The 46900-nt window shown below is 55.3% G+C and carries 47 protein-coding genes; 30 read left to right on the forward strand and 17 right to left on the reverse strand.

Annotated features, from left to right (window positions below; all coding sequences use genetic code 11):
* Positions 1 to 185: 185 nt before the first annotated feature.
* Positions 186 to 683, forward strand: coding sequence for a DUF6512 family protein (locus KQI26_RS11460; protein ID WP_216504523.1), 498 nt, complete (start codon positions 186 to 188; stop codon positions 681 to 683).
* A gap of 118 nt (positions 684 to 801) precedes the next feature.
* Here the strand turns inward: KQI26_RS11460 and KQI26_RS11465 are convergent, their stop codons facing one another.
* Positions 802 to 1215, reverse strand: coding sequence for a hypothetical protein (locus tag KQI26_RS11465; protein WP_216504524.1), 414 nt, complete (start codon positions 1213 to 1215; stop codon positions 802 to 804).
* A gap of 251 nt (positions 1216 to 1466) precedes the next feature.
* Here KQI26_RS11465 and abc-f point away from each other — a divergent pair, with 251 nt between their 5' ends.
* From abc-f to trpS, 4 genes are all read left to right on the forward strand, one after another.
* On the forward strand, positions 1467 to 3368 hold the full coding sequence (gene abc-f / locus KQI26_RS11470) for a ribosomal protection-like ABC-F family protein (RefSeq protein ID WP_216504525.1): 1902 nt from the start codon (positions 1467 to 1469) through the stop codon (positions 3366 to 3368).
* A 3-nt stretch (positions 3369 to 3371) separates the two neighbouring features.
* A complete protein-coding gene (locus KQI26_RS11475; protein WP_216504526.1) occupies positions 3372 to 4088 on the forward strand; it encodes an ABC transporter ATP-binding protein in 717 nt (238 codons plus the stop codon).
* The gene (locus KQI26_RS11480) at positions 4075 to 5667 is read left to right on the forward strand and encodes a hypothetical protein (protein WP_216504527.1); all 1593 of its coding nucleotides are present in this window, start codon (positions 4075 to 4077) and stop codon (positions 5665 to 5667) included. Before KQI26_RS11475 ends, KQI26_RS11480 begins: the two co-directional genes overlap by 14 nt.
* Positions 5668 to 6055: 388 nt before the next feature.
* Positions 6056 to 7150, forward strand: a complete 1095-nt coding sequence (trpS, locus tag KQI26_RS11485) for a tryptophan--tRNA ligase (RefSeq protein ID WP_216504528.1) — start codon at positions 6056 to 6058, stop codon at positions 7148 to 7150.
* A gap of 326 nt (positions 7151 to 7476) precedes the next feature.
* Here the strand turns inward: trpS and KQI26_RS11490 are convergent, their stop codons facing one another.
* The 3 genes from KQI26_RS11490 to KQI26_RS11500 form a co-directional block, all read right to left on the reverse strand.
* Entirely contained in the window at positions 7477 to 7821 is a 345-nt protein-coding gene (locus tag KQI26_RS11490; protein ID WP_216504529.1) for a hypothetical protein, read from the reverse strand.
* A gap of 73 nt (positions 7822 to 7894) precedes the next feature.
* Positions 7895 to 8194 carry a YtxH domain-containing protein gene (locus KQI26_RS11495; protein ID WP_216504530.1) on the reverse strand — a complete coding sequence of 100 codons (300 nt, stop codon included), beginning with the start codon at positions 8192 to 8194 and terminating at the stop codon, positions 7895 to 7897.
* A gap of 36 nt (positions 8195 to 8230) precedes the next feature.
* On the reverse strand, positions 8231 to 8398 hold the full coding sequence (locus KQI26_RS11500; protein ID WP_216504531.1) for a hypothetical protein: 168 nt from the start codon (positions 8396 to 8398) through the stop codon (positions 8231 to 8233).
* 298 nt (positions 8399 to 8696) lie between these two features.
* Between KQI26_RS11500 and KQI26_RS11505 the strand changes: the two genes are divergently transcribed.
* From KQI26_RS11505 to KQI26_RS11540, 8 genes are all read left to right on the forward strand, one after another.
* Positions 8697 to 8909: a cold-shock protein gene (locus KQI26_RS11505; protein ID WP_118747283.1), complete on the forward strand. Its 213-nt coding sequence runs from the start codon at positions 8697 to 8699 to the stop codon at positions 8907 to 8909.
* A gap of 84 nt (positions 8910 to 8993) precedes the next feature.
* A complete protein-coding gene (locus KQI26_RS11510) occupies positions 8994 to 9509 on the forward strand; it encodes an N-acetyltransferase (protein WP_216504532.1) in 516 nt (171 codons plus the stop codon).
* A gap of 123 nt (positions 9510 to 9632) precedes the next feature.
* Entirely contained in the window at positions 9633 to 10133 is a 501-nt protein-coding gene (locus KQI26_RS11515) for an ECF transporter S component (RefSeq protein ID WP_216504533.1), read from the forward strand.
* Between the two features lie 27 nt (positions 10134 to 10160).
* Positions 10161 to 11231, forward strand: coding sequence for a peptide chain release factor 1 (gene prfA / locus KQI26_RS11520; RefSeq protein WP_216504534.1), 1071 nt, complete (start codon positions 10161 to 10163; stop codon positions 11229 to 11231).
* Between the two features lie 53 nt (positions 11232 to 11284).
* Positions 11285 to 11824: an inorganic diphosphatase gene (locus KQI26_RS11525; RefSeq protein WP_216504535.1), complete on the forward strand. Its 540-nt coding sequence runs from the start codon at positions 11285 to 11287 to the stop codon at positions 11822 to 11824.
* A 35-nt stretch (positions 11825 to 11859) separates the two neighbouring features.
* Entirely contained in the window at positions 11860 to 13500 is a 1641-nt protein-coding gene (locus tag KQI26_RS15785; protein WP_118747278.1) for an L-threonylcarbamoyladenylate synthase, read from the forward strand.
* Positions 13501 to 13623: 123 nt separating this feature from the next.
* Positions 13624 to 14325, forward strand: a complete 702-nt coding sequence (locus KQI26_RS11535; RefSeq protein ID WP_216504559.1) for a ClpP family protease — start codon at positions 13624 to 13626, stop codon at positions 14323 to 14325.
* Positions 14282 to 14467 carry a YlzJ-like family protein gene (locus KQI26_RS11540; RefSeq protein ID WP_216504536.1) on the forward strand — a complete coding sequence of 62 codons (186 nt, stop codon included), beginning with the start codon at positions 14282 to 14284 and terminating at the stop codon, positions 14465 to 14467. Before KQI26_RS11535 ends, KQI26_RS11540 begins: the two co-directional genes overlap by 44 nt.
* Before the next feature lie 63 nt (positions 14468 to 14530).
* Here KQI26_RS11540 and KQI26_RS11545 read toward each other — a convergent pair whose 3' ends face one another.
* Together KQI26_RS11545 and KQI26_RS15790 are read right to left on the reverse strand one after the other, a co-directional pair.
* A complete protein-coding gene (locus KQI26_RS11545) occupies positions 14531 to 15376 on the reverse strand; it encodes an IS3 family transposase (protein ID WP_371744144.1) in 846 nt (281 codons plus the stop codon).
* Positions 15370 to 15717, reverse strand: a complete 348-nt coding sequence (locus KQI26_RS15790) for a transposase (RefSeq protein WP_371744143.1) — start codon at positions 15715 to 15717, stop codon at positions 15370 to 15372. The genes KQI26_RS11545 and KQI26_RS15790 overlap by 7 nt, the downstream gene beginning before the upstream one ends.
* 172 nt (positions 15718 to 15889) lie before the next feature.
* Between KQI26_RS15790 and KQI26_RS11550 the strand changes: the two genes are divergently transcribed.
* The 4 genes from KQI26_RS11550 (at position 15890) to KQI26_RS11565 (ending at position 22646) form a co-directional block, all read left to right on the forward strand.
* Complete coding sequence (locus KQI26_RS11550) at positions 15890 to 18820, forward strand: DNA translocase FtsK (protein ID WP_253292820.1); 2931 nt, start codon at positions 15890 to 15892, stop codon at positions 18818 to 18820.
* A 77-nt stretch (positions 18821 to 18897) separates the two neighbouring features.
* Positions 18898 to 20025: a DUF4317 domain-containing protein gene (locus tag KQI26_RS11555; protein WP_216504537.1), complete on the forward strand. Its 1128-nt coding sequence runs from the start codon at positions 18898 to 18900 to the stop codon at positions 20023 to 20025.
* 106 nt (positions 20026 to 20131) lie between these two features.
* Positions 20132 to 20635 carry a flavin reductase family protein gene (locus tag KQI26_RS11560; protein ID WP_216504538.1) on the forward strand — a complete coding sequence of 168 codons (504 nt, stop codon included), beginning with the start codon at positions 20132 to 20134 and terminating at the stop codon, positions 20633 to 20635.
* Positions 20636 to 20696: 61 nt separating this feature from the next.
* Entirely contained in the window at positions 20697 to 22646 is a 1950-nt protein-coding gene (locus KQI26_RS11565; protein WP_216504539.1) for a YgiQ family radical SAM protein, read from the forward strand.
* A 249-nt stretch (positions 22647 to 22895) separates the two neighbouring features.
* On the opposite strand, the gene KQI26_RS11570 is transcribed toward KQI26_RS11565, so the two are convergent.
* From KQI26_RS11570 to KQI26_RS11590, 5 genes are all read right to left on the reverse strand, one after another.
* Positions 22896 to 23465 (reverse strand): ATP-binding cassette domain-containing protein, encoded by a 570-nt coding sequence (locus tag KQI26_RS11570; protein WP_216504540.1) that lies wholly within the window; start codon positions 23463 to 23465, stop codon positions 22896 to 22898.
* Positions 23459 to 24289, reverse strand: a complete 831-nt coding sequence (locus KQI26_RS11575; protein WP_216504541.1) for an ABC transporter permease — start codon at positions 24287 to 24289, stop codon at positions 23459 to 23461. Before KQI26_RS11575 ends, KQI26_RS11570 begins: the two co-directional genes overlap by 7 nt.
* Complete coding sequence (locus KQI26_RS11580) at positions 24225 to 25286, reverse strand: ABC transporter substrate-binding protein (protein ID WP_216504542.1); 1062 nt, start codon at positions 25284 to 25286, stop codon at positions 24225 to 24227. Before KQI26_RS11580 ends, KQI26_RS11575 begins: the two co-directional genes overlap by 65 nt.
* A gap of 35 nt (positions 25287 to 25321) precedes the next feature.
* Positions 25322 to 25978 (reverse strand): Crp/Fnr family transcriptional regulator, encoded by a 657-nt coding sequence (locus tag KQI26_RS11585; RefSeq protein ID WP_216504543.1) that lies wholly within the window; start codon positions 25976 to 25978, stop codon positions 25322 to 25324.
* 129 nt (positions 25979 to 26107) lie between these two features.
* Positions 26108 to 27292: a patatin-like phospholipase family protein gene (locus tag KQI26_RS11590; protein WP_216504544.1), complete on the reverse strand. Its 1185-nt coding sequence runs from the start codon at positions 27290 to 27292 to the stop codon at positions 26108 to 26110.
* Positions 27293 to 27475: 183 nt separating this feature from the next.
* Between KQI26_RS11590 and KQI26_RS11595 the strand changes: the two genes are divergently transcribed.
* Positions 27476 to 28093, forward strand: a complete 618-nt coding sequence (locus KQI26_RS11595; RefSeq protein ID WP_118746890.1) for a DUF1847 domain-containing protein — start codon at positions 27476 to 27478, stop codon at positions 28091 to 28093.
* 30 nt (positions 28094 to 28123) lie between these two features.
* Entirely contained in the window at positions 28124 to 28993 is an 870-nt protein-coding gene (locus tag KQI26_RS11600; RefSeq protein ID WP_216504545.1) for a metallophosphoesterase, read from the forward strand.
* A gap of 44 nt (positions 28994 to 29037) precedes the next feature.
* On the opposite strand, the gene KQI26_RS11605 is transcribed toward KQI26_RS11600, so the two are convergent.
* A complete protein-coding gene (locus KQI26_RS11605) occupies positions 29038 to 30363 on the reverse strand; it encodes an O-antigen ligase family protein (protein WP_216504546.1) in 1326 nt (441 codons plus the stop codon).
* Between the two features lie 184 nt (positions 30364 to 30547).
* Here KQI26_RS11605 and KQI26_RS11610 point away from each other — a divergent pair, with 184 nt between their 5' ends.
* Positions 30548 to 30895, forward strand: a complete 348-nt coding sequence (locus tag KQI26_RS11610; protein ID WP_118426237.1) for a RidA family protein — start codon at positions 30548 to 30550, stop codon at positions 30893 to 30895.
* Between the two features lie 68 nt (positions 30896 to 30963).
* Here the strand turns inward: KQI26_RS11610 and KQI26_RS11615 are convergent, their stop codons facing one another.
* From KQI26_RS11615 to KQI26_RS11630, 4 genes are all read right to left on the reverse strand, one after another.
* Positions 30964 to 31212, reverse strand: a complete 249-nt coding sequence (locus tag KQI26_RS11615) for an IS3 family transposase (protein WP_256447878.1) — start codon at positions 31210 to 31212, stop codon at positions 30964 to 30966.
* Between the two features lie 18 nt (positions 31213 to 31230).
* The gene (locus KQI26_RS11620; protein ID WP_216504561.1) at positions 31231 to 31809 is read right to left on the reverse strand and encodes an IS3 family transposase; all 579 of its coding nucleotides are present in this window, start codon (positions 31807 to 31809) and stop codon (positions 31231 to 31233) included.
* On the reverse strand, positions 31803 to 32156 hold the full coding sequence (locus KQI26_RS11625; RefSeq protein ID WP_216504548.1) for a helix-turn-helix domain-containing protein: 354 nt from the start codon (positions 32154 to 32156) through the stop codon (positions 31803 to 31805). The genes KQI26_RS11620 and KQI26_RS11625 overlap by 7 nt, the downstream gene beginning before the upstream one ends.
* 89 nt (positions 32157 to 32245) lie before the next feature.
* Positions 32246 to 33313 carry a serine/threonine-protein kinase gene (locus KQI26_RS11630; protein ID WP_216504549.1) on the reverse strand — a complete coding sequence of 356 codons (1068 nt, stop codon included), beginning with the start codon at positions 33311 to 33313 and terminating at the stop codon, positions 32246 to 32248.
* Positions 33314 to 33382: 69 nt separating this feature from the next.
* Between KQI26_RS11630 and KQI26_RS11635 the strand changes: the two genes are divergently transcribed.
* The 7 genes from KQI26_RS11635 to KQI26_RS11665 all read left to right on the forward strand — a co-directional run bounded on the left by KQI26_RS11635 (position 33383) and on the right by KQI26_RS11665 (position 37887).
* On the forward strand, positions 33383 to 33838 hold the full coding sequence (locus KQI26_RS11635; RefSeq protein ID WP_216504550.1) for a hypothetical protein: 456 nt from the start codon (positions 33383 to 33385) through the stop codon (positions 33836 to 33838).
* An 89-nt stretch (positions 33839 to 33927) separates the two neighbouring features.
* The gene (locus tag KQI26_RS11640) at positions 33928 to 34197 is read left to right on the forward strand and encodes a hypothetical protein (RefSeq protein ID WP_118426234.1); all 270 of its coding nucleotides are present in this window, start codon (positions 33928 to 33930) and stop codon (positions 34195 to 34197) included.
* A gap of 20 nt (positions 34198 to 34217) precedes the next feature.
* Entirely contained in the window at positions 34218 to 34607 is a 390-nt protein-coding gene (locus KQI26_RS11645; protein WP_216504551.1) for a hypothetical protein, read from the forward strand.
* A complete protein-coding gene (locus tag KQI26_RS11650) occupies positions 34604 to 35533 on the forward strand; it encodes a hypothetical protein (protein ID WP_216504552.1) in 930 nt (309 codons plus the stop codon). The genes KQI26_RS11645 and KQI26_RS11650 overlap by 4 nt, the downstream gene beginning before the upstream one ends.
* A gap of 270 nt (positions 35534 to 35803) precedes the next feature.
* The gene (locus KQI26_RS11655) at positions 35804 to 36061 is read left to right on the forward strand and encodes a hypothetical protein (protein ID WP_216504553.1); all 258 of its coding nucleotides are present in this window, start codon (positions 35804 to 35806) and stop codon (positions 36059 to 36061) included.
* 13 nt (positions 36062 to 36074) lie between these two features.
* A complete protein-coding gene (locus KQI26_RS11660; protein WP_371744145.1) occupies positions 36075 to 36797 on the forward strand; it encodes a transposase in 723 nt (240 codons plus the stop codon).
* A gap of 406 nt (positions 36798 to 37203) precedes the next feature.
* Positions 37204 to 37887, forward strand: coding sequence for an alpha/beta fold hydrolase (locus tag KQI26_RS11665; RefSeq protein ID WP_216504554.1), 684 nt, complete (start codon positions 37204 to 37206; stop codon positions 37885 to 37887).
* 327 nt (positions 37888 to 38214) lie between these two features.
* Here KQI26_RS11665 and nifJ read toward each other — a convergent pair whose 3' ends face one another.
* Positions 38215 to 41757 (reverse strand): pyruvate:ferredoxin (flavodoxin) oxidoreductase, encoded by a 3543-nt coding sequence (gene nifJ / locus KQI26_RS11670; protein ID WP_216504555.1) that lies wholly within the window; start codon positions 41755 to 41757, stop codon positions 38215 to 38217.
* A gap of 313 nt (positions 41758 to 42070) precedes the next feature.
* On the opposite strand from nifJ, the gene KQI26_RS11675 reads away from it, so the two are divergent.
* The 3 genes from KQI26_RS11675 to gndA all read left to right on the forward strand — a co-directional run bounded on the left by KQI26_RS11675 (position 42071) and on the right by gndA (position 46758).
* Complete coding sequence (locus tag KQI26_RS11675; protein WP_216504556.1) at positions 42071 to 43591, forward strand: YifB family Mg chelatase-like AAA ATPase; 1521 nt, start codon at positions 42071 to 42073, stop codon at positions 43589 to 43591.
* A 270-nt stretch (positions 43592 to 43861) separates the two neighbouring features.
* Positions 43862 to 45340 carry a gluconokinase gene (locus KQI26_RS11680; RefSeq protein WP_216504557.1) on the forward strand — a complete coding sequence of 493 codons (1479 nt, stop codon included), beginning with the start codon at positions 43862 to 43864 and terminating at the stop codon, positions 45338 to 45340.
* Between the two features lie 2 nt (positions 45341 to 45342).
* Positions 45343 to 46758, forward strand: a complete 1416-nt coding sequence (gene gndA, locus KQI26_RS11685; RefSeq protein WP_216504558.1) for an NADP-dependent phosphogluconate dehydrogenase — start codon at positions 45343 to 45345, stop codon at positions 46756 to 46758.
* Positions 46759 to 46900 lie beyond the last annotated feature (142 nt).

Consider the following 46900-nt stretch of genomic DNA (forward strand, 5'->3'; position numbering starts at 1 on the left):
CTACAACCATTCTCTTGAACTCCGGCGTATATCGTTTGTTTGATACTCCTTTTGGCATAGCAAAACACCCCACTTGTTAGATAGTATATCATACTGTCTAACAAATGGGGTGCAGTTCATTTTCCGGCCGGGGTTTTTTGTATGAGAGAGGGGAAGGGGGCATACACTTCTTTTGAGGTGATGGGATGAAAATGCTGTGGGCATTGCTCTTTGTGTGGGTGGTGGGAAGCGCCTCCCATTTCTTTTACGGATGGTCGGGAGAAAATCCCCTGGTGGGACTGCTGTTTGCCAGCAGTGAAAGCGTATGGGAGCACAGCAAGCTGGGATTCTGGCCGCTGTGTCTGGCGATTCTGTGGTTGGGAAAGGGAGCGGGGGCAAATTGGGCCACATTGGCCTGGGCCATGGCCTGCGGCACATTGTTTTATCTGGTGCATCAGATCGGGGCATTTTATGCCTATACCAGCGCCCTGGGCATTACAAGCTGCCTGCCGGTGGATATCCTGATCTATCTGCTGGCTTCGGCCGGAGGTTTGTGGATGGGATATCGGCTCCTGAGCCAGCCCCGGCCTTTGTGGCAGGGGGCCTTGGGAGTGGGGATTCTGTGCTTTCTGGCCCTTTCCCTTGTGGTGTTTACCAGGGAAAGCCCCGCTCTGCCTCTGTTCTGGGACCTGGCAAAAAAATAAAGGCCCCCATGGGCCTTTATTTCAGACTGTCGAAAAACCTATATAACGAAAAGGGTCGTCCGCCCTACCCCTATCAATCCGCAAAAAGCCACGACCTGTGCGTGGCTTTTTGCACTTCTCAAGGGCGGGGCGCCCCGCTGGTCCGGTGGCCGGACGGCCATACTTTCTTTGCCTTTCTGCATCGGACCTGCCCAGCGCGGGAGCGCAGTATGGGAGCGGAGGCACTCCGCCAGCCCCTTGCAAAAACTCGAAAAAGTGGCCTAAGCCACTTTTTCGACACGCTCAAATAAAGGCCCTCATGGGCCTTTATTTTGGGTTCCAGCAGTCCCAACAGGGCCAGGAGCAAGCCGATAGCGGCCAGAGCGATGGATAAATAAAAAAATGGCATCAGCCCCACATAAGAAAGCCGCCAAAGAGCCAGGGAGCGGGCAGAATCATTGGTCAATTCGGTAGACAGCGTCCCGGCCAGAAGCAAAGCGACGCTGAGAAAACCGGAAGCAAACAACACCGAACCGAAGATCACTTTTTTCATCCAAGGCACCTCCTGAAAGAATGGGGAGTCAATTGTTGTGTTTTTGTTCCTCTTTTTCCTTTTCCAGCTGTTCCAGGCCCCGGCAGAGCAAAGAAAAACAGTTTCCACAGCATTCTCAGGCGGAGGTCTTTCGCAGTCTGATTCGCCTGGGCCTGGGGGAGTATTCCCAGAAGAAGGAGGGAGAAGGCGGCAAGGAATTGACTTAATACTGTAAAACAGTGTATAATGTCTCTGATTATGGAGGAAATGCGATGGCAGAGATCACAGTCAATCAACTGAACAAATATTACAGCGATTTTCACCTTCTGGAGAACATTTCCTTTGAGCTGTACTCCGGCCAGCGGGTGGGCATCGTAGGCCCCAATGGCTGCGGCAAAACCACCCTGTTCAACATTCTCATGGGTAAAGAGGGCTACGACACCGGCGAAGTGAACATCCGGGATGGGGCCCGGATCGCCCTTTTGGATCAGCTGCCGGAATATTCGCCCGAGGTCACCGTGCGTCAGGTGCTCATGCAGGCCTTTGAGGATATCCTGAATATGGGGGAAAAGCTGCGGCAGCTGGAAGGGCGCATGGCCGAAGGCACAGCCACTCCTCAGGAGCTGGATCAGTATGCCCGGCTGCAAACCGCCTTTGAGACCGCCGGAGGCTATGAGCTGGAGGTCAAATACAACCGGATGACAAACGGCCTGGACATTCCTCCCGAGATGCAGGAACGGTCCTTCATGAGCTTGTCCGGCGGGGAAAAGACAAGAGTCAACCTGGCCCGGGTCATTTTGATGGAAACCGACATCCTGCTTCTGGACGAGCCCACCAACCACCTGGATCTCCATTCCATTGAGTGGCTGGAGGAATACCTCAATTCCTTCAAGGGGGCCGTGCTCATCATCTCCCACGACCGGTATTTCCTCGACCGGGTGGCCCAGAAGATTTTTGAGATCCAGGAGGGAAAACTGACGGTTTATCCCGGCAATTATAGCTATTATGTGGATAAAAAGCAGGAGCTGATGGAGCAGCTGGAAGCCGCCAAACGCCGCCAGGACAAGGAGATTGCCCGCCTCAGCTTTACCGTGGAGCGGATGAAGGGCTGGGGCATGGGCAATGCCAAGCTGATGAAGCGGGCCTTTGCCATGGAGCGCCGTCTCCAGCGGATCGAGCGGGTCAAGACCATTCGCCAGGAACACAAGATGAAAAACCGCTTCAAAGAAGCGGGCCGTTCGGGGGACGAGGTCTATCAGCTCTCCGGCCTGCAGGCGGGTTATGATCATCCCTTCCACCAGCCCTTGGACAAGATCATCCTCCGGGGCGAACGAGTGGCGGTGATCGGGGACAATGGCTGCGGTAAAACCACTCTGGTCAGCACTCTTCTGGGCAAGCTGCCTCCCTTTGCCGGCCGAATCTACGAAGGGGCCGGGCTGCGGGTGGGGTACCTGCCCCAGGTGGTAGAGTTTGCCCATCCGGAGCGGAACATCCTGGATACCATGCTCTATGAGACCAACCTGGATGTGCAGGACAGCCGGGACCGGCTGGCGGCCTATGGCTTTCAGGGGGAGACGGTGTTCAAGGAAGTGTCGGTGCTCTCCGGCGGGGAAAAGGCCCGGCTGAAGCTGTGCATCTTTATGAACAGTGAGATCAATACCCTGTTTCTGGACGAACCGACCAACCACCTGGATATCCTCACTAAAGAATGGATCGAGGATGCTATCGACGATTTCAGCGAAACCATGATTTTCGTTTCCCATGACCGGTATTTCATCAACCGGTTTGCCACTCGGATCTGGGCCTTTGAAAATGGAGAGATCCAGGATTATATCGGCACCTATGAGGAATACCAGCAGGCCAAGAAGCGGCAGCAGGCCCAGATGCAGAGCATGATCCCGGAAAAAACAGAAAAGCCGGAGAAGGCGGAGAAAAAGGAAAAGAGCCGCAGCGGAGGAAAAGAGACCCGGGAAAGCCGGAAAATGCGCCGGGAAGTGGAAAAGCGCATCGGGGCCTTGGAAAAACGGCTGGAAGAGCTGGAAAGGGAAATGGAAGAGTGCGGCAGCGACCATGTGCGCCTGGCCGCTTTGTATGAGGAAAAGGAAGAGGCGGAAAACGAGCTTCTGGAGCTTTATGAAAAGCAGGAGGAGCTTGCGCTTTTGGCGGAGGAATAAACCATGTTGCAGATTGAGCATTTTACCAAAGAATATGGCAACAAAATCGCGGTGAACGATTTGTCACTGGAGATTCGCTCCGGGGAGATCTTCGGGTTCATCGGCCACAACGGAGCCGGAAAAACCACCACCATCAAGGCGGTGGCCGGCATTTTGCCCTTTCAGAAGGGAGAGATCCGGGTGGACGGCATTTCGGTGCGGGAAAACCCTCTGGAATGCAAAAAACGGATGGCTTATATTCCAGACAATCCGGATCTGTATGAGTTTTTGTCAGGGATTCAGTATCTGAATTTTATCGCTGACATTTTCCAAGTTCCCAAACGGGAGCGGGAAGAGCGGATCGGTAAATACGGAGATCTGTTCGGTCTCACCGGGGATCTGGGCAGTACAGTGAGCACCTATTCCCACGGCATGAAGCAGAAGCTGGCCCTGATCGGTGCGCTGATTCATGAGCCCAAGCTGCTTTTGATGGATGAGCCCTTTGTGGGGCTGGACCCCAAGGCCGCCCACGATCTGAAGATGATCATGGCGGATATCTGCCAAAAGGGCGGCGCTATCTTCTTTTCCACCCATGTTCTGGAAGTGGCGGAAAAGCTGTGCCACAAGGTGGCCATCATCAAAGAAGGCAAGCTGGCCGCCTGCGGTACCATGGAAGAAGTGAAAGGGGACGAATCCCTGGAACAGGTATTTTTGGAGCTGGTGGACGATGAGAAATCTTAAAATATTGCTGGCCATCAAGCTGAGAGGGGCGCTGCATGCCCCCGGGCGTCGGGGAAAGAAAGCCTCTTTGGGTCGGAAGATCCTCATGGGTTTCTTGTTCCTTTATGTGGTGGGAGTGATGATGGCCCTGTTCGGCGCCATGACCGCCGGTCTGGTGTCCAGCCTGGAGCCTTTGGGCTTGTCCTGGATGGCACTGGCCGTGGGGGCTTTTTCTTCCGCTGCTCTTTGCTTTATTCTCACGGTGTTCAGCATGCAGTCCCAGATCTTCCAGGCCAAAGACGGGGATCTGCTGCTGTCTTTGCCGGTGACGCCGTTGCAGATTGCCGCCAGCCGTCTGCTCAGTCTGCTGGTGTTGGAATATGCCTATAACGCCTTGGTGATGATCCCCACGGTGGGCGTCTATTGTTATCTTGTGCGGCCGGGACTGTCCTTCTATCCCATGCTTCTGGTGCTTCTTCTGGCCCTGCCGCTGCTTCCTCTGTCCCTGGCCGGGGCCGTGGGGTATCTGCTGGCTCAGGTGGGACGGCTTTTGGGCCGGGGCAAGAACATCATCATGCTGGTGCTCACCGCCGCCGCCTTTCTGGTCTATCTTTATTTCTGTATGAATCTCAACAGCTATATCGCCCTGCTGATTCAGCGGGGGGAGGAGCTGTCCCATGTGTTCCGCAAGGCCATGCCGCCCTTTTATCATTTTGCCATTGCCTTGGAGCAAGGATCTCTTTCTTCCTTTCTTCAGGCGGTGCTGTGGGGAGTTTTGCCGGCCGGCGTATTTCTGTGGCTGGTGCAAAAGGGATTTTTGGATCTGCGGAGCACATCGGGCGTCAAGGCGGTTTATCGGAAGAAGCCTTTGCGGGTCAGCCGTCCCTGGATGGCGGTGTGCCGCAAAGAGGGCGCCCGGCTTTTGTCCATGCCCACCTATCTGTTTAACTGCGGCATCGGCGCTTTGCTGATGGTGGCCATGGCGGCGATGGTGGCCTGGAAGGGCACCGACGCTTTGCAGGCGATGGGGGCGGTTCCCCAGATCCGGGAACTGATCGCCCCGGCGCTGATGGCGGCGATGTGCTTCTGTGCCGCCACTACCTGCACCACATCCCCCAGCATTTCTCTGGAAGGGGACCGGCTGTGGGTGCTGCGCAGCAGCCCTCTGTCTCCCCGGGATGTGTTCTTAGGGAAGCTGGCAGTCAACATGATCCTGCTTCTGCCCGCTGTGGCGATCAGTGTGATCATTCTGGCCTTTTCCGCAGGGCTTTCGCCCTTGGATCTGGTGCTGCTTTTCCTGCTGCCCAGTTTGCTGGGGCTGCTGATTGCCTTGTTTGGCCTGTATGCCAATCTGCTGTGGCCCCGGTTGGATTACACCAGCGAAAACGCCGTGGTGAAGCAGAGCGCCAGCGTGATGGCGGCCAGCTTTGGCGGTATGGGGGCCGTACTGGCGTTGGGTCTTTGCTATTGGTTCCTGGCCCGGAAGGTGATGAGCTACCACATTTATTGTTTTTGTGCTTTGGCGCTGTTGGCATTTGGATGCATCCTGCTTTGGCGGCTCCTTCTGACAAAAGGCGCGAAAGAGTACGAACAGCTTTGAAAAATAGATCTCTTTTTGAGTTGACAAAGCGGGAAAACAGGACTATGCTAAAAAAGAAAACAAAATAACGAAACCGTTGAAGCGGAGATAACGGCAATGATGCCTTTACAGAGAGCCTGGGGAGCTGAGAGCCGGGTGAGAAACAAGTTGTCAAATGGACCGCTGAGGGCGCAGTCAAATGGGACCGATCTGTTCCAGAGTATTCTGCGACGGGAAGGCATCCGTCAGTTGCCGGGGATATGTTGGTATCCTGCAAAGTGCATAGGGTCTCCTATGAATCAAGGTGGCACCGCGGATAAGATTTTTATTCGCCCTTGACAGAACATCACTCTGTCAAGGGCGTTTTTTCGTTCCTTTGGCAGAAAACACAGAAAAAGGAGCGATGGAAATGAGCAAAATCATTTTGACGGGGGACAGACCCACTGGCCGGCTGCATTTGGGCCACTATGTAGGCTCTCTGCACCGGCGGGTGATCCTTCAGAATTCCGGGGACTATGACAAGATCTTTATCATGATCGCCGACGCCCAGGCGCTGACAGACAATTTTGACGATCCGGAAAAAATCCGGCAGAACATCATTGAAGTGGCGCTGGACTATTTGTCCGCCGGACTGGACCCTCGGGTTTCCACTTTGTTCGTGCAGTCCCAGATCCCAGAACTGACCGAACTGACATTTTACTATTTGAATCTGGTCAGTGTTTCGCGGCTTTATCGCAACCCTACGGTAAAGGCCGAGATTCAGCTGCGGAATTTTGAAGCCAATATACCGGCAGGTTTTCTCTGTTATCCAGTGAGTCAGGCGGCGGACATTACCGCTTTCCACGCCACCGATGTGCCGGTGGGACAGGATCAGCTGCCCATGCTGGAGCAGACGCGGGAAATCGTGCGCCGGTTTAATGCCATCTATCAGCCCGTCCTCACAGAGCCCGAGGCTCTTTTGGAGGAAAACAGCGTTTATCAGCGGCTGCCGGGCACCGATGGCAAGGCCAAGATGAGCAAATCCCTGGGCAACTGTATCTACCTGGCCGATCCGCCCCAGGTGGTGGAGGAAAAGATCATGAATATGTACACCGATCCCTTGCATGTGAAAGTATCGGACCCGGGACATATTGAGGGCAATACTGTCTTTACCTATCTGGATGCTTTTTGCCGTCCAGAGCATTTTCCGGAATTTCTGCCGGAGTATGAGAGCCTGGAGCAGCTGAAAGATCATTATCAGAAAGGCGGGCTGGGCGATGTGAAGATCAAACGGTTCCTCAACCGGATCTTGCAGCAGGAGCTGGAGCCCATCCGCCGACGGCGGAAGGAATACGAAAAGGATATCGGGGCGGTGTATCAGATTTTGAAAGAGGGTAGCCAGAAGGCACGGAACACCGCCGGGGCCACGGTGGATCAGGTGAAGCGGGCCATGCGGATCGACTATTTTCAGGATGAGGGACTGATCAAAGCCCATATGGATAAATATGAAAACGGAAACCGCTGATAAAAAAGAAAGAGCCGCTTCTGTGTGAAGTGACGACTCTTTCTTCAGTCTGTCGAGAAACCTATATAACGAAAAAGATCCCTTCATCGATCCACAAAAAGCCGCGACCTGTGCGTGGCTTTTTGCACCTATCAAGGGGCCAGTGTGCGCCGAAGGCGTGCATGCAGCCCCTTGCAAAAACTCGAAAAAGTGGCCTAAGCCACTTTTTCGACACGCGCAGCAAGAGCCGCCCCGAAGGGCGGCTCTTGCTTTTGAAAAGAGAGGTATAAAGAGGGAATGGACAGGGTCTTTCACAGGGAAAGACCCTGTCGGGAGAAAGCGATAGGTTAGGGCTGCACAGTGGTGTCGTCCGTGGCAGAGGAAGAATCACTGTGCAGCGAGGAATCACCGGTGTCGTTGGTGCCGGTGGTATCCGAGCTGGAGTCATCCGTCAGATCGGATGAGCTGTCATCGCTCAGAGAGCCTGTGCTGTCATCTGCATCGTTGAGATCATCGGATACCGTGCCGGAGGAATCATCATCGGTATCGGTGATGCTGGAGGAATCGGTGCCTTCGGTATTGTCGGAGACATTGCCGGACACATCGCTGGTATCACTGGTTTGGCTGGAGGTGTCCTGGGTGTCGTCCTTGCTGGAACAGGCCGCTGCCGACAAAAGCAGTGCGGAAGCCATCAGCAAGGCTAAAAAAGGATGAAAGAATTGTTACATAAAAAGAAGGCGGTACAAACCGCCTTCTTTCGCCCGGTTAGTTTTTCTGGGCGCTGTCGGTGTTGCTTTCGGTGGCCTGTTTGCCTTCCTTGATGGAATTATCTACCACATCTTTCCCGTCGTCCAGAATGTCCTTGCCTTCGTCCACCATATCGTTGCCGGCGTCTTTCAGGTCATCGCCTGCATCCTTCAGATCGTTCTTGGTGTTGTTCTTGTCGTCCTGGACCGAATCCTGAGTGGTGTCGTTGCCGGTGTTGGTGTCGTTTTTGCTGGAACAGGCCGAGGCCATCATCAGCATGGCGCAGGCCATCAGCAGCGCAAGCAGCTTCTTTTTCATAAAAGCATTGATCCTTTCTTTCGCGGCCTGGCCGCGTTATTTCTGGTTTTCCATCACCCAGTGCATCTCTTCTCGAACGCTTTGCTCATCGGGGAGAGGCGCGTGGGTGAGGGGACGCACCCGATCTTTTCGCATTCCTGCAGATGTGCAGACCGTTTTCACCGGGACCTTTTTGGCCCCATTGGTACGCTGTTTTTTATTCATGTGGAAAACCTCCTTTGCAGGCAGTTGTATTTTCTCCGAAAATGCGTATACTATTCCTGCACTCATGGGAGATCGATGGTTGGAATGATTGTATTTTGCCCGGGAAAAACCCCGCTATGCAGAGAGAAAGTTTTATTTGACAAGGCCGCTTTCTGTTGGTATAATTATCTCGTAATATTCTGGAATGAACGATCGTCTCACATTTTTTTGTAAGTCATTGTCCTGCTCCTGATGATTTGCAAAAGGGTGTGAGATTTTTTTTACACCGGAATTATTCAAACAGAAATGGGAGGTACCTATCATGACCGGTACAGTAAAATGGTTCAACGACGAAAAGGGCTACGGCTTCCTGTCCTGCGACGAGGGCGGCGAGGATGTGTTTGTGCATTTCTCCGCTATCCAGGTCGAAGGCTTCCGCACTCTGAAGGAAGGCCAGAAGGTGAGCTTTGATGTGGAGCCCGATCCCAAGAACAGCGAGAAGCTGCGGGCTGCCAATGTGGTAGTGCTCTAAGAGCCATGAAAAAGGGCCGTTGCGGAAGAAATTCTGCGGCGGCCTTTTTGTCATACCGCTGGAAAACCGTCGGGAGGGAAAAGGATGACTGAAACTAAAATTTTGTTGGTAGATGCATTGTCCCTTCCCCTGGCCGCCCAGGTGCATGCCCAGGCCTGGCGGCAGTCCCATCGGGACTTCTGTTCCCCGGAATTTGTGGAGATGCACACGGCAGAACGCCAGAAGGAATATCTGAGGCAGAAGCAGAGAGAGGGATGCCGCCTGTATTTGTTGTGGGCGCCCCCTCCGGCAGGGGTGGTGGCGGTGTCCCCCAAAGGGGTGATCCAAGACCTGTATGTGCTGCCGCAAATGCAGAACAGGGGCTTGGGAACCGCATTGCTCCGCTTTGCCGCAGAGCAGTGCGGACAGCAGGCCTTTTTGTGGATACTGGAAAACAATCAGGGGGCCAGACGGCTTTATCTGCGCAACGGTTTTCGGGAGACAGGCCGTGTGGAGAATGGGGGCAGGCTGGCCCAAATCGAACTGTCTCTCTCCCGCCCCTTCCCTTGGCAGAAAAAAGGAGATGCAGAAGGTGGAGGCGCTCCCGGGGAAAAAGGGTAAAATCTTTGGAAAAGCAGGGCAGAGAGAGGGAGGCTCCCCCTTGCAAGCAGGCGGGCTTTCGTCTATAATTTAAGGTAGCTTCCGGTCATGGAGAAAGCCGGAGCCTGGAAGGAGATAGGGAAAATGGGAAAAACCAATGTGCGTATGCTGGTCATCGCTTCGGTGTTTACCGCTATGATATTGCTCACGGTGATGTTCCCCTTCCTGCGCATCCTCAACGAGTATGCCCATATCGGCGATGGGGTGATTTACCTGGCCTGCGTCATCCTCCCCGCGCCCTATGCCATTCTGGCGGCTTCTGCCGGGGCTGCGCTGGCCGATATTTTCCTGGGCGCCATGCTGCCCTGGGCCCCCATGTCCCTTGTGATCAAAGGACTGATGGCCTATGTGATGTGCCGTCTGGCCGGAGGAAAAGAAGCCAGTCCCTGGCGGATCGTGCTGGGACTGCTGCTGGCTTCGTTCATCAATGTGGCCGGGTATTTTCTGGGAAGCTGGCTGGTGTACGGCCTGGGGGCCGCGGCAGCGGGAATTCCTCTCAATCTGATCCAATCCGCCGTGGCGGCCGCCCTCTACCTGGCCTTGCAGAAGCTGGTGCGCCGCACAGCCGGAAAATATGTGAAATAATCATGGAGATAAAGGGAAAAGAAAAGTATGCTTGAAAAGCTGGAACTTGTGGAAAAACGATTTGGCGAGCTGGAAGAAGCGCTGGCCCAGGGAGATCTGTATGCCGATCCGGAAAAGGCGGCTCGTCTGTTGAAAGAGCAGAAGGAGTTGACACCGGTGGTGGAGGCCTATCGGGCCTATCGCCGTACCCAGAAAGACATGGAGGATGCCCAGGAGCTGATGCACAGCGAAGAGGGAGAGATGCGGGAGCTGGCCCAGGCGGAGTTTGAAGAGAGCAAAGACCGTCTGGAAGAGCTGGAACAGCAGATCCGCCTGCTCCTTTTGCCCAAAGATGAAAACGACGATAAGAATGTCATCGTGGAGATCCGCGGCGGCGTGGGCGGAGAGGAAGCGGCGCTGTTTGCCCATTCGCTCTTCCGGATGTATTCCATGTACGCCGAACGGAAGCGTTATACGGTGGAAGTGCTCAGCAGCAATGAGACCGAGCTGGGGGGCATCAAGGAAATCAGCTTTGAGGTGCGGGGCGCAGGCGCCTTTTCCCGCTTCAAGTTTGAAAGCGGCACCCATCGGGTGCAGCGGGTGCCGGAGACCGAGTCCTCCGGGCGCATCCATACCTCGGCGGCCACCGTGGCCGTTCTGCCCGAAGCCGAAGAGGTGGAAGTGCAGATCGATCCCGGTGATCTGCAGATCGATACCTACCGTTCCGGCGGCGCCGGCGGTCAGCATGTGAACAAGACCGAGTCGGCCATCCGCATTACCCACATCCCCACCGGGCTGGTGGTGGAATGCCAGGACGAGCGCAGCCAGCACAAAAACCGGGACAGAGCCATGAAGATTCTGCGCACCAAGCTGTATGAGATGCAGCAGCAGGCTCTGGACAAGGAGCGGGCCAGCGAGCGGCGCAGCCAGGTTGGTTCCGGTGACCGGAGCGAGCGGGTGCGCACATACAACTATCCCCAGGGCCGGGTCACCGATCACCGCATCGGCCTGACCCTCCACCGGCTGGACGCCGTGCTGGACGGGGATCTGGACGAGATCATCGACGCTCTCATCGCCGCCGATCAGGCGGAAAAGCTGCGGGCGGGGACAGAAGAATAAAGAACCAGTGATGAAAGAGACAGAGCCGGCATAGAATAAAGGAAGTGCATCGAATGAATATTTGGCATGACATCGACCCCAGCAGCATCAAACCCGAAAAGTTCATGGCAGTGATCGAGATCCCGGCAGGCGGCAAGAAAAAGTACGAGCTGGATAAGCGCACCGGCCTGTTGCGTCTGGATCGGATCCTTTATACCTCCACCCACTACCCGGCCAACTACGGCTTTATCCCCCGCACCTATGCCGATGATGGCGACCCGTTGGATGTGCTGGTGCTGTGCAGCGAGACATTGGACCCGCTGGTGGAAGTAGAGTGCTACCCCATCGGGGTGGTGCGCATGGTGGACGGGGAGGAATATGACGACAAGATCATCGCCATCCCCCTGGAGGACCCCACCTGGAATTACTATCAGGATGTGAACCAGCTTCCTCCCCATATCCTCAATGAAATCGCCAATTTCTTTGAGGTGTATAAGAGTCTGGAACATAAAAACACCACTTTGAGCAACACTCTGGGCCGGGAAGCGGCTTTGCAGATCATTCGGGAGACTTTGTATACCTACGAGTGTCATTTTTGCGGAAGAATGGAATAAAATCCACTATCGGGGCCAGCGGAAGGAGTCAAAACATGATGGAAACACTGCTTTTGAAGGCAAATGAACAGGAAGATGTGCAGCGGGCGGGGGAGATCCTCCGTCGGGGAGGCATTGTGGCCATCCCCACCGAAACAGTTTATGGCCTGGCCGCCGACGCTACCAGCGGGCAGGCGGTGAGCAAAATTTTTGAAGCCAAAGGCCGGCCCCAGGACAATCCTCTCATCGTGCATATCGCCTCTTTGGAGGATCTGCCGCCTCTGGTGGAGCAGGTGCCGCCCATGGCGGAAAAGCTGGCCCAGGCTTTCTGGCCCGGCCCCTTGACCATGGTGTTTCGCAAAAGCCCCCGGGTGCCTCAGGAGATCACCGCCGGGCTGGAGACAGTGGCCATCCGGATGCCTCAGCATCCGGCGGCCCGGGATGTAATCCGGGCGGCCGGTGTGCCTCTGGCGGCTCCTTCGGCCAACCGCTCGGGAAAACCCAGCCCCACTACGGCTGCCCATGTGATGGAAGACATGAAAGGCCGGATCGAAGCGGTGCTGGATGGAGGCGAGTGCTCGGTGGGCGTGGAGTCCACCGTGGTGGATATGACCGGGGATGTGCCCCGGATTCTCCGTCCCGGCGCCATCACCCAGAAACAGCTGAAGCGGGTGCTGGGGAAGAATGTGGAGATCGACGAAGCGGTGTTCCACGAGGTGGCCCCCGGCCAGCCGGTGCGCTCCCCTGGGATGAAATACCGTCACTATGCGCCCAAGGCGCCGGTGCTGCTCTTTGTGGGTGCGCCCGATGTGACCGCCCGGGCCATCGAGCAGGAGATGCAGCCTCATGACGCGGTGCTGTGCTTTGACGAATACCATGATTTCTATGACGATGAAAAGGGCCCTGTGCGCACCTATGGCCCCTCCTGCGACAAACAAGCCCAGGGCCAGCAGCTTTTTGCTGCCCTGCGGGATCTGGATGCCACTTCCTGTCAGCGGATTCTGGCCCAGGCCCCCCGTCCCTTTGGGGAAGGGTTGGCGGTGAGCAACCGTATCCACAAAGCGGCAGGTTTTCAGGTAGTGCGCCCGGCCAAGGCTCAGGTGGTGGGCATCACCGGCACCTCGGGCAGCGGCAAGAGCAGTGTGGGCGCTTGCCTCCAGCAGATGGGCTGGCAGATCATCGACGCCGATCAGGTGTATCATCAGCTGCTCAAACTGGATCGGAACCTGACCCGCACGGTGCTCAATCAGTTCCCTGCTGTGGCTGGCCCCGATGGCACAGTGGACCGGAAGGCCCTCAGCCGCATTGTGTTTGAAGACCGAATGGAGCTGCGCCGGCTCAATGCCATCACCCATCCGGCGGTAAAGCGGGAGATCCGCCGCCGCATCCGAGTGCTTACCAGTCAGGGCTGCCGCCGCATTGGTCTGGATGTGCCTTTGCTGTATGAAAGCGGCCTGGACCATGTGTGCGATTTTGTCATCGGTGTGGTGGCTCCCGAACCGGCTCTCACCGAGCGGATCGTCCGTCGGGACGGTATCAGCCCCGAACAGGCCCGCATCCGTCTGGCCTCCCAGCCGGATCGGCAGTTCTATGAGGCCCTGTGCGATATCCTCATTGAAAACGATGGGGATGAGGAGGCTCTTTGCCGGAATCTGAAGGAGAGTCTGCCTCAGATGGAAGAAGCCGAGAAAAAATAAGTGTATAGTTTGACAGCCCCTGGGCACACTGAGCCCAGGGGTGTTTTTTTGAACAAAAAAGAGTATAGCATCAAAAACCATCAGCAAGGGGAAGAGCAGGAGGGAAAGGTGCCGGAAGAACAGATGGACGCCATCCGTCAGATCGGCTCTCTCACTTTGGAAAGCGACAAAAAGAAGTCGTCTATCCACTGTCTTACCATTGTGGGGCAGGTGGAGGGGCATATGATCCTGCCGCCCCAGAATAAGACCACCAAATATGAGCATGTGATGCCTCAGTTGGCGGCCATCGAAGAAAGCGATGAGATCGACGGGCTGTTGATCCTGCTCAACACAGTGGGAGGGGATGTGGAGGCCGGGCTGGCCATTGCCGAGCTGATCGCCGGCATGAAAAAGCCCACCGTTTCCCTGGTGTTGGGAGGTGGTCACTCCATCGGGGTGCCCCTGGCCGTTTCGGCCCAGAAGAGCTTTATCGCGCCCACTGCCTCCATGACGGTGCATCCGGTGCGGCTCAGCGGCACGGTGATCGGTGTGCCCCAGACCATGACCTATTTCGAAAAGATCCAGGATCGGATCGTGGATTTTGTGGTGGAAAACAGCCATGTGTCCGCGGAGGATTTCCGCAAGCTGATGATGAAAATCGGAGAGCTGACCACCGATGTGGGCAGCGTGGTCTATGGCAAAGACGCGGTGGACATCGGTCTCATCGACAGCCTGGGAAGTCTCAGCGATGCATTGGAATGTCTCCATGCCATGATCGACGAGGAAAAAGGGAGGGAAACCGATGCTGCACACCATCATTCCGGAGGATCAGATCTTCACCAGTGAGTATACGGAGCCTCAGCAGGCCCAATATGGAGGGGCCATGGCGGAGATCCATGTGGACCAGTATGGCCGGCCACGTCTGGGCAGGCTCTATACCACCGATCTCAATGCCTATCTTTCTCTTTCCCAGCTGGAAATTCAATAAAAATTCCCGTCTGGCTCTGAAGTGACCCCAAAAAGTTAGACAATATTCTGAAGTAAAAATTGTTCAAGCAGCCGAAAGGACTTGCTGTCTGTGAATTGCAGGCGGCAAGCCCTTTCGCTTTGCCTTGATCCTGCGGTTATTGTAGTAATCCAGATATTCAACGAGTTCCTGTTTGAAGTGCTCCATGGATTGAAATTTCTGCAAATACAGCAGCTCACTTTTGAGCAGCCCGAAGAAATTTTCTATCACAGCATTGTCCAGACAGTTTCCCTTGCGGCTCATGCTCTGGCGAACACCTTTCTCCCGGAGCATCTGTTGGTATTGTTTGTGTTGGTACTGCCAGCCCTGGTCAGAATGGAGAATCAGGTTTGTTCCGGCCGGGATCTTTGCAAACGCCTCGTCCAGCATGGTGGTTACCATGCTGAGTACAGGACGATCCGATATGGTGTAACTGACCAGATCGCTGCTGCACAGATCAAGGACGGGAGAGAGATAGAGCTTCTCTCCAAACAAACTGAACTCTGTCACATCGGTGACCCACTTCTGGTTCGGCTTTTCGGCGCGGAAGTCCCGATTTAGCAGATTTGGTGCAATTTTGCCCACTTCTCCCTTATAAGAGCGATACTTCTTCATCCTGACACGGCAAACTAAGCCCAACTCTTTCATAAGCCGCTGGACAGTCTTGTGGTTCACAGAGAATTTACGCTTGCGAAGTTCTGCCGTGATCCGGCGATAGCCGTACCGGCCCCTGTTTTCGTGGTAAATCGTTGTGATTTCTTCCTTAACAGATGCATATTTGTCTTCTTTCTGCATCTGCTTCAAATGATAGTAGAAAGATGCACGGGGCAGTTGAGCGATTGAGAGCAGTATACTGAGTGCGTGTTTTTGCCTTAGCTTTTGAACTACCAGCGTTTTTTGTGCTGGCGTCGCTCGTCTTCCAAAACCAAGGCTTGCAAATTTTTTAGGTAGTCATTCTCCGCACGCAGTCGCTGCACTTCGGCCAGCAGATCTTCTTCCACCTCTTTTGGCAGCTTCTTTGACCGACCAGTGCTGCTGCGGCCCCGTCGCTCAATTGCCAAGCCTTCCGGACCTTCTTCCAGATAGATTCGTTCCCAGTCTTGTACTCGTTTGTGCCGAATTTCGAATCTCTCTGCCGTTTCACTATACCCAAGTTTTCCTTTCAGCATTGTTTCTACCACCAGCTTCTTGAATTCTGGTGTGTATTTTTTGTTTGGCACTCTTTTTGACATAACAAAACACCCCACTTGTTAGGTAGTATATCATACTGTCTAACAAATGGGGTGCAGTTCACTCCAGCCAGGCGGGACTTTTTCGTCAAAGACAGACTGTCTTTTTTGAAACAAATGTGCTATACTGTATCGTGCAATGTTATGCGCAAAAATAAAGTACAGGTGATCACAGTTGGCCAATACCCAGAATCGAAAAACTTCATCATCCTCCTCCAGTGGAGGAAAAAAGCGGAGCACTTCTTCTTCCTCAACCAATCGAAGCGGAAGCAAAAAGAAAAAGCCCACCCGGCAGCAGGTGGCGGCCCGGCGGGAGATCTATGCTGGTGTCTGCGCCGCCGTGGCGGTGCTCTGTTTTCTCAGCTTGCTGCGGGTCACCGGCTTTTTGCTTTTGTGGCTGGAAAAGGGCGTCGGCGGGCTGATCGGCACCGGTTTTGTGCTTCTGCCCTTCTGCCTGCTCTTTGCCGCAGGGCTTTTTATCGTCAAGCGCCGGGGAAAGGTGCGTTTACGGGTGTTCTGCGCCCTGCTGCTTCCGGTGTTGTGGGGCAGCGCCGCTCATATTTTCCTCTGTGCCAGGGAATTTCCCCTGACCATGGACGGGCTCATCGATTTGTGCCTCACCGGTGCTTCCCGCACATCTGGGGGTCTTTTATCCGGTGGACTGGCCATGTTTTTGTCGGCGGCCCTTTCCGATGCAGGAGCTATCGTGGTGATCTTCCTGGCGGGAGTGGTCTGCCTGCTGATCTCCACCAACACCAGCCTTTCCATGCTCTTTGAGCGGGTGCGGGATCTGCCTCCGGAAGAGGAGGACGAAGAGGAAGAACGGCCCCGCAGCCGGAAAAAGGCACAGGCGGCACCTCCGTCTCCGCCCGCCCCGGCTCCCATGCCCCAGCAACAGGCTGCTCCGGCCCGCTCTTCGGTGCTGGGAGGGCTGTTCGGTGGAAAACGGAAGAACATCGACATCCCTGTGGGCAAACCCCAGGAGCCGGATTATCCCAAAGGGGAGCCCATTTCCATCTCCCCGCCCAATGTACAGACACCGGACCAAGTGATTGGAGCCGCTCAGCCGAAGCACCGGCCGGAGGCCACTGTGGCCCAGCCGGTGAAAAGCGGGGAAGTGCCGTCTCCGGTGATCCCGGAGATGCCTCAGGGCGAGCCAGTGGTGCCTCCGGCCATCCAGAGGGCCCGGGAGTTTGCGGCCAAAAAGGCGGCTCAGATGTACAAGTCCGCAGCCCAGGAAGAAGAGCGGAAACAGGAAGTGGCTCAGGTCCAGGGCCCCATCCCATTTCCTCCGACGCCTCAGGCAGAACAGGCAGCGAGCCTGCCCTGGGAAGAAGAGGAACCGGCGGAGTCTGTGGATAAGGCAGAAGAGCAGTCCTGCGAGGTTCCTGCCGCTCCGGTTTTTCACGAGCCGGAAGTGGAAAGCCCCAAAATGCCGGAAGAGTCTTTTCCCTCAGATACAGAACAAGCGCCTCAACCCTCTTTTGGCGGGGATGAGACTTTGGCAGCCGCCGCAGCCATGGCGGCTACCCAATCGCCCCGGGAATCCTTGGGCCGGGAAGGTCCGGAATGGGATGAAAAAGACCCGGAACAGGCCGGTAAGCGTCAGCAGGTGCTGGAAGAGACCTTGGAAGAATACACCCCCAAGGATATCTATCTCTATCCCCCTGTGAGCCTGCTCAACAAAGGCAGCACCGTGGAGATGGATCACACCCAGGAGCTGGCGGAAAATTCCGCCCGGCTGGTGGATACCCTCAAGAGCTTCGGCGTGGAGGCCACTCTGGTGGATATCACCCGAGGCCCCTCCGTCACCCGTTACGAGCTTCAGCTGAAACGAGGGACCAAATTCTCCCGTGTGACCAATCTATCGGATGATATTGCCCTGTCTTTGGGGGCGGCCAGCGTGCGTATTGCCATGATTCCCGATAAATTGGCGGTGGGCATCGAGGTGCCCAACAAAAATGTGGAGCTGGTGCCCATCCGGGATATCATCGATTCTCCGGAGTTTACCGGCAGCAAATCCAAGATCAGCTTTTCGGTGGGCAAGGATATCACCGGCCACAATGTGGTGGGTGATATCAAGAAGATGCCCCATATGCTCATCGCCGGTACCACCGGTTCCGGTAAATCGGTGTGCATCAATTCCATGCTCATCAGTCTGATCTACAAGGCCACTCCCCAGGAAGTGCGCCTGATCATGGTGGACCCCAAAATGATCGAATTGGGGGTTTATAACGGCATTCCCCATCTGCTCATCCCGGTGGTCACCGATCCCCGAAAGGCGGCGGGAGCCCTCAACTGGGCGGTTTCCGAGATGATGCGCCGCTATAAGCTGTTTTCCGAATACAATGTGCGGGACCTGGAGGCCTACAACGAGGCAGTCCAGGAAAAAGATGGGGAAAAGCTGCCCCAGATCGTTATCGTCATCGACGAGCTGGCCGACCTGATGTTTGTGGCGGCCAGCGAAGTGGAAAATGCCATCGTCCGTATTGCCCAGATGGCCCGGGCCGCTGGAATGCATCTGGTCATCGCCACCCAGCGTCCCTCGGCCGATGTCATCACCGGCATCATGAAAGCCAACATCCCCTCCCGTATCAGTTTTGCCGTGGCGTCCCAGATCGAATCCCGGATTATTCTGGATACCACCGGCGCAGAAAAACTGCTGGGGCGGGGCGATATGCTGTACAATCCCCTGGGTGCGCCCAAGCCTTTGCGTGTGCAGGGTTGCTTTATCACCACCGGCGAGATCGAAGCGGTGGTGGAATTTGTGAAAAAGACCGGTACGCCGGATTATTCCCAGGAGGTCATGGATCACATCGAGCGCCAGGCCGAAGGGGCCGACAACGGCAGTGCGGCCGCTGGAGGTAGTGGGGAGGAAGAAGAGGACGAAATGCTCCCCAAGGCCATCGAGGTGGTGGTGGAGACCGGACAGGCTTCGGTGTCCATGCTTCAGCGCCGGTTGAAGCTGGGCTATTCCCGGGCGGCCCGGCTGGTGGATCAGATGGAAGAGCGGGGCATCGTAGGACCCTTCGAAGGCTCCAAGCCCCGGCAAGTGCTGATTACCCGGGATGAATGGCGGGAAATGGTGCTGCGGCAAAGCGACTGATTTTCCCGTAAATCATGTGATACCATAGGAAGAACCAGGATGGGTTCTTACATACCGTGCCCCAAGAAGGAGGAGCTATGACAGAAAAGGAAGTGGCGGAGCTGCGCCGCCGGTTTCGCCAGGATAAAAACAGCATCACCCATATCAGAGGCTGCTATGTCAACGATCGGGGGGAGATTCTCACCCAGTTCGATCAGCCCCTGTCCACTCTGGGCCAGGAAGAAGAGGAAAAAATGCTGGCTCTTCTCAAGGGGGCCTTGTCCGGCTCGCAGGGGAAGAACCTTCTGGATGTGGCCTTTTCCAATGAGCAGGTGATGGAGGGAGAAGAGCACAAGCTGCTGATGGAGCTGCGGGAAAGCCAGCTGCGGGATGAAAATGTGGCAGAGCGGTTTTTCCAGAAGGTGATCGAAGGCGTGACACTGGAGGAGAACTATCTGATCCTGTTGGCCTATGACACCTACGATGTGCCCGGTCACGGCAAGGACGGAGAGGAGATGGAGGACAGCTCCACCGATGTGTACCGGTATATCCTCTGCGCCATCTGTCCCGTCAAGCTGACCAAACCCGGTCTTTCCTATTCTCCCCATGAGAATCTGTTTCACAACTGCAAGCTGGATTGGGTAATTGCCCGTCCGGCCTTGGGCTTTTTGTTCCCCGCTTTTGATGAGCGGACGGCCAATATCTATAATGCCCTCTACTACACCAAAAGCCCGGAAGACAACTGCCAGAGCCTGGCCGATGTGCTTTTTGCCACAGAGCTGCCTATGCCGGCGGTGCAGCAGAAGGAAACCTTCCAGGGACTTTTGGAGGAGAGTTTTCAGCAGCAGTGCAGCATGGAGCGGGTGCTGGAAGTGGATCAGAAATTGCGGGAGACCATCGCCCAGCATAAGGAGGAAAAGCAGGAGGAGCCCCTCACTTTTTCCCAGAAGGAAGTGGGAATGCTGCTGCGAGGCTGCGGTTTGGAGGAAGAGGAAGACAATCATTTTGAAGAGAGCTATACCCAGTCTTTCGGTCAGGAAACCCTGCTGTCTCCCAAAAATGTGGTGGAGAACAAGATCCAGGTAAAGACCCCGGCGGTGACGGTGCAGGTGGACCCGCAGCGGGCCGAGCTGATCCAGACCCGGGTGATCGATGGGGTGAAGTACATCCTGATCCGGGCCGATGAAGAAGTGACGGTGAACGGAGTACATATTCACATTTCCTGAAGCTCTTTCCCATTGGCCTGCATCGTGCTATAATAAGAGCAGCTCAAATATCCATCTTTGCGGCCGTTTTCAAAACGGAACAATCTGTTTTTCAGGAGGGACTGTTATGGGATTTAAAAAGCTGGAAGCCTGGGATATGCCGGGCAACCCCTTTGAGATGATCGAGCACCAGGCGGCGCTGTTTACCGCCGGAACCAAAGAGCATTTCAACACCATGACCATTGGCTGGGGACTGATGGGAGATCTGTGGAATGTGCCCGCTTTTACCGCCTATGTGCGTCCCAGCCGCTATACCTGGCAGTTTGCTGAGGAAAACGATTGCTTTACCGTTTCCTTCTTTGGAACACCCCGTCCGCAGGCCCTGGCCGTGCTGGGAACAAAATCCGGCCGGGATATGGATAAGATCCATCAAAGCGGCCTGACCCCGGTGGAGCTGGAGGGCCAGGTGGCCTTTGAAGAAGCCCAGGTGGTGCTCATCTGCAAGAAGATCTATGTGGATGATCTGAAGTCGGAGAAGATTCCCCAGCAGTGGAAGAACAAGTTCTATGGCGATGGGGATTATCACCGGATCTACACCGGCCAGGTGTTGTCGGTTTATGTGAAAGAATAAAACTGCGCAAAAGGGCGGCCTTGAAAGCCGTCCTTTTATGCACAAGGAAAGGAACGGGACCATGGCGGAGCGATATGAATTTTTGCCCATCTCCAAGGAGGATATGGTGGAGCGGGGCTGGTATTATTATGATTTCCTGCTGATCACCGGGGATGCCTATGTGGATCATCCCTCCTTCGGCACGGCGGTGATTTCCCGCCTGCTGGAAAAGGAAGGATTCCGGGTGGCCATCCTGTCCCAGCCGGACTATCATTCGGTGGAAGAGCTGCTGGCCATGGGCCGGCCCCGTTATGCGGCCCTGGTCAATGCGGGCAACATCGATTCCATGGTGGCCCATTACACCGTGGCCAAGCGGCGGCGGGAAAAGGATGCCTATACCCCCGGCGGAATGGGGGGAAAACGCCCTGACCGGGCAGTGATCGTCTATTCCAATCTGGTGAAGCGGGCCTGGCCCGATCTGCCCATCGTTATCGGCGGCATTGAGGCGTCTTTGCGCCGGTTTGCCCATTATGACTATTGGGAGGACAAAGTGCGCCGTCCCATTCTGGTGGACAGCGCCGCCGATCTGTTGATTTATGGCATGGGAGAGCATCAGATGGCAGAAATCGCCCACCGCCTGGCCAAGGGGGAGGATATCCACCAGATCCGGGATGTGCGGGGCACTTGTTATATGACCAAGGACACAGAGGATTGTGTTTTCTCCTTTGTGCAGGAGCCTTCCTTTGAGGAAGTCAGCCGGGACAGGCACGCCTATGCCAAAGCGGCCCTCATCGAGCACGATGAGCAGGACTTTGTCCGGGGCCGGGCCATCATCCAGGGGTATGAGGGCCGGTTTCTGGTGCAGAATCCGCCGACTATTCCTCTGAATACCCAGGAGCTGGATCAGGTGGCCGATCTGCCCTATACCCGCACCTATCACCCGTCTTATGAAGAGTTGGGAGGCGTGGACGCCATCCGGGAGGTGGAATTTTCTATCATCCATAACAGGGGCTGTTTCGGCGCCTGCAATTTCTGCGCTCTCACTATGCACCAAGGCCGGTTCGTCACCAGCCGCAGCCACCAGTCGGTGGTGAAAGAAGCCCAGCGTATGACGGAAAATCCCCGGTTCAAAGGGTATATCCACGATGTGGGTGGCCCCACCGCCAATTTCCGTGGCCCCGCCTGCCCGAAGCAGGCCAAGGTGGGGGCCTGCAAGGACAGACAGTGCCTCTTCCCCTCGCCCTGTCCTGCCCTCAAGGGAGATCACAGCGATTATCTGGCCCTTTTGCGCAAGCTACGGGCCATCCCCGGGGTGAAAAAGGTGTTCATCCGCTCGGGCATCCGGTATGACTATATGGCCTGTGACCCTTCCGGTGAGTTTTTCGCCGACCTGGTACGCCACCATGTGAGCGGCCAGCTGAAGGTGGCTCCGGAGCACATCAGCCCCAATGTGCTTTATTACATGGGCAAGCCCCCCAAGGAGATCTATGAGCGTTTCTGCGACAAATACAAGCGGCTCAACCAGAAATACAATTTGGAACAATACCTGGTGCCTTATCTCATGTCCTCCCACCCGGGTAGCCGTTTGGAAGATGCCATCTATCTGGCGGAGTATCTGAACCAGACGGGCTACCGCCCGGAACAGGTGCAGGATTTTTACCCCACGCCGGGCACACTTTCCACCGCCATGTATTATACCGGTCTGGACCCCCGCACCATGGAGCCGGTGTATGTGGCCAAAGATCCCCATGAAAAGGCCATGCAGCGGGCGCTGCTCCAGTGGAAGAACCCGAAAAATCGGGCATTGGTGCTGGAAGCGCTGCGAAAGGCCGGGAGAGAGGATCTCATCGGCCATGGCAAGCACTGTCTGGTGTGGGACGATACCCATTCCCGCCGGAAAGAGGGGAAGGGGAAGAAGGAGGCGCCGCCTCCGGTGCGGGAGCACAAAAAGGTGCGTGGCGTAAAAGCTCCCCGCCCCCAGCACACAAAAGGCAAAAAGCAGTCCTCCCGTTCGGGGAAAAAGAGCCGATAAAGAAAAAATCCCTGCTTTTTTTGAAGCAAGGCTTTCAGACTGTCGAAAAACCTATATAACGAAAAGGGTCGTCCGCCCTACCCCTATAAATCCGCAAAAAGCCGCGACCTGTGCGTGGCTTTTTGCACTTCTCAAGGGGCAAGTGTGCGCCAAAGGCGTGCATACAGCCCCTTGCAAAAACTCGAAAAAGTGGCTTAAGCCACTTTTTCGACACGCTCAAATCCCTGCTTCTTTTGAAGCAGGGATTTTTTATGTCATCAGACTTTCCAAGGTGATGGACCGGGCCTTCAATAGTTCTGCATCCTTGGGTTCATGGGAGATCACCAGAAGCGCTCGCCCTTCCTGATGCTCCAGAATGCACTGGGCCGCTTTCTTCCGGCTCTCTTCGTCCAAGCCCTGAAAGGGCTCATCCATCAGAAGGGCATCACAGGGAAAGGCCAAGGCTCGCCCCAAGGCCCCGCGCCGCCGCTGTCCGCCGCTGAGGGCGGCAGGGTGGTGGGAAAAGTACTCCGCAAGGCCCAGCTCTTCTCCGATCTGCCGGGCCAAAGCCGGGGTACGGCTCACGAGACACAGGTTTTCCTCCAGGGTCAATGTGGGCAGCAGCCGGTCTTCCTGAAAGACTACGCCCAGGCGGGAAGGGCGCTGGATCGTTCCCGTTTGAGGCTCCAGCAAACCGCAGAGCAGCCGAAGAAAAGTGGTTTTCCCTTGGCCGGAAGGACCTAAAAGCAGCAGCCGTTCTCCCTTTTCCAAAGAAAAGGACAGATTTTGCAGTACCGGCTGATTTCCATAGGAAAAAGAAATGTTCCGGGCGCTCAGCATGACATATCCTCCTTTTTGGGGGGAGTATACCGGTGGGAAAGACACTTTACCAAGGCCACCGCGCCCTTTTCCAGAGCCAGAGACAAAAGGATGATGGCCGCCGTCCAGGCAAACAGATCAGTGGTCTCCAAGGTGACTTTGGCGGTGTGGAGCTGAGTGCCCATGGCTCCTGTGGGGATGGCCAGCACCTCACCGGCGATTCCCGCCTTCCAGGCAAAGCCCAGGCCGGTGCGCACCGCTGCCAGGGCATAAGGCACGAGAGCGGGGAGATAGATGTAGCGAAAGACCTGAAAAGGGGTAAAGGCATAAACCTTCCCCATTTCCAAAAGCAGCGGATCGGCGCTTTTCAGCCCTGCCAACAGGTTTTCATAGCACAAAGGTAGCACCATCAGAAAGGCGATAAAGGCCGACAGCCAGGGGGAGGGCAGCCACAAAAGGGCCAGCACAATAAAGGAGGCTACCGGTGTGGATTTGATGATGGCCAATGGGGGCGCCAGAAGAGAGGCCAGCGGCGGCAGGAAGAATCCCGCCGCCGCCAGCAGGGCCGCACTGAAAAAGCCCAGCAGGAATCCGGCCGCAATCCGACGCAGGCTGAAGGCGATGCTCTGCCAGAAAGGGAGAGTCACCGCCAGTTCTCCCAGCCGCCGCCCCACCTGGAGAGGAGAGGGCAGCAGCAAGGGCTGATTCAGCCGCCAGGCCCCGATCTGCCACAGCAGCAGCCAGAACAGAGCGATCAGCCCCCACCGCAGCAGACACGGTTTAGCTTTCCAGGTAATAGAAGTCATCGCCGGGGAGAGCACCGCCCACCGAGGTGGGATCGGCATTCATCAGAATTTCCAGGAAGCCCTGGGTCATGGTCTTCATCTCATCGCCGGTGATGCAGACGATGTTGCACTGGGGCAGGGCCTTCTGGGCCACGGCCTTTGTGATGATGCCCTGTTCTTCAATGAGGGTGGACACTTCGTCCAGATTGTTTTCATCGGTGACATAGTCTACGCTTTCCTGGTATTCTTTCAGGAAAGTGGCCAGGGCCTGGGGATGCTCCTGAGCAAAGGATTTCTGCACCAGCAGACAGCCCATGGTCAGAACGCTTTCACCCTGGGCGGCATCTTCCCACAGCTGGGTCAGGTCCAGAGCTACTCGGGCGTTTTCATTCTGGGTGAGAACACTGGTGACGAAGGGCTGGGGCAAAAGGGCAAGGTCGGCCTGTCCGGCGGCCAGCAAAGCAGCCAGCTCGCTGTGCTCGGTTTTGTATTCCACCTGCACATCCTCACCAGGGGTAAGGCCGTTCTGGGTCAGTACATAGTTGAGGGCATATTCTGGAGTGGAGCCTTTGCCAGTGGCGTAAATGGTGCGGCCGCGCAGATCCTCCACCGATTGGATGGAGTCGCCGGTTTCCACGATATACAAAACGCCCAGGGTATTGAGGGCGGCCAGCTGCACTTTGCCCTGGGTCTTGTTGTACAGGGTGGAAGCCAGGTTGGTGGGTACAGCGGCAATGTCAAACTCGCCCTGAACGATGGGGCCGGTGAGCTCTTCCGGAGCGCCAGCCAGAGTGAAATCATAGTTCCCCTGGGCATCGCCCTTGGCGCTGTCGTCCATCATCTTCACCATGCCCATGGCCGTGGGACCTTTCAGCCCGGCCACCCGTATGGTCACATCGTCGGTATTTTCTTCAGGGGTCTTTTCTTCCTCCTTCTGCTGCTCCTGCTGAGCAGAGTCCTTGTTGGCATCATCTTGGGAAGAGGAAGATTTCTGGCATCCGGCCAGAGTGAAAAGCAGCAGCAAAGCGAGGAAAAGGGATAAAAATCTCCGTTTCATGGAATGAACTCCTTTTTGTGATATGGTGTGGGCGGTCAGTTTGCATGGGCCAGTGTTTCCAGCTCCTCCATGGACAAAAGATGGATGCAGTTTCCCTGCCGCCGGATGATCCCTTCTCCCTCCAGGGATTCCAGAGCCCGGTAGAGAGAAGCCCGGCCCAGATTGAGCTCCCGGGAAAGCTGGGTGTAGCTTTCCACCTGGGGCTGAGGGCCGTGGGCCAAAAGCCACAAAGCCAGCCGGGCCTGAGCGGTGGGGGCGGTGAAACTGCCGATCTTGTCATTGAGGAATTGGATGCGCTGAGAGAGAAAAGAAATATAATTCCGAGCGGTGAGGGGACAGCGGACAAACATTTTTTCCAGCGTTTCCCCGGAATAAAACAGGATGCCGCTTTCCTCCTGGGCGGTGACGGTGCTCACATACCGTTGGGTGGGATGAAACAGCGCAGCCACCCCAAAACAGCTTCCCGGATACAGCGTGTTCAGCAGCACACCGCCCGGACTGTGCACCTGCACTTTTCCATACAGGATCACCCCAATGGCCTGGCGGAAATCGTGGGCAGAATAGATGGTTTCACCAGGGGAAAACAGCCGTTTCTCGCCTTGATCCATCAGTTCCCGCCCCAGTTCTTCCTCCAGACCCTGGAAAAGAAAACACCGGCTGAGAATTTCTTGTTCTTTTGCAGTCAGCTCCATGGCAAACCTCCTGATACTGTCTCATATGAGACAGATAGAGTATACCCCACCGGACAATGGGTGTCAATAGAAAAATGACAAAAAATTAACAAAATTCCCCCGAGCTCCGAAAGAACCGGGGGAAGATGTTCAGTTGTGGAAATCGGCCAGCAGCCGGGTCAGGAGAAAATCCGAAGCCTCGGTGGCCCGGGAACGGGCCGTGGGCAGCAGTCCCAGAGGGCGGGAAGGGGGCGGAGCCGATGCAGCCGATGCCAAGCGGAAGAAATCGGTGAGAGAATAGATGGCAAACCGATGGATCTGAGCCCGCTGGGCCCGGTTTTCCAGCATGGCAATGAGCAGGCCGGTGTAATCGGCGCTGTCGGGTACCTCCAGCTCGTGGGCGATTTGAGGCAGAATCCTTTCGAACAGGGCCCGGAGAGAAGGATTTTCCCCTTCTTCTCCCAGCAGGCGCAGAGCTTCCCCAATGTCCTGAGAGGAGAGGGCACAGAAGCGAGGGAAGGCCCAGTCCTCTGCCGGGCGGCGGACATAATACAGATGTCCCGCCAGATTTTCCAGCATCCGCCGGGCATCATAATAGCCCATACGCAGATTCCGGGCAGAGACCGAAGGATCAAAGTTCATGATGGGTCCCAGGGATTCGGAAGGCTCCAGCACCCGTACCCGTACATTTTTGTCCTTGGGCAGACGGAAGATCCCAGGGCCGAAGATTCGCACCGCTATGATATCAGTATGGCCCCGGGAGACCAATAAATGCATGGGGCAGTTGTCATAGAGCCCGCCGTCGATAAAAGAACGGCTGCCGATGCGGGTGGGCTGGAAGCCAGGGAAAGTGGCACTGGCCATGATGTAGGAGAGAAGAAGATGGGGCGGCACCTGATCCTTGAACACTTCCACCGGTTTCAGATCCCGGATGGACACGGTGACCAGACCGAAATCCACCGGGCTTTCCAGCAGCCGCTGGGGGTCTACCAGCTGGGAGAGCAGTTTTTGCATCCGGCCGGTGTCCACGCCGCCACCTTCCCGCATCTGGCGAAGGGCATCTTTGTAATAGGACAGGTCGGAAGGGGCCACCTTCCCGGTAAAGAGTTTTTGGTAACGGGCATTGTCAATGTCGAAGAGATCTTCATTGGACAGAGTAAGCCATTTTTCCCGGGCTTTTTCCCAGTCTCCCTGGGCCAGCAAGGCGGCGTTGACCGCCCCGATGGATGTGCCGGTGATGGCGTCAAAGGTCATCCCGGCTTCCATAAAAGCCTGGTAGGCGCCGATGTGATAAGCACCCCGGCTGCCGCCGCCCTCCAAGGCAAGACCGACCATAGCACGGCCTCCTTTCGCTGTTTTAACTATTTTTAATCCTATCATCTGGGGGAGTTTGTGTAAATACCCTTTTGAACCCTCTGGAAGTTGTGCTATAATATGGAGAAAGCATTGCTGCATCTATTGTATGGGAAAAACACCCTAGTATGAAAAATGCCCGGATCAAAGGAGGAAACGAAGATCATGTACACTTGTGCCAGTTGTCAGATACACGCCTGTGTATCCGGCGATAAGGAGAAGATGCCCAAAAACTGCCCCATGCACAATGAGGAGCTGATGGAGCGGGCCAAGGCGGAGTACGCCAAGCCGGAATACCGTGATTTCTACAAAAATTCCTGCCTGGTGGAATCGGAAGGCTATTGCCAGTGGCCGCGGGTGAAGGAGATTGCTGAATTTTGCAAGAAGAACGGTTTTACAAAGATCGGCGTGGCATTTTGCACCGGTCTGCGCCAGGAGGGCAAAGTGGCTTGCGAGATCTTCCGCAATCACGGCCTGGAAGTGGTATCGGTGATGTGCAAAACCGGTGCTATGCCCAAAGAGACCGTGGGAGTCACCGAAGAGGAAAAGGTGCGTCCCGGCACTTTTGAAGTGATGTGCAATCCGGTGGCCCAGGCCATGCTGCTCAACGAGCAGAAGACCCAGTTCAATGTGGTTATTGGTCTGTGCGTGGGTCATGATTCCATGTTCTATAAGTATTCTGAGGCCATGTGCACCACCTTGGTCACCAAGGATCGGGTGCTGGCCCACAATCCGGCTGGTGCCCTTTACTGTGCCGGTTCCTATTTCAAGACACGGGTATAAACCGTGTTCTATGGCGAAGGAGGCCGATGGATGAACGAAAACAGACCTTCCCACTGGCGGAAAATCTCTGCCATTGCAGGCGGCCTGGGTGCCGCCGCAGGCTTTGCGGCCTTCTGCCGGTGGCAGAACAGCAGCCTGAGTGTGACCACTTACCGCTGCGGCAGCCATAAGCTGCCTTCCTCCTTTGAGGATTTTGTTCTGCTGCAGGTGTCCGATCTGCACAACAAAAGTTTTGGCCGGCATCAGCATGGCTTGCTGGATCGGCTGGCCGCTGAGGAACCCAACGCCATCCTCATCACCGGAGACCTGGTGGACTGCCACCGGACCAACATCGCCCGGGCCATGGAATTTGTCCGGGGTGCGGTACGGCTGGCGCCGGTGTATTATACCCCTGGCAACCATGAGGGACGGCTGGCCGTCTATCCCCGCCTGCGGGAAGAACTGGTCAAAGCCGGTGTTCGGGTGCTGGAGGATCAAAAAGCCTGTCTGGCTTACCGGGGCGGCTTTATCGAGCTGATTGGATTGCGGGACCCCCGGTTTTTGCCGCCGGCGGAGCGGAAGAACAGCCAGGTGCTGGAGAAAAAACTGGCGCAGCTGACCGAGGGGGACGAAAAAGTCTTTCGTTTGCTGCTTTCCCACCGGCCGGAGCTGTTTCCCATTTATCAAAAGAGCGGCGTGGATATGGTGCTTTGCGGTCATGCCCACGGCGGGCAGTTCCGTCTGCTTCATCAGGGGGTCTTTGCTCCTGGGCAGGGTGTGCTGCCCAAGTATACCGGCGGCGTCCATGTGCAGGGAGCCACCGCCATGGTGGTCAGCCGGGGCCTGGGCAACAGTGAATTCCCGCTGCGCCTGAACAACCGGCCTGAGATCGTCAAATTGATTCTTTCCCATGAAGAATAAGAAAAGCCCTGGAGAATTTTTTCTCCAGGGCTTTTATGCTGTTTTTAGATTTCTTCCTTTTTGAAGTTGTCGGAATAAAGCAGTTTTCCGTAAAGAAGCATAAAGGAAAAATAGAAACCGGAAGTGACGCTGAAAAGGATGTGCCCGGCCATAAACAGATAGAAGGCACACAGGCTCAGGCTGCAGAACACGGCAAAGGCCACCATGGTACGCTCCTTGATGAACTTCAGCACAAAGCCGAATCCCAGATTCAGATAGGGCCACAACATGAAGACTGCGCCCACCAGGCCGTAATAGAAGAGGACTTCGAAGACATCCATTTCGATGATGGCCTTCTGGCTGCCGCGGGTGATGCCGAAGAGCCATTTATAGACCCCGCCTTCCCGGAAATCCTGGAAAGCCGATCCCAGTTTGTTCTGCCGGCCGCTGAGCAAAGCGGTGGTGACGCCTTCCCGACGGGCAATGTTGCCGGTGTTGTTCAGCGAGCTGCTGATGTCGGCAAAGAGATTGCCGGAGAAAAGGGCCAGGATACCCAGCAGGATCAGACAGGCCAGGGCCACGATCACCAGACGGATCAAGGGCATCTTCTGCTTTTTGTGAATGAGCAGATACAGGGAATAGCCCAAAAGACCCACTCCAGCCACGCCCACAGCGGCAAAAGCAGTCTTGGTGCCGATGAGGCAGAGGGTGGCGATGGTAGCCGCCGGGGTATAGACCTGATAGATATACCGGACAATGCCGCATTTTTTCCGGTCCAGCAGCAGGAAGGTGCAGATGCACACCGGCAGAAGGACCATCAGCACGGCGGTGATGTCGTTGCCCGAATAGAAGAATCCCCGGGTGCCCCGCAGACCGAACCGGTCGGCGTAGGTGGTGTAGCCCATATCGGCGGCATAGGCCACCAGAATGGAAGTGGAAAGCACGGCCAGGGTAAAGGTGATCACACGGTTGATCTGATACAGCAGCCGCTCACGGCTGAGCTTTTTGTGCTGGAAGACCCGCCAGTAGACAAACAGCACCACCAGATTGTAACCAAAACGGGCGATGTATTGAAGGTCCGTAAAGGGGCTGAATTGATCCATGGGCCAGAAGATCTGTCCGGCCACCGAAAGCACCCACACCACGCCAATGGGCACGATGGTGAGAAGGGCCCGTTTATCCCAGCTTAGCAGGAGATAGAGCCCAAAGAGCACCAGCACAGTCATACGGATGAGCAGGCTGGGGGTAAAGGCCAGGTTGATCTGTTCCCAGGTCCGGTCGTACAGGTTTTCTATCAACATGATAAAAAGACCATTGCCGATGTCCAGGAACGGGTTGATGAAGAGGAACAGCCAGAAAAACTCTTCCAGCTTGTTCGTCACTTTCTGCATTGTATCACTCCTAAGATATCACAAGCTTGCATTTGCACACAGTTTATAGTATTTTAGCATAAAAAGGCCATAGATACAATGTCAATTTTGACGAAGGATTTGGAAAGAGATAAAATTTCGTTGCCAACAAAGGCGGGGGAGGGTACAATAAAAACATCCAATGCAATGGAAGGAGAAAATCAATATGGAAATCAAGCGCTATGAGGGCACTGGCCGGATGAGCCGGGCCGTCGTCCATGGGGACACCATTTATCTCTGCGGCCAGACCAGCCGGGAGGAAGCCGATGTGCAGGGCCAGACCAAAGCGGTGCTGGGTAAAATCGAGGATCTGCTGGGCAAGTATGGCTCGGATAAAGATCATATCCTCAGCGCCACCATCTATCTGAAGGATATGTCCCTGTTTGACAGCATGAATCAGGTGTGGGACGCTTGGGTCAACGATGGCCATGAGCCGGCCCGCTGCTGTGTGGAGGCCAAAATGGCCGCCGACTGCATCCTGGTGGAGATCTCCATCATCGCCGCGGTAAAATAAAAAGAGAAAAGACGCCGGATCTGAACTGCACCCCAAAAAGTTAGACAATATTCTGAAGTAAAAATTGTTCAAGCAGCCGAAAGGGCTTGCTGTCTGTGAATTGCAGGCGGCAAGCCCTTTCGCTTTGCCTTGATGCGCCGATTGTTGTAATAGTCCAGATATTCAATGAGTTCCAGCTTGAAGTGTTCCATGGATTGAAATTCCTGCAAATACAGCAGCTCACTTTTGAGCAGCCCGAAGAAATTTTCTATCACAGCATTGTCCAGACAGTTTCCCTTGCGGCTCATGCTCTGGCGAACACCTTTCTCCCGGAGCATCTGTTGGTATTGTTTGTGTTAGTACTGCCAGCCCTGGTCAGAATGGAGAATCAGGTTTGTTCCGGCCGGGATCTTTGTAAACGCCTCGTCCAGCATGGTGGTTACCATGCTGAGTACAGGACGATCCGATATGGTGTAACTGACCAGATCGCTGCTGTGCAGATCGAGGACGGGAGAGAGATAGAGCTTCTCTCCAAACAAACTGAACTCTGTCACATCTGTAACCCATTTCCGATTCGGCTTTCCGGCGCGGAAGTCCCGATTTAGCAGATTTGGCGCAATTTTGCCCACTTCTCCCTTATAAGAGCGATACTTCTTCATCCTGACACGGCAAACTAAGCCCAACTCTTTCATAAGCCGCTGGACAGTCTTGTGGTTCACAGAGAATTTACGCTTGCGAAGTTCTGCCGTGATCCGGCGATAGCCGTACCGGCCCCTGTTTTCGTGGTAAATTGCTGCGATTTCTTCCTTAACAGATGCATATTTGTCTTCTCTCTGCATCTGCTTCAAATGATAGTAGAAAGATGCACGGGGCAGTTGAGCGATTGAGAGCAGTATACTGAGTGCGTGTTTTTGCCTTAGCTTTTGAACTACCAGCGTTTTTTGTGCTGGCGTCGCTCGTCTTCCAAAACCAAGGCTTGCAAGTTTTTTAGGTAGTCATTCTCCGCACGCAGCCGCTGAACTTCTGCCAGCAGATCTTCCGTTACCTCCTTCGGCAGCCGCTTTGGCGGACGGCCCTTACTGCTGCGGCCCCGTCGCTCAACCGACAAGCCTTCCGGCCCTTCTTCCAAATAAATGCGTTCCCAGCGCTCTATAATTTTATGGTCGTTAATTCCAAATTCCTGCATCGCTGCATAGATACTCAGATGTCCTTTTTTCATGGTTTCTACAACCATTCTCTTGAACTCCAGCGTATATCGTTTGTTTGGTACTCCTTTTGGCATAGCAAAACACCCCACTTGTTAGATAGTATATCATACTGTCTAACAAATGGGGTGCAGTTCAATCAAGCCGGCGTCTTTTTTTATCCGGACTACCGGGGCAGGATCAGGCCGATGAGAAGCAGCATCCCCACCAGCAGAAGAAAGGCCCAGAAGCTGACAGAAATCAGGCAGATCCAGGGACGACACCGGTCACAGAAGGGAAATTTGCTCCAAATGTTCCGGTAATTGCCCAGCCACAGAGTTTCAGATAGGAAAATCAGAAAGGTGCCGGTCCGAAAGACGATCAGTGTGGCCCTGGTGCCCTCTTTCAGCTGAATGGAAGAACACATGGACAAAAGCAGCAAATACCATAAAACACCCAGGCTGATCCGCCATAGCCGGCCGCTGCGCAGGCCAGGGGGAAGCCAGCTTCGCCAGCCACTCTGGCCTTCCAGATGGTGGGGCCACCGGCGATGCAGCGCCCTGGCCAGCTCGTCTACCGATTGAAAGCGCCGGGAAGGCTCCATGGCCAGGCATTTGTTGATCACCGGGGCCAGCGGACCCTGATAAGTAGGCGGGGAGGGAAGGCGCCCGGTGAGCATTTCGTGGAGCAGCACGCCCAGGGCATAGATATCCGCCGTAGGCTGGGAGGGAGAGAAGCCATATTGTTCCGGGGCGGCGTAGCCCGCCGTACCGATGAGTACCGTGTCCTGCCCTTTTCCAGGGGAAACCGCCTTGGCCGCATTGAAATCCACCAGAAAAAGCTGATTCTGAGGGGTGAGGATCAGGTTGCTGGGTTTGATGTCCCGATGGATGATGGGCGGTGAAAGGGCATGCAAGGGGCGGAGGATTCCGCACAGCTGGCAAAGAGTGGAGATAGCCTCCGGCACAGGGAGAGTTCCCTTTTCCTCCAGGATCTCTTTGAGGGAGCGGCCGGAAATATATTCCTCAATGACAAACAGCGGCCCGTCCCCCTGTATCAGCTGGAAAATGCGGGGGATGCCTGGCTGGGGGTTCTGCTGAAGATAGCGATACACTTGCAGATCGTAAACCTCCAGGGCTTTTTTCACATAGATTTTTTGCGTTTCTGTGTGCTGTACCAGCCATACCCGGTGATTTTCGTTGAGCAGAGCGATCTCCCGGTAATAAGACAGCTGCAGCTGGCTTTCCAGATCCATCTCTTGACCCAGCCTCCAGTCCTTGGTAATATAAAGGGACAACGCTATGATACCACAAGGGAGGAACGGATGAAAGAGCCAAGAAAGGACAGCACCTCTTCTTTGCTGGAGGTTTTGCGCTCGGCCCACCCGGCGGACATTGTCGAATACCATCGCCGGTATCTTCAGGGCAAGGTGCCCACCTTTGCCAGCTGGGTGGATGAGATCATAGAGAGCAAAGGGATGACCCGACAGGAGATCTTTCAGCAGGCCGACATTCCTCAGAAATACGGCTATAAGCTGCTGGCAGGAGAAAAGCATACCACCGACCGGGACAAGCTGCTGCGGCTGTTTTTTGCCATGGGGCTGGAGCTTCCCCAGGCCCAGCGGGGTTTGGAGCTTTATGGCCTGGCGGCCCTCTATCCCCGGAAAAAACGGGATGCCATATTGATCATCGCTTTCAATCGAGGCATATCATGGGTGGATCAGGTGGACGATCTTCTGATTCAGCATGGTGAGCCTCCTCTTTCCCGATGCCGGGACTGATTTCCCCCTGTTTGGGGGAAACAGTCCTGGCTTTTTTTGTTATGATGCACATTGCAAAGAGCACAAAGCACAGGAAAGGAGAAAGAAAAATGGATGGCAAGACCCTGGCCGGTATTCTGCGGGAAAAGTACCAGGGAGCCAGCCGGAACGAAGCGGCCTGTCAGGTGCATTTGTTTGGCATCCAATATGCCGAAGTGCTGCGGGAATGTTCCTGGCCTCTGCGGGAGATCGTCAAGGAGTCGGGCATCGGCATGGGGTATCTGTCCGAGGTGAACAAAGGCATCAAGCTGGCCCGGTATGTCCAGCTGAAAGAGGAGATCGCCCCAGGCGATGCTCCCACGCAAAACGGGAAACTGTAAGGGAAAGAGAGGAAAAACAAATGAAAACAGCAAAGCTGATTATCGGCATCATCAGCATCGTTCTCACTTTTTTGGTATTGTTCCAGTCCTGCGCCGCCGGACTGGGGGACGCCATGATGGATGAAGGAGGCACCAGCGGCTTTTCCGGGCTGTTTGTGGCCATTCTGATGCTTATTGGCGGTATTGTGGCCATTGCGGCCCGCAATAGCCGGGGAGGAGGTATTTTCTGCACCATCCTCTACGGTCTGGCCGGGCTTCTGGGCTTAACGGCCCAGGGGATCTTCGAAGATCTGGTGATCTGGGGTGGATTGTGCCTGATTTTCGCTGTGATCTTCCTGATCTCGGTGATCCGGTGGAAAAAGAACCCCCAGCAGCCGGTGACAAAAGAGGAAAAGGGGAAAACAGAATGAAGAAAAGATGGATTGCTCTTGTTTTGGCCCTTTGCATGGTCTGGACTTTGTCCGCCTGTACCGGTGAAACCCCATCCCGCAAACCCATTCAGGAGGATGGGGCCCAAGAGGATCAGCAGGGCAGAAACACCGCCGGGGAGAAAGAGGAAGAAAAGGAAGAGCAGGAAGAACAGGGACTTCCTACGGTGGAAAAGCAGGTGCTTCTGGATCAGGATGGGTTGATGATCACCGCAGTGGAACTGACGGAAGACCCCATTTGGGGCATCGGACTCAAGCTCCTTGTGGAAAACAATTCCCAGAGGAATTATGCTCTTCGGTGCGATACCTTGGCGGTCAACGGCTATATGATGAGCACATTGCTGTTTTCGGCCGATGTGGCTGCGGGGAAAAAGGCCAATGAAACCATGTATTTTTCCGATGGTGATCTGGAAGGAGCCGGGATCGTAAAGATCATGGATATCACCGCCCGCTTTGCGGCCTATGATCCCGATTCCTATGAGGATCTGTGGGGCCCAGTAGAGGTGAACATTCCCACCTCGGCAGCGGGAAGTGAGGAGCAGCCGGCCATGGATGAGGGAAAAGAGCTGTATAACCAGAATGGCGTGCGCATTGTGGGCCGCTATGTGGAGGAGGATACCTTTTGGGGGGCCGGTGTGGTACTGTTTTTGGAAAACACCGGAGAAGAGGATGTGGTTGTTTCCTGCGATGATATGTCTGTCAATGGATTTATGGTCACCCCATATCTCCACTGCCAGGTGAACGCCGATTGCCGGGCGATGGCCAACATCACCGTAATGGAAAGCGATCTGGAGGCAAACGGCATCCAGGCGGTGGAAAATATCCAGCTGACCTTCCAGGGTTATTCTCCGGACAGTTATGATACCCTGTTTCAAACCGATCCAGTGGAGTTTTCGGTGGCGCAATAGAAAAAATGCCCGGCCATTGGCCCAATGTCACTTAGTTAATCTAAAAACCCAGCCGTTGAGGGGTGGAAAGATACTTTCCTCTTCTTAACGGCTGGGTGCTTTTTGGGCTGTTGCATTTAATTAACCGCAAATTTTAACAAAATGCAAAGAATTACCCAATCCGCTTGCTTTTTCCGTCGCATGGAGATAGTTTAAACTAAACGCCGTGGTGAACGGTGTTCGCAAGCAGAATTTGAGACAGCCAAAATGTGAGAGTTTAGCCAAAATTGATTGAGTTTTAGAAGTTACGGAACGGCGGTCAATCTGCCGCGTAACCCCAAATCGCCCTCCTTTGTTCAGAATGACGGTATTCCAAACGGCGTAAATCAACTTCATGTCACGCCGCTTTATGACATTCTCAGCCGTACCTTTGCCGATGTCATCATTCAACCGGAGCCAAAGAAAGATGAAATCGGCGCGTTAGTCACCATGTTGCAACGCAACGACTTCGAAGAAAAGACGCTGATAATAGCCGATAGAGGTTTTTGAAAGCTACAATCTTATCGCCCATTGTTTAGAAAAACCGAACACAGATTTTCTCATTTGCATCAAGCAAAGCCGCTCCGCCATGCGAGAGGTGGCGAAGCTGCCCTTGTGCGAACTGGATTGCGACATCGGTTTTACCATCACCACCACGCAGACCAATGAGGACAAGCAAAACGGCTACATTCATCTGCAAGTGCCGAAGAAAAGCAAGGCAGGTTCCAAGACGCGGCGCGGACGCTGGGACTTTCCATCGCCCTATCCGATGAAACTCCGCGTTTGCCGTTTTCTGCTGGACAACGGCGAGTTTGAAACGGTTGCCACTTCTCTGCCCCCGTCCTTTACGCTTGCGGATATTCGGGAACTGTATCATCTCCGTTGGGGCATAGAAACGGCCTTCCGTGACTGGAAATATACGCTTGGCCTCGTCAATCTGCACGGCAAATCGGACGCGTTCGCGGAACAGGAGATATACGCCAGTTTGACCGCGTTTAACTTCGCAAGCCGCGTCTGTAATGAAGTCGTTGCCCGTCAGCCGAAAAACGGCGTTTACGCCTACAAGGTGAATTTCAAAATGGCGGTCATGCTCTGCAAGGAGTTCTTGCGAACGCCCCGCGCGGACAGTGAAAAGCTGTTGGAGAAAATCGCACGGCATACTGTTCCCATTCGTCCGAACAGGCAGGACGAGCGCAATTTGAAAGTGAAAGGTTTCGCAGGATTTGTCTACCGCGTAGCCGCTTGACAAAAAAGAGGGGGTGGTGTTTGCGGACACCGCCCCCTCAACGCATTTATTTTTTGAAACCCCTGTTTTTGGGGGTCAAAACAGGCATTTTCAGAAAAATAAATGCCGCCTTAACTTAACAGCCGCAGCGGAAAGACTTGTGAGCGACGCATCGGGGCATATCGGAAGACAAACCGCCCAAGCATACAGCAAGGCCTCGCAACGATGCCGAAATCAGCGAAAACTACCGCAAACCAGCAGAGCGAAATCATTCCAAGGAAATCTCAACAAGTCCTGCCAATGCTCTGAAAATTCCATCACGGGTTTTCTGCGGTCCATCTTTTTTATTGCTCTGTATGGAAACGCATGATATGATGGATTTGGAAGCGGTGAAAGAAACCGGCAAATCGGAACTTGTGAGGGCAAAATGGATATTAAATTATATTATCAGGAAAAAGGAACTGGCGAACCGCTTATACTCTTGCACGGAAACGGCGAAGATAGTTCCTATTTCATAAATCAAATAGATTATTTTCAAAACGCATACCATGTAATTGCACTAGACACAAGAGGTCATGGAAAAACTCCGAGAGGTGATGCACCCTTTACCATTGAACAATTCTCCTGCGATTTATACGATTTTATGCAGGGGCATCAAATTTCAAATGCGATAATTTTGGGTTTTTCGGATGGGGCGAACATTGCGATGAAATTCGCAATAAAGCATCCCAGTATGGTGAAGGGCTTAATTTTGAACGGCGGTAACCTCGAACCAATGGGTGTAAAACGAACAACGCAAATCCCGATTGAAATCGGATATAAGATTGCAAGCCGCTTTGCTGATAAATCGGCAGATGCCAAAAGAAATGCCGAAATGCTCGGCTTAATGGTAAACGAGCCGAATATCAAGCCGTCTGAATTGTCGCTAATCTCAATGCCTACATTGGTCATTTGCGGAACAAAGGATATGATTAAAGAATCACATACAAAGAAAATCGCTGAACATCTTCCAAATGCGAAATTAGCCATCGTTCAAGGGAATCATTTTATTGCAAACAAGAACCCAGCGGCATTTAATCAGGCAGTTGATGCTTTCCTGAAAACGATCTGACATCTTCCAATTTGTTGCGTGTTTGAACAGAGTGAAAATTCCAGTTTGATGAAGTACAAGGCCATCTTCGAGCGCAACGCCGACCGTCTTGTGAACGCCAACACCATTTACGAGGAACAGGTCATTGTCCTGCCCGCGAAGTAAGCACGATTTTCCAAAGCAAAAAATACCCAGCTCGACTTTTCGAGGTGGGTATTTTTTGTGCGCGCCGGTTTTGCTTAACTTAATGACATTGGGCATTGGCCTGGGGATTTTTTGCATAAAAAGGCGGGCACCCAAAGGTGCCCGCCTCATTTCATTACCTGTTACGGCCGGAGAAAGGGGAGATTAGTCCCAGTTCTCGGTGGCGCGCTTGGTCAGGCGGTTGTACTTCTTCTTGGCTTCTTCCGCAGCCAGGGAGTACATAGCCTCAGCCTTGTCGGGGAAGGAGCGGGCCAGAGCGGTGTAACGGACTTCTCTCTTGATGAAGTCTTCGTAGTTGCCCTTGGGCTCCTTGCTGTCCAGCTGGAAGGGATTCTTGCCTTCGGCCTTCAGTCTGGGATCATAGCGGAACAGATGCCAGTAGCCGGCTTCCACAGCGGCCTTGATCTCCAGCTGACTGTTGCCCATGCCGCCCTTGATGCCGTGCATCTCGCAGGGAGCATAGCCGATGACCAGGGAGGGACCGTGATAGCTTTCGGCCTCAACCAGAGCACGAACGGTCTGCTGGTAGTTGGCGCCCATACCGATCTGAGCCACATAGATGTAGCCATAGCTCATGGAGATGGCAGCCAGATCCTTTTTCTTGATGGCCTTGCCGGAAGCGGCGAACTGAGCAACCTGGCCGATCTGAGAGGCCTTGGAAGCCTGGCCGCCGGTGTTGGAGTACACTTCGGTATCGAAGACCATGATGTTCACATCTTCGCCGGAAGCCAGCACATGGTCCACGCCACCGTAGCCGATGTCATAGGCCCAGCCGTCGCCGCCGAAGATCCACACGCTTCTCTTAGCCAGGAAGTCCTTATCCTTCAGGATCTCCTTGGACAGCTCGCAGCCAGCCTCAGCAGCCTTCTCCAGTTCGGGGATCAGGGCATCGGTGGCCTTGCGGGAAGCAGCGCTGTTGGTCTGAGTGTCCAGATAGGTCTGGCAGGCTTCCTTCAGGGAGCCTTCGGCCTTCTCCATCACCTTTTCAACCTTAGCAGCCAGGCGCTCCCGCAGCTGACGGGTGGCGATGGCAATGCCCAGGCCGAACTCGGCGTTGTCTTCGAAGAGGGAGTTAGCCCAGGAAGGACCGCGGCCCTGCTTGTTGACAGTGTAGGGAACAGCAGGTGCGCTGCCGCCCCAGATGGAGGAACAACCAGTGGCGTTGGCAATGCTCATGCGGTCGCCGAACAGCTGAGTGATCAGGCGGGCATAGGCGGTCTCAACGCAGCCGGCGCAGGCGCCGGAGAACTCAAGCAGAGGCTGCTTGAACTGGCTGCCCTTGACAGTTTCCACAGACAGGCCGGTATCCTTCTCGCTGATGTGCTTGACAGCGTAATCGAAGGCTTCCTGCTGATCCATCTGGCTGGCCAGGGGCTTCATCACCAGGGCCTTGTTGGGAGCCGGGCAGATGTTGGCGCAGAGGCCGCAGCCCATGCAGTCCAGAGGATCGACCTGCATAACAAAGGTGTAATTCTCGCAGCCCTTGCCGATCATCTTCTTGCCCTTCATGGAAGCGGGAGCATTCTTCATTTCTTCCTCGCTCACAGCATAGGGACGGATGGTGGCATGGGGGCAGACGAAGGAGCACTGGGTGCACTGGATGCAGTTTTCAGGAATCCACTCGGGAACATCCACTGCAACGCCGCGCTTCTCATAGGCGGAAACGCCCATGGGGAAGGTGCCATCGGCGGCCTTCTCAAAGGTGGAAACAGGCAGCTGGTTGCCCTTCTGCTCAGAGATGGGAACCAGAACGTCCTTCACAAAGTCCACCAGCTCAGCCTTGCCCTCGTAGGTCTTTTCCACGGGAGCGTCCACAGCGGTCTTCCAGGACTCGGGCACATTGATCTCGGTGATGGAATCCACACCGGTGTCGATGGCCTTGTAGTTCATCTGAACGATGTCTTCGCCCTTGCGGCCATAGGTCTTCTTGGCAGCTTCCTTCATGTACTGAACAGCGTCATCGATGGGGATGATGTTGGCCAGCTTGAAGAAGGCGGACTGGAGGATGGTGTTGGTACGCTTGCCCATGCCGATCTCACGGGCCTTGTCGATGGCGTCCACGATGTAGAACTTGATGTTGTTGTTGGCGATGTAGCTCTTCATGGAAGCGGGCAGATGAGCGTCCAGCTCCTCAGGCTTCCACTGGCAGTTGAGCAGGAAAGTGCCGCCGGGCTTGACATCCTGAACGATGTCGTACTTGTCCACATAAGAGGGGTTGTGGCAGGCGACGAAATCCGCACGGCTGACCAGATAGGGAGAGCGGATGGGAGACTTGCCGAAGCGCAGGTGGGAAACGGTCAGACCGCCTGTCTTCTTGGAGTCGTAGTCAAAGTATGCTTGAGCATACATATCGGTGTGGTCACCGATGATCTTGATGGAGTTCTTGTTGGCGCCCACAGTACCGTCGCCGCCCAGGCCCCAGAACTTGCAGGAGATGGTGCCTTCGGGGGTGGTGTCAGGAGCGTTCTCAGGATCCTTCAGGGACAGCTCAGTCACATCATCGTTGATGCCGATGGTGAACTTGCGCTTCATATCCTTGCTGTTCATGTTGTCATAGACAGCGAAGATATTGCTGCTGGGAGTGTCCTTGCTGCCCAGACCGTAACGGCCGCCGATCACATCGATGTTCCGGCCGGCCTGCTGCAGAGCGGCCACAACATCCAGATACAGAGGCTCGCCCAGAGAGCCAGGCTCCTTGGTGCGGTCCAAAACGGAGATGGTCTTGACGCTCTCAGGCAGAGCAGCGGCGAATTTCTCGGCCACGAAGGGACGATACAGACGAACCTTCAGCAGGCCCACCTTCTCGCCATGAGCCATCTTGTAGTCGATGACTTCTTCGATGGTGTCGCACACAGAGCCCATAGCCACGATGACATGCTCGGCATCGGCAGCGCCATAGTAGTTGAACAGCTGATAGTTGGTGCCGATCTTCTCGTTGACCTTGTTCATGTATTCCTCTACGATGCCGGGGATGGCTTCATAGTAGGGGTTGCAAGCTTCGCGGGCCTGGAAGAAGATGTCAGGATTCTGGGCGGTGCCCCGCAGAACGGGATGCTCAGGATTGAGGGCGCGGGCACGGAATTCCTGCACAGCGTCCATATCCACCATTTCCTTCAGGTCTTCGTAATCCCACTGAGCAACCTTCTGGATCTCGTGAGAGGTGCGGAAACCGTCGAAGAAATGCAGGAAGGGAACGCGGCCCTTGATGGCGGACAGATGGGCGACAGCGCCCAGGTCCATTACTTCCTGGGGATTGGTGCTGACCAGCATGGCAAAGCCAGTCTGGCGGCAAGCCATAACATCCTGATGGTCGCCGAAGATGGACAGAGCATGGGAAGCCAGAGCACGGGCGGAGCAATGAATGACGCCCGGCAGCAGCTCGCCGGCAATCTTGTACATGTTGGGGATCATCAGCAGCAGGCCCTGGGAAGCGGTGTAGGTGGTGGTCAGCGCACCAGCCGCCAGGGAGCCGTGGACAGCGCCAGCAGCGCCAGCCTCGGACTGCATCTCAACGACGCGGACTTCCTGTCCGAAAATGTTCTTCTGACCATGGGCAGACCACTGGTCGGCCAAGTCAGCCATTACGGACGAGGGAGTGATGGGGTAAATCGCAGCGACATCTGTGAACGCATAGGACACATGAGCCGCAGCGGTGTTACCGTCCATGGATTTCATTTTTCTAGCCATGGGGATCTCCTCCTTCAATAATATATGAAAGCTACCTAAATAACCGTATCTATTTTAGCAGATTCTTTCCCAAGTGTCCACAAAAGGCGGGTAAAAAAATAAAAAAATTCACTCAAGTGAACAGAGCACCGGAAATAGTGTAAAAATTTTGGCTCCCCGAGGAAAAACCGAAAAGCTGGTGGAAGAAGGGGGGCATGGGGAAAAAACCGAAACGAAAAAATAAGGCGTTTGACACCGACGAGGCGCTATTGTATCATGGATGCAGAGGAAATTGGAAGCTTTCGGAAAGAAAGCGGGGAAGGAGAGAAAAAGGATGGTATCCAAGGTCATGGCCGCCGGATTGCGGGGGATTCAGGGGGTGCCGGTTTTGTGCGAATGCGACCTGGCCAACGGTCTGCCTGCTTTTGAGATCGTGGGCCTGCCCGATGCCTCGGTGAAGGAGGCCCGGGATCGGGTGCGCTCAGCTGTGAAAAATTGTGGTTTTGATTTTCCCCTGCGGCGCATCACTGTCAACCTGGCTCCCGCCGACCTGAAAAAGGAAGGGCCGGTGTATGATCTTCCCATTCTGCTGGGGATTCTGTGGGCATCGGGGCAGATCCCGGCGGTGAGCCCCCGGCAGGCCTTTCTGGGAGAGTTGAGCCTGGACGGGGCGCTGCGGCCGGTGACCGGTGTGCTGCCCATGGCCCTGGCCTTGGGGGAAGAGGGAGTGGATACCCTGTTTGTGCCCCGGGAGAATGGGGCGGAAGCCTCGGTGGCGGCGGGAGTGAAGGTCATCCCCGTGTCCCATGTGAAAGAGCTGGTGGACCATCTGCGGGGAGAAGCAAAGCTCCAGCCGCTGCCGCCTTATGATTATGCCGGGCGGCGGGAAGAGGGGCCGGATTTTTCCGAGGTGATGGGCCAGGAAAGCGTCAAGCGGGCGCTGGAGGTGGCCGCCGCCGGTTCCCATCATGTGCTGCTCATCGGCCCGCCGGGGGCTGGCAAGAGCATGCTGGCCCGGCGTCTGCCCTCCATCCTTCCCGATCTTTCCTATGAAGAAGCCATGGAGACCACCAAGATCTTTTCGGTAGCCGGGCTGATGGAGCCGGGAGAACCCATGGTGGTCAGCCGTCCTTTCCGTGCACCCCATCACACCGTTTCGGCTGCCGGTCTGTCGGGCGGCGGGAAAAATCCCCGGCCTGGGGAGATCTCTCTGGCGCACAATGGGGTGCTTTTTCTGGATGAGCTGCCGGAGTTCCGGCGGGATGCTCTGGAGGTGCTGCGCCAGCCCTTGGAGGACGGCGTGGTCACCATCTCCCGGGTGGCGGGAGCCTGTTCATATCCCAGCCGGTTTATGCTGGTGTGCGCTATGAACCCCTGCAAATGCGGCTATTACGGCCATCCTTCCGGCCGGTGCACCTGTTCGGAACAGTCGGTGCGCCGTTACCGGCAGAAGATCTCCGGGCCGCTGCTGGACCGGATCGACATCCATGTGGAAGTGCCTTCGGTGGGCTATGAGGAATTGCGGCAACGGAAACCGGCAGAGCCTTCCGCCAGCATCCGGGAGCGGGTCAACAAGGCCCGGCGCATCCAGCAGGAGCGGTACCAGGGCTTGGGCATCCATTGCAACAGCCGTCTGACGCCTGGACTGATGGACCGGTATTGCCGGCCGGACCGGGAGGGAGAGCAGCTTTTGCGGGCGGCTTTTCAGACCCTGGGCCTGACGGCACGCTCCTATGACCGGGTGCTGAAGGTGGCCCGTACCATCGCCGATCTGGCGGGAAGCGAACAGGTGGGGGCCGAGCACATTGCCGAGGCCGTTCAATTCCGTTCCATGGACAAAGAACGCTTTTATTGAAAAAAGCTTTCATAACATCCTGTTTATACACGGACGAATAGGCTATTGTGGGCAACAGGGTGTAAACTGTGGACAACTCTGTGGATACTGTGGACAACTCGTTGACAGCACAAGATTCCTTCTTTTATCCCCAATCTGTGGATAAGGAAAAAAGAAGGGGGAAGATGTCGAAAATTCAACAAAAAGTAATCAAAACTTTACAACTAAGCTCTTTTTGTCAAGAGAAAAAGAAAAGAGAGCAAAAAAAGCAAAGTTTGAAGGGAGGAACCCATGGAAGTTTACTTTGGCGTGGACATTGGCACCTCCAGCCTGCGGTGCGGGGCCTTTGACCTCAAGGGCCGGCGGCTTTGGATAAGCCAGCAGGAGCTGAACCTGTTTACCGACACCCAGGGAGCGGCCGAGCAGGACCCGGAAGAGGTTTGGCAGGCCTTTTGCAGGGCTTTGACCCAGTGCGCTGCAAAGGGAAAGCCCCAGGGCGTGGGGCTCAGTGTTTATATGCACTCCCTTCTGGCGGTGGGCGAGGATTGGAATCCCTTGACTCCGGTTTTCACCTGGGCTGACAGCCGGGCAGTGGGGGAAGGTCGGATGCTGGGCAGTCTGCCCCAGACCCCCTCCCTTTACAAAAAGACCGGCTGCCGCTTTTCCCACCCCATGAGCCCGGCGGCCAAAATGCTTTGGCTGAAGAACCACCGGCCCCAGGTGTGGGAAAAAGCCGCTCATTTGGTGACGCTGAAGGAATTTCTGGTGCACCGGCTATGGGGAGAAAATGTGGTGGATCTGTCCGACGCATCTTCCATGGGGCTGCTTCAGATGGGCCGGGGAGAATGGGAAGAAGAAATGCTGGCCCTGGTGGGGGCGGGAAAAGACCGTTTGGGGATGCTGCGTCCTTGCACCAGCGCTCTTCCGCCCCTGCCTGCCTTTATGGCGGAAAAGCTGGGGATTCCGGCAGATACCCCCTTTGCGCTGGGGTCTACCGATGGCGTGCTGGCCAATGTGGGAGCGGGGGTCTTTTCGCAAGAAAGAATGACCACCAACATCGGCACCAGCGGCGCTTTGCGCACCATGCTTCCTGTGCCCTATGAGGATGAGGGACTGAGCCTTTGGTGCTATACCTTCCGGCCGGAGATGTGGGCGGTGGGAGGCTCCATCAACAATGGAGGACTGGTGCTCAAATGGCTGCGGGACCGGTTCCTTGTGCCCTTGGGCGGAAGCCAGGCGGGAGCTTATGCCCTGTTTGACCGGTGGGCCGAAGAAGTGCCGGTGGGATGTGAGGGGCTGGTGATGTCTCCGGCCCTCACCGGCGAGCGTTCCCCCGATTGGAACAGTGCCGCTGCTGGCGGGATGCACGGCCTGCGTCCCTTCCACGGTATCGAGCACATGGCTCGGGCCGCCATGGAAGGGGTGCTTTTCCGGATGTACAGCATTTACCGGCTGTTGGGAGAGCGGGGATTTGTCCCAGGAGAGCTAGTGGCCGGGGGTGGCTATGCCCGCTCAGAAGTGTGGCTTCAGATGCAGGCCGACCTCTTTGATTGTCCCATCCAGGTGCCCCGGGAGACCGAGTCCACCTTGCTGGGAGCGGCCTACTTGGCCATGGAAAACCGGGGAAAAGTGCAGTTTGGTCAGTTGCTGGAGGGAATGGAACCGGTGCGCCGCTATGAACCCCGGAAGGAAACCAGGGGCCCGTGGCAGGAAGCCTATGGCCGCTACCAGGAGCTATACCGCCGTTTGGAACAAGGGAAAGGGGAATGATCATGGAAAGGGAAAAAACCTGTCAGGGCGGGCTGATCGGCCTGGGTGTGATGGGCTGGAATCTGGCCCAGCAGCTGGGAGAAAAGGGTGTGCGTTTGGGGATTTATAACCGCACCGGTCAGGTGACCGATGAACGCCTGGAGGGGTATGAAGGAGGGAATCTGCATCCCTTTTACACCTTGGAAGAGCTGTGCAGCGCTTTGGATCGGCCCCGGAGAATCATTCTGATGGTCAAGGCTGGGCAGGCAGTGGATGGGCTTTTGGAAAGCCTTTTGTCTTTGCTGGAGCCAGGGGATGTGATCATCGATGGAGGAAACTCCTATTTCAAGGACACCCAAAACCGGGCAAAGCGGTGCCGGGAGAAGGGGGTCGTTTTTGTAGGGGCCGGGATTTCCGGCGGCGAGGAAGGGGCCAGGCATGGGGCGGCCATCATGCCGGGATGCTCCCAGCAGGTGTGGCCAATGATTGCGCCCTTGCTCCTTCCGGCGGCGGCCCAGGCGGAGGGAGAACCTTGCTGCACGCCTTTGGAAGGGGACGGCGCCGGGCATTTTGTGAAAATGGTCCATAACGGCATTGAATATGCCGATATGCAGCTGATCGCCGAATGTGTTTATCTGCTGCGTCGGGGGGCGGGCTGGGCGCCGGAAAAACTGGCGGCGCTGTTTGAAGAATGGAACCAGGGGGAACTGGAAAGCTATTTGGTGGAGATCACCGGTCATATCCTCTCCCAGCAGGACGAAGAGACAGGTAGGCCCATGGTGGATGTGATCCGAGGCCGGGCGGGGAACAAAGGCACCGGCAAATGGACCACTATGGAAGGTCTGGATCTGGGCCAGCCAGTGCCCACCATCGCCCAGGCCGTTTTTGCCCGGTACCTTTCCGCCCAGGAGGAAGAGCGGCAGAAGGCTGCCCAGGCGTTGGAAGGGGGAACGGCAGCCTTTGTGATGAAAGAGGAACAAGATATGGCGGAGATTTTGCGTCGAGCTTTGTATTGTGCCAAGGTCTGTGCCTATGCCCAGGGCTTTGCTCTGATGAGTCGGGCCGGGCAGGAATACAACTGGAAGCTGAAACTGGACCGGGTGGCCGCCATGTTCCGGGGCGGGTGCATCATCAGGGCCCGGTTTTTGAATGAAATCCGAAAAGCCTATGAGGAGCAGCCGGATCTGTCCAATCTGCTGCTGCATCCGGCTTTTTCCCGGAAGATGGGAGAGTATGTCCTCTCTCTCCGCCAGGTGGTGGCCTGGGGTGCTCTCAGCGGGGTGGCTCTGCCCGCCTTTTCCAGCGCCTTGAGCTATTATGACGGCCTGCGGGACCCGGTGGGTTCTGCTTCCCTCATCCAGGCCCAGCGGGATTATTTCGGCGCCCATACCTTCCAGCGGGTAGACCGGGATGGAATGTTTCACCGTCAGTGGTTTTAACAGAAAAGAACGCCCCAGGCTGCGTGAACTGCACCCCATTTGTTAGACAGTATGATATACTATCTAACAGATGGGGTGATTTATTATGTCAAGAGGAAAACCAAACAAACGATACACGCCGGAATTCAAGAAGCTGGTCGTA

The organism is Intestinimonas sp. MSJ-38, assembly GCF_018917925.1.
Classification (GTDB): Bacteria; Bacillota; Clostridia; order Oscillospirales; family Butyricicoccaceae; genus Pseudobutyricicoccus.

Bases quoted from the DNA above. Each gene is read 5' to 3' on its own strand.
- KQI26_RS11460 (WP_216504523.1), top strand. From the start codon at position 186: ATGAAAATGCTGTGGGCATTGCTCTTTGTGTGGGTGGTGGGAAGCGCC.
- KQI26_RS11465 (WP_216504524.1), bottom strand. From the start codon at position 1,215: ATGAAAAAAGTGATCTTCGGTTCGGTGTTGTTTGCTTCCGGTTTTCTC.
- abc-f (WP_216504525.1), top strand. From the start codon at position 1,467: ATGGCAGAGATCACAGTCAATCAACTGAACAAATATTACAGCGATTTT.
- KQI26_RS11475 (WP_216504526.1), top strand. From the start codon at position 3,372: ATGTTGCAGATTGAGCATTTTACCAAAGAATATGGCAACAAAATCGCG.
- KQI26_RS11480 (WP_216504527.1), top strand. From the start codon at position 4,075: ATGAGAAATCTTAAAATATTGCTGGCCATCAAGCTGAGAGGGGCGCTG.
- trpS (WP_216504528.1), top strand. From the start codon at position 6,056: ATGAGCAAAATCATTTTGACGGGGGACAGACCCACTGGCCGGCTGCAT.
- KQI26_RS11490 (WP_216504529.1), bottom strand. From the start codon at position 7,821: ATGGCTTCCGCACTGCTTTTGTCGGCAGCGGCCTGTTCCAGCAAGGAC.
- KQI26_RS11495 (WP_216504530.1), bottom strand. From the start codon at position 8,194: ATGAAAAAGAAGCTGCTTGCGCTGCTGATGGCCTGCGCCATGCTGATG.
- KQI26_RS11500 (WP_216504531.1), bottom strand. From the start codon at position 8,398: ATGAATAAAAAACAGCGTACCAATGGGGCCAAAAAGGTCCCGGTGAAA.
- KQI26_RS11510 (WP_216504532.1), top strand. From the start codon at position 8,994: ATGACTGAAACTAAAATTTTGTTGGTAGATGCATTGTCCCTTCCCCTG.
- KQI26_RS11515 (WP_216504533.1), top strand. From the start codon at position 9,633: ATGGGAAAAACCAATGTGCGTATGCTGGTCATCGCTTCGGTGTTTACC.
- prfA (WP_216504534.1), top strand. From the start codon at position 10,161: ATGCTTGAAAAGCTGGAACTTGTGGAAAAACGATTTGGCGAGCTGGAA.
- KQI26_RS11525 (WP_216504535.1), top strand. From the start codon at position 11,285: ATGAATATTTGGCATGACATCGACCCCAGCAGCATCAAACCCGAAAAG.
- KQI26_RS15785 (WP_118747278.1), top strand. From the start codon at position 11,860: ATGATGGAAACACTGCTTTTGAAGGCAAATGAACAGGAAGATGTGCAG.
- KQI26_RS11535 (WP_216504559.1), top strand. From the start codon at position 13,624: ATGGACGCCATCCGTCAGATCGGCTCTCTCACTTTGGAAAGCGACAAA.
- KQI26_RS11540 (WP_216504536.1), top strand. From the start codon at position 14,282: ATGCTGCACACCATCATTCCGGAGGATCAGATCTTCACCAGTGAGTAT.
- KQI26_RS15790 (WP_371744143.1), bottom strand. From the start codon at position 15,717: ATGTCAAAAAGAGTGCCAAACAAAAAATACACACCAGAATTCAAGAAG.
- KQI26_RS11555 (WP_216504537.1), top strand. From the start codon at position 18,898: ATGACAGAAAAGGAAGTGGCGGAGCTGCGCCGCCGGTTTCGCCAGGAT.
- KQI26_RS11560 (WP_216504538.1), top strand. From the start codon at position 20,132: ATGGGATTTAAAAAGCTGGAAGCCTGGGATATGCCGGGCAACCCCTTT.
- KQI26_RS11565 (WP_216504539.1), top strand. From the start codon at position 20,697: ATGGCGGAGCGATATGAATTTTTGCCCATCTCCAAGGAGGATATGGTG.
- KQI26_RS11570 (WP_216504540.1), bottom strand. From the start codon at position 23,465: ATGCTGAGCGCCCGGAACATTTCTTTTTCCTATGGAAATCAGCCGGTA.
- KQI26_RS11575 (WP_216504541.1), bottom strand. From the start codon at position 24,289: ATGCCGATCCCACCTCGGTGGGCGGTGCTCTCCCCGGCGATGACTTCT.
- KQI26_RS11580 (WP_216504542.1), bottom strand. From the start codon at position 25,286: ATGAAACGGAGATTTTTATCCCTTTTCCTCGCTTTGCTGCTGCTTTTC.
- KQI26_RS11585 (WP_216504543.1), bottom strand. From the start codon at position 25,978: ATGGAGCTGACTGCAAAAGAACAAGAAATTCTCAGCCGGTGTTTTCTT.
- KQI26_RS11590 (WP_216504544.1), bottom strand. From the start codon at position 27,292: ATGGTCGGTCTTGCCTTGGAGGGCGGCGGCAGCCGGGGTGCTTATCAC.
- KQI26_RS11595 (WP_118746890.1), top strand. From the start codon at position 27,476: ATGTACACTTGTGCCAGTTGTCAGATACACGCCTGTGTATCCGGCGAT.
- KQI26_RS11600 (WP_216504545.1), top strand. From the start codon at position 28,124: ATGAACGAAAACAGACCTTCCCACTGGCGGAAAATCTCTGCCATTGCA.
- KQI26_RS11605 (WP_216504546.1), bottom strand. From the start codon at position 30,363: ATGCAGAAAGTGACGAACAAGCTGGAAGAGTTTTTCTGGCTGTTCCTC.
- KQI26_RS11610 (WP_118426237.1), top strand. From the start codon at position 30,548: ATGGAAATCAAGCGCTATGAGGGCACTGGCCGGATGAGCCGGGCCGTC.
- KQI26_RS11615 (WP_256447878.1), bottom strand. From the start codon at position 31,212: ATGCTCCGGGAGAAAGGTGTTCGCCAGAGCATGAGCCGCAAGGGAAAC.
- KQI26_RS11625 (WP_216504548.1), bottom strand. From the start codon at position 32,156: ATGCCAAAAGGAGTACCAAACAAACGATATACGCTGGAGTTCAAGAGA.
- KQI26_RS11630 (WP_216504549.1), bottom strand. From the start codon at position 33,313: ATGGATCTGGAAAGCCAGCTGCAGCTGTCTTATTACCGGGAGATCGCT.
- KQI26_RS11635 (WP_216504550.1), top strand. From the start codon at position 33,383: ATGAAAGAGCCAAGAAAGGACAGCACCTCTTCTTTGCTGGAGGTTTTG.
- KQI26_RS11640 (WP_118426234.1), top strand. From the start codon at position 33,928: ATGGATGGCAAGACCCTGGCCGGTATTCTGCGGGAAAAGTACCAGGGA.
- KQI26_RS11645 (WP_216504551.1), top strand. From the start codon at position 34,218: ATGAAAACAGCAAAGCTGATTATCGGCATCATCAGCATCGTTCTCACT.
- KQI26_RS11650 (WP_216504552.1), top strand. From the start codon at position 34,604: ATGAAGAAAAGATGGATTGCTCTTGTTTTGGCCCTTTGCATGGTCTGG.
- KQI26_RS11665 (WP_216504554.1), top strand. From the start codon at position 37,204: ATGGATATTAAATTATATTATCAGGAAAAAGGAACTGGCGAACCGCTT.
- nifJ (WP_216504555.1), bottom strand. From the start codon at position 41,757: ATGGCTAGAAAAATGAAATCCATGGACGGTAACACCGCTGCGGCTCAT.
- KQI26_RS11675 (WP_216504556.1), top strand. From the start codon at position 42,071: ATGGTATCCAAGGTCATGGCCGCCGGATTGCGGGGGATTCAGGGGGTG.
- KQI26_RS11680 (WP_216504557.1), top strand. From the start codon at position 43,862: ATGGAAGTTTACTTTGGCGTGGACATTGGCACCTCCAGCCTGCGGTGC.
- gndA (WP_216504558.1), top strand. From the start codon at position 45,343: ATGGAAAGGGAAAAAACCTGTCAGGGCGGGCTGATCGGCCTGGGTGTG.